This is a genomic window from Saccharopolyspora galaxeae (assembly GCF_016526145.1).
Lineage (GTDB): Bacteria > Actinomycetota > Actinomycetes > Mycobacteriales > Pseudonocardiaceae > Saccharopolyspora_C > Saccharopolyspora_C galaxeae.
This window is the reverse complement of the sequence record NZ_JADDUE010000004.1, coordinates 57,672-114,966: the sequence shown is the minus strand read 5'-3', so window position 1 is coordinate 114,966 and position 57,295 is coordinate 57,672. Positions and strand designations below refer to the sequence as shown.

At 71.2% G+C, this 57,295-nt stretch carries 50 protein-coding genes, 1 pseudogene and 1 riboswitch (2 of these 52 only partly in view); of the genes and pseudogenes, 37 read left to right on the top strand and 14 right to left on the bottom strand.

Annotated elements, in window-relative coordinates:
• The 10 genes and pseudogenes from mraY to INP57_RS10870 all read left to right on the top strand — a co-directional run.
• Positions 1-549: the 3' portion of a phospho-N-acetylmuramoyl-pentapeptide-transferase gene (gene mraY, locus INP57_RS10915; RefSeq protein ID WP_200070032.1), read on the top strand. 534 nt of this gene lie to the left of the window's left edge; 549 of the gene's 1,083 nt are visible here — the last part of the coding sequence; the start codon falls outside the window, past its left edge; it ends in the stop codon at positions 547-549.
• Positions 550-635: 86 nt separating this feature from the next.
• Positions 636-2,042 (top strand): UDP-N-acetylmuramoyl-L-alanine--D-glutamate ligase, encoded by a 1,407-nt coding sequence (murD, locus tag INP57_RS10910; protein ID WP_307850010.1) that lies wholly within the window; start codon positions 636-638, stop codon positions 2,040-2,042.
• Between the two features lie 6 nt (positions 2,043-2,048).
• A complete protein-coding gene (gene ftsW / locus INP57_RS10905; RefSeq protein WP_200070031.1) occupies positions 2,049-3,485 on the top strand; it encodes a putative lipid II flippase FtsW in 1,437 nt (478 codons plus the stop codon).
• A gap of 368 nt (positions 3,486-3,853) precedes the next feature.
• A pseudogene (murG, locus tag INP57_RS10900) lies at positions 3,854-4,939 on the top strand (undecaprenyldiphospho-muramoylpentapeptide beta-N-acetylglucosaminyltransferase); the annotation flags it as partial.
• Positions 4,940-5,001: 62 nt separating this feature from the next.
• Positions 5,002-6,384 (top strand): UDP-N-acetylmuramate--L-alanine ligase, encoded by a 1,383-nt coding sequence (gene murC, locus INP57_RS10895; RefSeq protein ID WP_233627393.1) that lies wholly within the window; start codon positions 5,002-5,004, stop codon positions 6,382-6,384.
• Positions 6,381-7,112, top strand: a complete 732-nt coding sequence (locus INP57_RS10890; protein ID WP_200070029.1) for a cell division protein FtsQ/DivIB — start codon at positions 6,381-6,383, stop codon at positions 7,110-7,112. The genes murC and INP57_RS10890 overlap by 4 nt, the downstream gene beginning before the upstream one ends.
• A 143-nt stretch (positions 7,113-7,255) precedes the next feature.
• A complete protein-coding gene (locus INP57_RS10885) occupies positions 7,256-8,623 on the top strand; it encodes an ABC transporter substrate-binding protein (RefSeq protein WP_233627338.1) in 1,368 nt (455 codons plus the stop codon).
• Positions 8,620-9,516 (top strand): carbohydrate ABC transporter permease, encoded by an 897-nt coding sequence (locus INP57_RS10880; RefSeq protein ID WP_200070028.1) that lies wholly within the window; start codon positions 8,620-8,622, stop codon positions 9,514-9,516. Before INP57_RS10885 ends, INP57_RS10880 begins: the two co-directional genes overlap by 4 nt.
• Positions 9,506-10,327 (top strand): carbohydrate ABC transporter permease, encoded by an 822-nt coding sequence (locus tag INP57_RS10875; RefSeq protein WP_200070027.1) that lies wholly within the window; start codon positions 9,506-9,508, stop codon positions 10,325-10,327. Before INP57_RS10880 ends, INP57_RS10875 begins: the two co-directional genes overlap by 11 nt.
• A 52-nt stretch (positions 10,328-10,379) precedes the next feature.
• A complete protein-coding gene (locus INP57_RS10870) occupies positions 10,380-11,372 on the top strand; it encodes a helix-turn-helix transcriptional regulator (RefSeq protein ID WP_200070026.1) in 993 nt (330 codons plus the stop codon).
• Here the strand turns inward: INP57_RS10870 and INP57_RS10865 are convergent.
• A complete protein-coding gene (locus INP57_RS10865) occupies positions 11,356-12,264 on the bottom strand; it encodes an SDR family oxidoreductase (protein ID WP_200070025.1) in 909 nt (302 codons plus the stop codon). The genes INP57_RS10870 and INP57_RS10865 overlap by 17 nt on opposite strands.
• A gap of 576 nt (positions 12,265-12,840) precedes the next feature.
• Between INP57_RS10865 and ftsZ the strand changes: the two genes are divergently transcribed.
• The 11 genes from ftsZ to INP57_RS10810 all read left to right on the top strand — a co-directional run bounded on the left by ftsZ (position 12,841) and on the right by INP57_RS10810 (position 22,057).
• Positions 12,841-14,286, top strand: coding sequence for a cell division protein FtsZ (gene ftsZ, locus INP57_RS10860; RefSeq protein WP_200070024.1), 1,446 nt, complete (start codon positions 12,841-12,843; stop codon positions 14,284-14,286).
• Positions 14,287-14,400: 114 nt separating this feature from the next.
• Complete coding sequence (gene pgeF, locus INP57_RS10855; protein ID WP_200070023.1) at positions 14,401-15,120, top strand: peptidoglycan editing factor PgeF; 720 nt, start codon at positions 14,401-14,403, stop codon at positions 15,118-15,120.
• The gene (locus INP57_RS10850; protein WP_200070022.1) at positions 15,117-15,854 is read left to right on the top strand and encodes a YggS family pyridoxal phosphate-dependent enzyme; all 738 of its coding nucleotides are present in this window, start codon (positions 15,117-15,119) and stop codon (positions 15,852-15,854) included. The genes pgeF and INP57_RS10850 overlap by 4 nt, the downstream gene beginning before the upstream one ends.
• A gap of 70 nt (positions 15,855-15,924) precedes the next feature.
• Positions 15,925-16,560 (top strand): cell division protein SepF, encoded by a 636-nt coding sequence (locus INP57_RS10845; RefSeq protein ID WP_200070021.1) that lies wholly within the window; start codon positions 15,925-15,927, stop codon positions 16,558-16,560.
• 19 nt (positions 16,561-16,579) lie between these two features.
• Complete coding sequence (locus tag INP57_RS10840; protein ID WP_200070020.1) at positions 16,580-16,876, top strand: YggT family protein; 297 nt, start codon at positions 16,580-16,582, stop codon at positions 16,874-16,876.
• Between the two features lie 62 nt (positions 16,877-16,938).
• Positions 16,939-17,775 (top strand): DivIVA-like cell division protein Wag31, encoded by an 837-nt coding sequence (gene wag31, locus INP57_RS10835; RefSeq protein WP_200070019.1) that lies wholly within the window; start codon positions 16,939-16,941, stop codon positions 17,773-17,775.
• A gap of 81 nt (positions 17,776-17,856) precedes the next feature.
• Entirely contained in the window at positions 17,857-18,348 is a 492-nt protein-coding gene (locus tag INP57_RS10830) for a hypothetical protein (protein ID WP_200070018.1), read from the top strand.
• Between the two features lie 86 nt (positions 18,349-18,434).
• Positions 18,435-18,550: riboswitch (SAM riboswitch) on the top strand.
• Positions 18,551-18,593: 43 nt separating this feature from the next.
• On the top strand, positions 18,594-19,958 hold the full coding sequence (locus INP57_RS10825) for an aminotransferase class V-fold PLP-dependent enzyme (RefSeq protein ID WP_200070017.1): 1,365 nt from the start codon (positions 18,594-18,596) through the stop codon (positions 19,956-19,958).
• A gap of 53 nt (positions 19,959-20,011) precedes the next feature.
• Positions 20,012-20,638: a signal peptidase II gene (lspA, locus tag INP57_RS10820; protein ID WP_374220936.1), complete on the top strand. Its 627-nt coding sequence runs from the start codon at positions 20,012-20,014 to the stop codon at positions 20,636-20,638.
• A gap of 11 nt (positions 20,639-20,649) precedes the next feature.
• Positions 20,650-21,567: an RluA family pseudouridine synthase gene (locus tag INP57_RS10815; protein WP_200070368.1), complete on the top strand. Its 918-nt coding sequence runs from the start codon at positions 20,650-20,652 to the stop codon at positions 21,565-21,567.
• 76 nt (positions 21,568-21,643) lie between these two features.
• On the top strand, positions 21,644-22,057 hold the full coding sequence (locus INP57_RS10810) for a hypothetical protein (RefSeq protein WP_200070015.1): 414 nt from the start codon (positions 21,644-21,646) through the stop codon (positions 22,055-22,057).
• On the opposite strand, the gene INP57_RS10805 is transcribed toward INP57_RS10810, so the two are convergent.
• The 3 genes from INP57_RS10805 to INP57_RS10795 all read right to left on the bottom strand — a co-directional run bounded on the left by INP57_RS10805 (position 22,032) and on the right by INP57_RS10795 (position 25,382).
• The gene (locus INP57_RS10805; protein WP_200070014.1) at positions 22,032-22,175 is read right to left on the bottom strand and encodes a hypothetical protein; all 144 of its coding nucleotides are present in this window, start codon (positions 22,173-22,175) and stop codon (positions 22,032-22,034) included. The two genes, INP57_RS10810 and INP57_RS10805, sit on opposite strands and share 26 nt — an antisense overlap.
• 127 nt (positions 22,176-22,302) lie before the next feature.
• Complete coding sequence (locus INP57_RS10800; protein WP_200070013.1) at positions 22,303-23,226, bottom strand: Lrp/AsnC family transcriptional regulator; 924 nt, start codon at positions 23,224-23,226, stop codon at positions 22,303-22,305.
• Positions 23,227-23,369: 143 nt separating this feature from the next.
• Complete coding sequence (locus INP57_RS10795; protein WP_307850009.1) at positions 23,370-25,382, bottom strand: arabinofuranosyltransferase; 2,013 nt, start codon at positions 25,380-25,382, stop codon at positions 23,370-23,372.
• 225 nt (positions 25,383-25,607) lie between these two features.
• Here INP57_RS10795 and INP57_RS10790 point away from each other — a divergent pair, with 225 nt between their 5' ends.
• Positions 25,608-26,189, top strand: coding sequence for a DUF2567 domain-containing protein (locus INP57_RS10790; protein WP_233627337.1), 582 nt, complete (start codon positions 25,608-25,610; stop codon positions 26,187-26,189).
• Between the two features lie 6 nt (positions 26,190-26,195).
• Here the strand turns inward: INP57_RS10790 and INP57_RS10785 are convergent, their stop codons facing one another.
• Together INP57_RS10785 and INP57_RS10780 are read right to left on the bottom strand one after the other, a co-directional pair.
• Positions 26,196-26,873, bottom strand: coding sequence for an LON peptidase substrate-binding domain-containing protein (locus INP57_RS10785; protein ID WP_200070012.1), 678 nt, complete (start codon positions 26,871-26,873; stop codon positions 26,196-26,198).
• A 70-nt stretch (positions 26,874-26,943) separates the two neighbouring features.
• Positions 26,944-27,603, bottom strand: coding sequence for an NUDIX hydrolase (locus tag INP57_RS10780; protein ID WP_200070365.1), 660 nt, complete (start codon positions 27,601-27,603; stop codon positions 26,944-26,946).
• Between the two features lie 135 nt (positions 27,604-27,738).
• Here INP57_RS10780 and nadA point away from each other — a divergent pair, with 135 nt between their 5' ends.
• From nadA to nadC, 3 genes are read left to right on the top strand one after another with little or no spacing between them, the layout of a single operon-like run.
• Positions 27,739-28,743, top strand: a complete 1,005-nt coding sequence (gene nadA, locus INP57_RS10775; RefSeq protein ID WP_200070011.1) for a quinolinate synthase NadA — start codon at positions 27,739-27,741, stop codon at positions 28,741-28,743.
• Positions 28,740-30,344: an L-aspartate oxidase gene (locus INP57_RS10770; RefSeq protein WP_200070010.1), complete on the top strand. Its 1,605-nt coding sequence runs from the start codon at positions 28,740-28,742 to the stop codon at positions 30,342-30,344. The genes nadA and INP57_RS10770 overlap by 4 nt, the downstream gene beginning before the upstream one ends.
• Entirely contained in the window at positions 30,341-31,228 is an 888-nt protein-coding gene (gene nadC, locus INP57_RS10765; protein ID WP_200070009.1) for a carboxylating nicotinate-nucleotide diphosphorylase, read from the top strand. The genes INP57_RS10770 and nadC overlap by 4 nt, the downstream gene beginning before the upstream one ends.
• A 13-nt stretch (positions 31,229-31,241) precedes the next feature.
• Here nadC and INP57_RS10760 read toward each other — a convergent pair whose 3' ends face one another.
• Complete coding sequence (locus tag INP57_RS10760; protein WP_200070008.1) at positions 31,242-32,033, bottom strand: carbon-nitrogen hydrolase family protein; 792 nt, start codon at positions 32,031-32,033, stop codon at positions 31,242-31,244.
• A gap of 79 nt (positions 32,034-32,112) precedes the next feature.
• Here INP57_RS10760 and INP57_RS10755 point away from each other — a divergent pair, with 79 nt between their 5' ends.
• Positions 32,113-32,739 (top strand): GntR family transcriptional regulator, encoded by a 627-nt coding sequence (locus tag INP57_RS10755; protein WP_233627335.1) that lies wholly within the window; start codon positions 32,113-32,115, stop codon positions 32,737-32,739.
• Here INP57_RS10755 and INP57_RS10750 read toward each other — a convergent pair.
• Positions 32,711-34,003 carry an MFS transporter gene (locus tag INP57_RS10750; protein ID WP_200070006.1) on the bottom strand — a complete coding sequence of 431 codons (1,293 nt, stop codon included), beginning with the start codon at positions 34,001-34,003 and terminating at the stop codon, positions 32,711-32,713. The genes INP57_RS10755 and INP57_RS10750 overlap by 29 nt on opposite strands.
• Positions 34,004-34,102: 99 nt before the next feature.
• Here INP57_RS10750 and INP57_RS10745 point away from each other — a divergent pair, with 99 nt between their 5' ends.
• The 3 genes from INP57_RS10745 to INP57_RS10735 all read left to right on the top strand — a co-directional run bounded on the left by INP57_RS10745 (position 34,103) and on the right by INP57_RS10735 (position 36,998).
• Positions 34,103-34,780: a DUF2848 domain-containing protein gene (locus INP57_RS10745; protein ID WP_200070005.1), complete on the top strand. Its 678-nt coding sequence runs from the start codon at positions 34,103-34,105 to the stop codon at positions 34,778-34,780.
• Positions 34,781-35,142: 362 nt separating this feature from the next.
• On the top strand, positions 35,143-35,304 hold the full coding sequence (locus INP57_RS10740) for a hypothetical protein (protein WP_200070004.1): 162 nt from the start codon (positions 35,143-35,145) through the stop codon (positions 35,302-35,304).
• Positions 35,305-35,543: 239 nt separating this feature from the next.
• Positions 35,544-36,998: an HNH endonuclease signature motif containing protein gene (locus INP57_RS10735; RefSeq protein WP_200070003.1), complete on the top strand. Its 1,455-nt coding sequence runs from the start codon at positions 35,544-35,546 to the stop codon at positions 36,996-36,998.
• 35 nt (positions 36,999-37,033) lie between these two features.
• On the opposite strand, the gene INP57_RS10730 is transcribed toward INP57_RS10735, so the two are convergent.
• Both INP57_RS10730 and INP57_RS10725 read right to left on the bottom strand, forming a co-directional pair.
• Positions 37,034-37,813 carry an SAM-dependent methyltransferase gene (locus INP57_RS10730; protein ID WP_304611153.1) on the bottom strand — a complete coding sequence of 260 codons (780 nt, stop codon included), beginning with the start codon at positions 37,811-37,813 and terminating at the stop codon, positions 37,034-37,036.
• Between the two features lie 173 nt (positions 37,814-37,986).
• Positions 37,987-39,240, bottom strand: coding sequence for a M14 family metallopeptidase (locus INP57_RS10725; RefSeq protein WP_200070001.1), 1,254 nt, complete (start codon positions 39,238-39,240; stop codon positions 37,987-37,989).
• A 183-nt stretch (positions 39,241-39,423) separates the two neighbouring features.
• Between INP57_RS10725 and hisD the strand changes: the two genes are divergently transcribed.
• Genes hisD through INP57_RS10705 form a run of 4 tightly spaced genes read left to right on the top strand, consistent with a single transcriptional unit; the run spans position 39,424 to position 42,670 of the window.
• Complete coding sequence (hisD, locus tag INP57_RS10720; RefSeq protein ID WP_200070000.1) at positions 39,424-40,752, top strand: histidinol dehydrogenase; 1,329 nt, start codon at positions 39,424-39,426, stop codon at positions 40,750-40,752.
• 24 nt (positions 40,753-40,776) lie between these two features.
• On the top strand, positions 40,777-41,904 hold the full coding sequence (locus tag INP57_RS10715) for a histidinol-phosphate transaminase (protein WP_200069999.1): 1,128 nt from the start codon (positions 40,777-40,779) through the stop codon (positions 41,902-41,904).
• Entirely contained in the window at positions 41,901-42,524 is a 624-nt protein-coding gene (hisB, locus tag INP57_RS10710) for an imidazoleglycerol-phosphate dehydratase HisB (RefSeq protein ID WP_200069998.1), read from the top strand. Before INP57_RS10715 ends, hisB begins: the two co-directional genes overlap by 4 nt.
• Complete coding sequence (locus INP57_RS10705; protein WP_200069997.1) at positions 42,521-42,670, top strand: CG2302 family histidine operon protein; 150 nt, start codon at positions 42,521-42,523, stop codon at positions 42,668-42,670. Before hisB ends, INP57_RS10705 begins: the two co-directional genes overlap by 4 nt.
• Positions 42,671-42,701: 31 nt before the next feature.
• On the opposite strand, the gene INP57_RS10700 is transcribed toward INP57_RS10705, so the two are convergent.
• Entirely contained in the window at positions 42,702-43,628 is a 927-nt protein-coding gene (locus INP57_RS10700; RefSeq protein WP_200069996.1) for a CE1 family esterase, read from the bottom strand.
• A 43-nt stretch (positions 43,629-43,671) separates the two neighbouring features.
• On the bottom strand, positions 43,672-45,054 hold the full coding sequence (locus INP57_RS10695) for a cation:dicarboxylate symporter family transporter (protein WP_200069995.1): 1,383 nt from the start codon (positions 45,052-45,054) through the stop codon (positions 43,672-43,674).
• A 158-nt stretch (positions 45,055-45,212) separates the two neighbouring features.
• Between INP57_RS10695 and INP57_RS10690 the strand changes: the two genes are divergently transcribed.
• Together INP57_RS10690 and INP57_RS10685 are read left to right on the top strand one after the other, a co-directional pair.
• Positions 45,213-46,901, top strand: a complete 1,689-nt coding sequence (locus INP57_RS10690) for a sensor histidine kinase (protein WP_200069994.1) — start codon at positions 45,213-45,215, stop codon at positions 46,899-46,901.
• Positions 46,898-47,578 (top strand): response regulator, encoded by a 681-nt coding sequence (locus INP57_RS10685; protein WP_200069993.1) that lies wholly within the window; start codon positions 46,898-46,900, stop codon positions 47,576-47,578. Before INP57_RS10690 ends, INP57_RS10685 begins: the two co-directional genes overlap by 4 nt.
• 3 nt (positions 47,579-47,581) lie before the next feature.
• On the opposite strand, the gene soxR is transcribed toward INP57_RS10685, so the two are convergent.
• On the bottom strand, positions 47,582-48,043 hold the full coding sequence (gene soxR / locus INP57_RS10680) for a redox-sensitive transcriptional activator SoxR (protein WP_200069992.1): 462 nt from the start codon (positions 48,041-48,043) through the stop codon (positions 47,582-47,584).
• 120 nt (positions 48,044-48,163) lie between these two features.
• Complete coding sequence (locus INP57_RS10675; RefSeq protein ID WP_200069991.1) at positions 48,164-49,411, bottom strand: lipase family protein; 1,248 nt, start codon at positions 49,409-49,411, stop codon at positions 48,164-48,166.
• Between the two features lie 455 nt (positions 49,412-49,866).
• On the opposite strand from INP57_RS10675, the gene INP57_RS10670 reads away from it, so the two are divergent.
• The gene (locus tag INP57_RS10670; RefSeq protein ID WP_200069990.1) at positions 49,867-51,615 is read left to right on the top strand and encodes a fatty acyl-AMP ligase; all 1,749 of its coding nucleotides are present in this window, start codon (positions 49,867-49,869) and stop codon (positions 51,613-51,615) included.
• A protein-coding gene (locus INP57_RS10665; RefSeq protein ID WP_200069989.1) for a type I polyketide synthase crosses the window boundary here: on the top strand, positions 51,608-57,295 show its 5' portion. It continues 765 nt past the right edge of the window; the window shows 5,688 of its 6,453 coding nt (coding positions 1-5,688); it begins with the start codon at positions 51,608-51,610; its stop codon lies beyond the right edge, outside the window. The genes INP57_RS10670 and INP57_RS10665 overlap by 8 nt, the downstream gene beginning before the upstream one ends.

Genomic DNA, 57,295 nt, shown 5'->3' with positions numbered 1-57,295 from the left:
AACTTCACCGACGGCATGGACGGCCTTGCCGGTGGCACCGCGGCGATGGTGCTGGCGTGCTACGTGCTGATCTCGTTCTGGCAGCTGCGCTACGACTGCACCGCGCCCACCGGCGGCGGGCCCACGCCGGCCTGCTACACGGTGCGCGACCCGCTGGACATCGCGGTGGTGGCGGCCGCGGCGATGGCCGCGTGCATCGGGTTCCTGTGGTGGAACGCGGCACCGGCGAAGATCTTCATGGGCGACACCGGTTCGCTGGCCATCGGCGGCCTGGTCGCCGGGTTGTCCATGGTGACCCGCACCGAGCTGCTGATGGTCGTCGTGGGCGGGCTGTTCGTGGTCGAGGCGCTGTCGGTGGTGCTGCAGATCGTGGTGTTCCGCAGCACGCGGCGAAGGCTGTTCCGGATGGCGCCGTTCCACCACCACTTCGAGCTGGCGGGGTGGGCGGAAACCACGGTGATCATCCGGTTCTGGATCCTGGCGGGGATCAGCGCGCTGTTCGGCCTCGGGCTGTTCTACGCGGACTGGCTGGCGCTGTCCGGGTCGTGAGCGGGATGGGGCCGCCTGCCCGGGCGGCCGCAGGCCAGGAGGATCGTCGGGGAATCAGGATCGTCGGGGAATCAGGGGAGCACGGCGTGGCGCAAGCATTGCGGGACCGGGACGTGCTGGTCGCCGGGGCCGGGGTGTCCGGGCGGTCGGCCGCGGAAGCGTTGCTGGCCGCGGGTGCCCGGGTGACGCTCACCGACGCCTCGGAGGAACGGCTCGCCGAGCTGGCCTCGCTGCGCGCCGAAGGCGCCGAGCTGGTGCCGGGCCTGGCGGAGCCGCCTGCAGGTACCGACCTGGTGGTGACCAGCCCCGGCTGGCGACCCGGCGTGCCGCTGCTGGCGGCCGCCGAAGCCGCCGGCGTCGAAGTCATCGGCGAGGTCGAACTCGCCTGGTGGCTGGACCGGCAACGCCCCGAACCGGCGGAGTGGCTCGCGGTGACCGGCACGAACGGCAAGACCACCACCGTCGGGATGCTGGAGTCGGTGCTGCGCGCGGCCGGTGCGGACGCGGTGGCCTGCGGCAACGTCGGACTCCCCGTGGTGGACGCGGTGCGCGCCGGGCATCGGGTGCTCGCGGTGGAGCTGTCCAGCTTCCAGCTGCACTGGTCGCGGTCGCTGGCCGCGCACGCCGGTGTCGTGCTCAACCTCGCCGACGACCACCTCGACTGGCACGGGTCGATGGACGCCTACGGGGCGGCGAAGGCGAAGGTGTACGCGGGCAACGCCGTCGCGGTGCACAACGCCGACGACGAGTGGTCCGCGAAGCTGGCCGGCGGGACGCGGCGGGCGGTGTCGTTCACGCTGTCCGAGCCGGGGGCCGGGCAGCTCGGCATCTCCGGCGGCGCGCTGGTCGATCGGGCCTTCGGCGGTGTCGGCGACGCCTTCGGCGAGGACGTGCGGCTCGCCTCGATCGCCGACGTGCATCCCGCGGGCCCGCACAACCAGGCCAACGCGCTCGCCGCGGCCGCGCTCGCCCGCGCGCACGGCGTCGAACCCGATGCGGTTTCCCGCGGGCTGCGCGAATTCGAGCCCGGGGCGCACCGCTCGGTGGTGATCGCCGAAGCCGCCGGTGTGACCTATGTGGACGATTCCAAGGCGACCAACCCGCACGCCGCGGACGCCGCGCTGCGGGCGCACCCGCGGGTGGTGTGGATCGCGGGTGGGCTGCTCAAAGACGCCGACGTGACCGACGTCGTCGCGCGCAACGCCGAACGGCTGGACGCGGTGGTGCTCATCGGACGCGACCGGGGCAAATTCGCCGACGCACTGGCCCGACACGCCCCCCGGGTGCCGATCGAGCAGGTCGCGGCGGGAGACGATGCGGGCATGGCACAAGCAGTCCAGCTGGCGGCCGGGCACGCCCGGCCTGGCGCGGCGGTCCTGCTCGCGCCCGCGGCCGCCTCGATGGACATGTTCACCGACTACGCGCACCGCGGCCGGGCGTTCGCCGACGCGGTGCGCGCCCTGCCCGCCGTCGCGACCACGACCGGCGGGTGAGCGACGATGGCGACCGCCACCGCCCAGAGCCCGCGCAAGAACCAGGGCTCGCGCGAGAACCAACGCCCCACCGGGCTCGCCGCGCTGACCACGCCGCTGACCGCCTGGCTGACCCGGCCGCTGGCCTCGTTCCACCTGCTGCTGGCGGTGTTCGGGCTGCTGACCGTGTTCGGACTGGTCATGGTGCTGTCCGCGTCCAGTGTGGACTCGTTCAGCAGCGGCGGGTCGTCCTACGGGATCTTCGTCAAGCAGCTCGCGTACTGCGCGGCGGGGCTGGTGCTGTTCTACGGCGCGCTGCGGATGCCGGTGAAGCTGCTGCGCAGGCACAGCCTGTCGGTGTTCGGCGGTTGCCTGCTGCTGCTGGTGCTGGTGCTGACCCCGCTCGGGGAGGAACGCGGCGGCGCGCGCAGCTGGTTCGACTTCGGGCCGGTCTCGTTCCAGCCGGTCGAGTTCGCCAAGATCGCGTTCGCCGTGTGGGGCGCGCACGTGCTGGTCACCAAGCGCGGAATGCTGGCGCAGTACCGGCACCTGCTGGTGCCGGTGGTGCCCGCCGGGCTGGTGATGTTCGCGCTGGTGATGCTGCAGCCCGACCTCGGCTCCACGGTCACGCTGTTCATCGTGCTGCTGGCGCTGATGTGGTTCGCCGGGGCACCGCTGCGGCTGTTCGGCGTGGGGGTGCTCGGCGCGGTGACCGCGGCGATAGTGCTGGCGTCGCTGGCGACCTACCGGATGGACCGGATCACCTCGTTCCTCAACCCCTCGGCCAACTCCAGCGGCGCGGGCTACCAGGCGCAGCAGGCGCTGTACGCGCTCGCCGACGGCGGCCTGTTCGGGCGCGGGCTCGGGCAGGGCTGGTCGAAGTGGCAGTACCTGCCGAACACGCACAACGACTTCATCTTCGCCGTGATCGGGGAAGAACTCGGCTTCGTGGGCTGCGCGGTGGTGCTCGGCCTGTTCGGCACCACCGCCTACGTGGGCCTGCGGATCGCGGCGCGCAACACCGACCCGTGGATCCGGCTGGTCTCGGCGACGCTGACCACCTGGCTGGCCGGGCAGGCCGCGATCAACGTCGGCTACGTGGTGGGGCTGCTGCCGGTCACCGGGTTGCCGCTGCCGTTGATCTCTTCCGGCGGGTCGTCGGTGGTCACCAGCATGCTGGTGTTCGGGCTGCTGGCGAACTTCGCGCGCAACGAGCCGGAGGCGATCGCCGCGCTGCGCTCGCTCGGGCCGGGTCGCGTCGGCAAGCTGCTGCGGCTGCCGACGCCCGCGCCGTACCGCCCGCCCGCCAAACGACGGGCCGCGCGCCCAGCGCCGTCCAACCGCCCCGGTTCGCGCAGCACCGGGGCGTCGCAGACCCGCCGGGGAACCTCGGACGCGCGAGGGCGCACGGCGCCGCGCGCCAAATCCGGTTCCCGGGCACCGACACGAGGAGGAAACCGTTGAACGGGCAGCAACCCGGCTACCGCGGCCAGCCCGGCTTTCCGGGCGGGCCCGGATCTCCCGGGCAGGCCGGCCCTCCCGGACCGCAGGGCGGTTTCCCGGGGCAGCCGGGACCGGTTGGCGGTTTTCCGGGGCATCCGGGTCAGCAGGGTCATCCGGGGCAGCAGGGCTACCCCGGGCAGCAGGGCCAGCAGGGCCATCCCGGGCAGCAGGGCTACCCGGGCTATCCGGGCCAGCCTCAGCAGGGCCAACCGCCGCAGGGCCAGCCTCAGCAGGGCCAACCGCCGCAGCCGGGACAACCCGGCCCGCCGCCCGGCTTCCCCGGTCAGCAGGCGAACCAGCCGTACCCGGGCTGGCAACCCGGTCCGCCGCAGCGCCCGCTCTCGGTCGTCGTCGCGGGCGGCGGCACGGCCGGGCACATCGAGCCCGCGCTGGCGCTGGCCGACGCCGTCCGCCGCGCGCGTCCGGACGCGCGAATCACCGCGCTGGGCACCGAACGCGGCATGGAGAACCGCCTGGTTCCCGCCCGCGGCTACCCGCTGGAGCTGGTGCCGCCGGTGCCGATGCCGCGCAAACCCAGCACCGAGCTGCTGAAGCTGCCGATGAAGGTCCGCGAGTCGGTGCGCCAGACCAAGGAGATCCTGGAGCGCGTGCAGGCCGACGTCGTCGTCGGCTTCGGCGGCTACGTCTCGCTGCCCGCCTACCTCGCCGCGCGCGGGCGGACGCCGATCGTGGTGCACGAAGCCAACGCGCGCGCCGGGATCGCCAACAAGATCGGCGCGCGCTACGCCGAGCGGGTGCTCTCGGCGACCCCGGACAGCGGCCTGGCCGGCGCCCGCCCGATCGGGATCCCGCTGCGCGAATCGATCACCGGCCTGGACCGGATGGCGCTGCGCGCGCAGGCGCGGCAGTTCTTCGGGCTGCACCCGCACGCCCCGACGATCCTGGTCTTCGGCGGTTCGCAGGGCGCGCAGACGCTGAACACCGCGTTCTCCGGCGCAGCGCAAGCGCTCGGCCGCGCCGGGATCGGCGTGCTGCACGCGCACGGGCCGAAGAACACCCTTGCGGTGCAACAGGTTCCGGGCGCCCCGAACTACGTGGCCGTGCCGTACCTGGAGCGCATGGACCTCGCCTACGCCGCTGCCGATCTGGTGGTGTGCCGGTCCGGCGCGATGACCGTCGCCGAGGTTTCCGCGGTCGGCCTGCCCGCGGTGTTCGTGCCGCTGCCGCACGGCAACGGCGAGCAGGCGCTCAACGCGCAGCCGGTGGTTTCCGCGGGCGGCGCGGTGCTGGTCTCGGACGAGGACATGACCCCGGACAAGGTCGCCGGTGAGCTGCTGCCGATGGCCCGCGACCCGCAGCGGCTGCAGATGATGAGCCGTGCGACGCTGGGCAGCGGTCACCGCGAGGCCGACCAGGTCCTCGCCCGGATCGTGCTGGAGGTGGCCGGGCAGTGAGCGAGCGACCCGACGAGGACCTGCTGTCCCGAGTGCACTTGGTCGGCATCGGCGGCGCCGGGATGAGCGGCATCGCCCGCATCCTGCTGGCCCGCGGCCGCCAGGTGTCCGGTTCCGACGCGCGCGACTCGCGCACCGTGCTGGCACTGCGCGCGCAGGGCGCGCACGTGGCGCTGGGGCACCGGGCGGAGAACCTGGACCAGTTCGACCGCGACCCGACGGCGATCGTGGTCTCCACCGCGATCCGCCCGGACAACCCGGAGCTGCTCGAAGCGCAGCGGCGCGGAGTCGCCGTGCTGCGCCGCGCCGAAGCGCTCGCGGCGCTGATGGCCGATCACCGGGTGGCCTGCGTGGCGGGCACGCACGGCAAGACGTCCACGACGTCGATGCTCACCGTGGCGTTGCAGCACTGCAGGCTGGACCCGTCGTTCGCGATCGGCGGCGACCTCAACGACTCCGGCGCGAACGCGCACCACGGGGAAGGCGGCGTGTTCGTCGCCGAAGCCGACGAGAGCGACGGCTCGTTCCTGGTGTTCGCGCCGTCGGTCGCGGTGGTCACCAACGTGGAACCGGACCACCTCGACCACCACGGCACCGCGGAGGCCTACACTGAGGTCTTCGAGGAGTTCGTGCGCCGCATCGAACCCGGCGGAGTGCTCATCGCCGACGCCGACGACCCGGGCGCGGCGGCGCTGGCCGAACGCGCCGAGCTCGCCGGGCTGCGGGTCCGCCGCTACGGGCATTCGGTCACCGGGCACGGCGACGCCCGCCTGGTCGGCTACCGCCCCGAGCACGGCGCCGGGGTCGCCACCGTCGAGCTGCACGCCGGGCCGGACCACCCGGCGCACCGCGTGGACGTGCAGGTTTCGGTGCCGGGCGAGCACATGGCGGGCAACGCGGTCGCCGCCATGCTCGCGGGGCTGGAACTCGGTGCCGAGCTGGAAGGGCTGCTGGACGGTCTCGCCGCGTTCGGCGGAGTGCGGCGGCGTTTCGAGTTCAAGGGCCAGGCCGCCGGGGTGCAGGTCTACGACGACTACGCGCACCACCCGACCGAAGTGGACGCGCAGTTGCGCGCGGCCCGCCCGGTCGCCGCGGACGGGCGGCTGGTCGTGGTGTTCCAGCCGCACCTGTTCTCCCGCACCGCCGCGTTCGCGGGCGAGTTCGCGACCGCGCTGGCGCTGGCCGACGAGATCGTGGTGCTCGACGTGTACGGCGCGCGGGAGGACCCGGAGCCCGGCGTGACCGGCGCGCTGATCGCCGACGCGATCCCGGCGGCTCCGGAGCGGGTGCACTACGAGCCGTCGCTGACCGCGGCCGCGCCGCTGGTGGCGGGCTTGGCGAAACCGGGCGATCTGGTGCTGACGATGGGCGCTGGCGACGTGACCATGCTCGGAGCGGAGATCCTGACCGAACTGGACCGCGCCGCCACCGGGGAAGCGGTGTGAGCCCCGCCGGGCGCGCGGCGAACCGGCCGGGTGCGCGCAGCACCCGCGGCCGCCCGGTGCGGGCGGCTCGTCCGCGCCCGCCGCGCCGGTGGATCCTGCCGCTGGGGCTGGCGGTGATCACCGTCGTGGTGCTGGCGCTGTACTTCACCCCGCTGCTCGGGGTGCGTTCGGTGCGCGTCGACGGGCTCACCGCGACCCCGGAGCAGGCGGTGCTGGACACCGCCGCGGTCGAACTCGGGCAGCCGATGATGCGCGTCGACGCCGACGAGGTCCGCGCCCGGCTGGGCGGACTGCAGCAGATCGCTTCCGTGCAGGTCCGGCTGGAATGGCCGTCGACGGTGGCGCTGCAGGTGACCGAGCGGCACGCGGTGGCCTACCTGGCCGAGCCGGGCGGGATGCGGCTGGTGGACGCGGCCGGGGTGGCGTTCCGCAGCGCGCCGAAGCCGCCGCCCGGTCTGCCGGAACTGCGCCTCGGCGCCGACCGCCCGGCAGGTATGCGAGCGGCGCTGGACGCGCTCACCGCGCTGCCGCCCGACCTGCGCGGTCAGGTCCAGGCTGTGTCCGCGCAGCGGCCGCAGGACCTGAGCCTGGTGCTGACCGGGAACCGCCAGGTCCATTGGGGCGACGACGAGCAGGCTGCGCGCAAGGCCGGGATCCTGCCGCCGCTGCTGGGACGGCCCGGCCGGATCTACGACGTCACGAGCCCGGCGCTGCCCACGGTGGCTTGAGCTCCCGCTAGTTGATCTCGCAGGTGGCCGCGGCCGCCGCGGGAACCGGGCGCCCGCGCTGCCCGCGCCGTGGCCCGAACAGCGCATTGACCGTGATCCACGCCTCGGACTACCGTTCAGCAATCGTTTTCTGGGGGTGCTGGATGGGCGATGCCTACGGGATCAGCAGAACCACCGAAATCAGCAGGACCACCGGGATCAGCCGCCGCGCCGTGCTGCGCGGAGCCGGCGCGACCGTGCTCGCGGGCGCCGCGGCGGGCTGCGCACCGGCGCGCACTCCGAACGAGATCAACTTCTGGAACTTCTACGGTCCGGGCGGGCAGACCAAGAGCCAGAGCGACTGGGTCGTGCAGCTGGCCGCGGAGTGGAACGCCACCCACGACGTGCAGGTCCGCCTGCGGTACGTGCCGAACAAGGACTACAAGTCCGGGCCGACGCTGCAGACCTCGTTCAGCGCGGGCGCCGGACCGGACGTGTTCCTGCTCAGCCCCGGCGACTTCCTGCGCTACTACAACGGCGGCGCGCTCGCCGACCTCACCCCGCACCTGGAACCGGGGATGCGGGAGGACTTCCTGCCGCAGGGGCTGTCCACCAGGGTCGTCGACGACCGGGTGTACGGGCTGCCGATGGAGATCGAACCGCTCGCCCTGTTCTACGGCGAGCAAGCCTTCGAGCAGGCGCACCTGTCCGAAGGGGACCTGCCGCGCACCTGGGACGACCTGCTCGCGCTGGCGGAACGGCTGACCACGCCGGAGCGGTTCGGGATGCTGTTCGAGACCAATCCCGGCTACTACCAGAACTACACCTGGTACCAGTGCATGTGGATGGCGGGCGGCGAGGTGTTCACCCCGGACCAGCGCCGCTGCTCGCTGGACTCACCCGCCACGCACCGCGCGTTGCAGTGGTGGCAGGACGCCGTGCGCGCCGGTTCCGCTCCGCGCCGAGTGCGGGGTGAGGGCGGCAACGACTCGATCTCCAACCTCGCGGACGGCTACTGCGCGATGCAGCAGCTCGGGATCTGGGGCATCGCCGAAATCGCCGAGCAGGCGCCCGGCTTCCGCTACGGCGTGACGCCGATGCCGGTGCCGCAGGGCGGTTCCTACACCACCGCGCTGGGCAGCTGGGCGATGGTCGCCAACGCCCAGGGCAACAACCCGGAAGCGGCGGCGGAGTTCGTGGTGTGGGCGCTGGGCTCGTCCGACCCGGCCTGCGTGGACCGGGTGCGGCGGTGGAACACCGAGGCCAAGACGAACCTGCCCGCGCGGTACTCGGTGCGCCGGGCCGCCGACCGGCACGGGGCGTTCGAGAGCGGACCGCTGCGGGTGTTCGCCGACGAGGTGATGACCGAAGCGCGACCGGAACCGCGCTATCCGCCGGAGGTCTACCGCGCGATCTCCGACGCGCTGCAGGCCTGCCAGCTCGACGGCGCCGACCCGGCGCAGGCGGTGGCGGGCGCCGCCGAGCAGATCGACACGTTCCTCGGCACCTACGACGGGGCAGCGATCCAATGACGGCCCCGCGGACTCGGCGCCGCGAAGGCCGCACGGCGCTGGCGTTCCTGGCGCCGGACGGCATCGGCCTGCTGGTGTTCGTGGCGATCCCCGCGGTGCTGGCGCTGGTGGTCGGACTGTTCGATGTGGACGGTTTCGGCAACGTGGAGTGGGCCGGGCTGGACAACTTCCGGCTGATGGCCGGGGACGGGCTGCTGTGGCGCAGCTTCGGCGTGACGGCGCTGTACGCGGTGCTGTTCGTGCCGCTGGCGTTCGCGCTCGGGCTCGGCCTTGCGCTGCTGGTGCGGGACCACTTCCCCGGGGTGGGGGCGGTGCGGGCCGCGCTGTTCCTGCCGAACGCGGTGAGCCTGGTGGTGGTCGGGCTGCTGTGGCAGTTCCTGCTCACCGACAAGACCGGGCTGCTGAGCAAGCTCTCGGCGGTGTTCGGCCTCGGCGGGGTGTCCTGGCTCGGCGACCCGGACCTGGCGCTGCTGACGCTGGTGCTGATCAGCGCGTGGTTCCTGATGGGCTACCAGATGCTGATCTTCCTCGGCGGGCTGCACGACATCCCGCGCGACCTCTACGACGCGGCCACCGTGGACGGTGCGGGGACGTGGCACCGGTTCCGGCACGTGACCTGGCCGATGCTGCGGCCGACGAGCTTTTTCGTGCTGGTCACCTCGACGGTCAACGCGGTCACCGGGCTGCAGGCCTTCGACCTGGTCTTCGTCACCACCTCCGGCGGGCCTGCCAACGCCACCTCCACCGTCGTCTACTACGCCTACCAGCAGGCGTTCCAGTTCGGCCGGTTCGGCTACGCGGCGGCGATCTGCGGGTTGCTGGTGCTGGTGCTGGCCGCGATCACCGGCGGGCTGTTCGCGGCGACCAGGGGAGGGCGGTTCGATGCCCAATAAGGCGCTTCGCGCGACGAAGCCGCGGGTGAAGGCGGTGCTGGCGTACCTGGCGGCGCTGCTGACGGTGGCCCCGCTGCTGTGGCTGGCCCTGGCGGCGTTCCGCCCGGAGTCGGAGCTGTTCTCGACGAGCTGGCCGAGCACGCTGACGCTGTCCAATGTGGTCTACGTGCTCACCGAGGTGCCCTTCCTGCGGTACCTGGCCAACAGCGCGTTCGTCGCCACCGCGGTCACGGTGCTCGCGCTGGCCGCGCACTCGATGGCGGCCTACGCGCTGGCCAGGATGAGCTTCCGCGGGCGCGGCATGGCGTTCGCCTCCGTGGTGGCGACGCTGCTCGTCTCGCTGCCGGTGATCCTGGTGCCGCTGTTCCTGATCGTGCGCTCGCTCGGGCTGGTCGACTCCTACGCGGGCCTGATCGTGCCCGGGGTGTTCAACGCGTTCGGGATCTTCCTGCTGCGGCAGTTCTACCTCGGCGTACCGCGCGAGCTGGAGGAGGCCGCGCACCTCGACGGCTGCGGGCACTGGCGGATCTACTGGCACGTGGTGCTGCCGCTGAGCAGGCCGATGCTGGCCGCGCTGGCCGTGCTGTTCTTCCTGGCCAACTGGAACTCCTTCCTGTGGCCGCTGGCGGTGGCGCAGGACGAGTCGCTGACCGTCGTGCAGGTCGGCATCGCCTCGCTGCAAGGGCAGTACGCCTCCAAGCAGCACTACGTAATCGCCGCCGCGATGCTCGCCGCGATCCCGACCGTGCTGGTGTTCCTGCTCGGGCAGCGCTGGCTGATCTCGTCACTGAAGACCAGCGGGCTGCGCTGATCGGTCGGTCTGTCGGGGCTCGCCCGTAGCGTGCCGGTCGGAAGGGGGAGCCATGCGCGCGGCAAGACTGATCTCGCTGGTGCTGCTGCTGCAGTCGCGCGGCAGCATGACCGGCCCCGACCTCGCGGGCGAACTCGAGGTCTCCGAACGCACCGTGGCCCGCGACGTGCTCGCACTGGCCGAAGCGGGCGTGCCGGTCTACGCCGAACGCGGCAGGCACGGCGGCTACCGGCTGCTCGGCGGCTACCGGACCCGGCTGACCGGGCTGCACCGGGGCGAAGCCGAGGCGCTGCTGCTGGCCGCGATCCCCGGCCCGGCGGCCGAAATGGGCCTGACCGGCGAGGTCGCCAGCGCGCGCCGCAAGATCTCCGCGGCGCTCGCCCCGGGCGCCCAGGACGCGCCGGAGCGGGTCAGCAGGCGGTTCCACCTCGACGCGCCCGGCTGGTTCCGCCGCTGCGGAACTCCGCCGCTGCTGGGCGAACTCGCCGAAGCCGTCTGGCAGGACCGGTCGGTGCGAGCGGTGTACCGGCGCGGTGACCGGGAGGTCCGGCGCGACGTCGAGCCGCACGGGCTGGTGCTCAAAGCGGGCGCCTGGTACGTCGCCTGCCGGGTCGGGCAGCGGTTCCTGGTCTACCGCGCCGACCGGTTCCAGCACGTCGAGCTCGCCGGGCCGTTCGACCGCGACGAGTCCTTCGACCTGCCCGGATTCTGGCAGCGGCGCAGCGAGGACTTCGCCCGCAGCCTGCTGCGCGACAGCGTCACCGTCCGGCTCACGCCCGCAGGCGTGCGCGCCTTGCCGGTGCACCTCGACCGCTTCGCCGCGGAGCACGCCGAGCACGGCGAGACCGACGAGCAGGGGCTGGTCACGGCCACGCTGCCCGTCGAATCCCTGGACGTCGCCTACGATCAGCTGCTCGCGCTCGGCCCCGAGGTGGAGGTGCTGGCACCGCCGGAACTGCGGGGGCGGATGGCGCGCGCCGCGGCCAGGTTTGCCGGGCTCTACGCGGAGGCGGGCGAACTCGCGCAGCTCAGCGGTAGCCGGTGACGTCCTCCGGCTTTCCCGCCTCGACGACCTCCTCGATGTAGCGCCAGCAGTCCGGCCGGGAACCGTCCACATCGGTGAGTCCGTAGACCTGCGCCAACTGCGCGCTGGACAGCGTCCGCCCGGACCACCGGGCAACCTCGGGATCGGCGGCCAGCGCCGCGACCGCCCGCCCGACGAACCGCGGTGACTCCGAGATGCCGAAGTGCGGCTCGGTCGCCTCCCGCCAGTTCTGCTCGGTCACGCCGAACAGGTCCAGCATCATCTCCGAACGCAGCCAGCCCGGCGTCACCGCGACCGCGGTGCCGCCGTGCGGGCGCAGCTCCTCGGCCAGCCCGAACGCCATCCGGCTCGCGGCGGTCTTCGCCACGTCGAAGAACGCGCCCAGGTCGCCGCGGTAGCGCCGGTTGTACTCCGCCGTGCCGTCGGTCAGCTCCACGACCAGGCCGCCGGGTGTGCGCGACAGCAGCCCGAGCGCGAAATGGCTCGTGATCAGGTGCGCTTCGATGCCGACGCGGAGCCGGTCGATCCCGATCCGCAGCGAGTGCTCCCAGACCGGCTTGTGCCAGTCCGTCAGGTGCTCGCCGCCCAGATCGTTGACCAGCAGGTCCAGCCTGCCGCGTTCGCTTTCGATCCGTGCGACCACCTCGCGCACCTCGTCCGGCTGCGTGTGGTCGGCGCGGACCGCGATGCCCTCGCCGCCCGCCGCGTCGACCAGCCGTGCAGTGTCCTCAATGGTCTCCGCCCGTCCGTAGTCCGACTGCTGTTCGCGGGTGGTGCGCCCGGTCCCGTAAACCGTCGCGCCCGCCGCGCCCAGTTCGACGGCGATGCCGCGGCCCGCGCCGCGCGTCGCTCCGGCCACCAGCGCCACCTTGCCCTGCAGCGGTCCAGCCATGCGTTTCCTCCCTGTCGAACGGCCGCTCAGAACGGCCGACGCGGTGAGCCTGACCCCCAACCGGACATCTGCTGTCGCGATTCACCGCGAGCGCTTTGCCGAATGCCCCGCCTTGCGCCGCCGGACGCGCGGTACGGTGGACGCGGTGATCGCGTAACGCGCGGATCACCGCGTCGGCTGCGAACGAAGGTGCAGCTGCAAAACGAAGACATAGCTGCAAAAAGAAGACCCGGCTGCAAAGAACGAAGGCCCGGCTGCGGACGAAGGCACGGCTGCGGACGAGCGCGGCACTGCCTGCGGAGGCGAGCAGGTGATTACGGGCAGGCGAGAACGACGGTCGAGGCGGAGCTGTGACGTGGGGACACTCCTGGGAGATCTTCCGGCGTGGCTGCTGGACGCGGCCGCGCCGACATGCCTAACGTCCGCACCCGGTACAGGGTTGACCGCGTTTCGATCTTGTGCTTGCACGGGAACACCCCGGCAACGGCCGGACAGTCGGCCGGTACCCCCGGTGACCGCGCACGCGGCGGTCCGAGCAACGCAGAGCGCTCAGCCACGATCAGGAAGGCGGACCCGATGACGCCCCCGCACAACTACCTCGCGGTGATCAAGGTCGTCGGCATCGGTGGCGGCGGCGTCAACGCCGTCAACCGCATGATCGAGGTCGGGCTCAAAGGCGTCGAGTTCATCGCGGTGAACACCGACGCGCAGGCCCTGCTGATGTCCGATGCCGACGTCAAGCTGGACATCGGCCGCGAGATGACCCGCGGCCTCGGCGCGGGCGCCGCCCCCGAGGTCGGGCACAAGGCGGCCGAGGACCACAAGGACGAGATCGAAGAGGTCCTCAAGGGCGCCGACATGGTGTTCGTGACCGCCGGCGAAGGCGGCGGCACCGGTACCGGCGGCGCGCCGGTGATCGCCGACGTCGCCCGCAAGCTCGGCGCACTGACCATCGGCGTGGTCACCCGCCCGTTCTCCTTCGAGGGCAAGCGGCGCGCGAACCAGGCCGAAGAGGGCATCAAGGAACTCCGCGACTGCTGCGACACGCTGATCGTGATCCCGAACGACCGGCTGCTGCAGCTCGGCGACATCGGGGTCAGCCTGATGGACGCGTTCCGCTCCGCGGACGAGGTGCTGCTGTCCGGTGTGCAGGGCATCACCGACCTGATCACCACGCCCGGGCTGATCAACCTGGACTTCGCCGACGTCAAGAGCGTGATGTCCGGCGCGGGCAGCGCGCTGATGGGGATCGGATCGGCCCGTGGCGAGGGCAGAGCCGTGCAGGCCGCGCAGAAGGCGATCAACTCGCCGCTGCTGGAAGCCTCGATGGAGGGCGCGCACGGCGTGCTGCTGGCCATCTCGGGTGGTTCCGACCTCGGCCTGTTCGAGATCAACGAGTCGGCCTCGCTGGTGCAGGAGTCCGCGCACCCCGAAGCCAACATCATCTTCGGCACGGTGATCGACGACTCGCTCGGGGACGAGGTGCGGGTGACCGTGATCGCCGCCGGGTTCGACGCGGGCGCGCCGACGCACAAGAAGCTCGACCCGCAGCAGATCGGCGGCACCGACGAAGCCGGCGAAACCCAGGTGACCGAGGGCCAGGTCGTGGACGGCGAGTCGACGCCGAGCGCGCAGGCCCCACCCGCCCGGCCGCAGCCGGTCGAGCAGCAGGCGCCTGCGCAACCGGCCCCCGCGCAACCGGCTCCCACCGCGCAGTCGGCACCGGCCCCGCAACCGCCGTCGGCCCCGCAGCCGCAGCCCGAGCGCCGCGAACCGGTCGGCCGCGACCAGGGCGAGCAGCCGTCCGCGCCGGACTACGAGCAGCGGCCCGGCCAGGAGCAGCAGCGGCCGGCCTACGGGGAAGGCGCGGCGCCCAGCGTCTCGGTGCCGACCCGGTCCAGCGGCGGCTACCCGACGCACACCGGCAACCAGGGCATGAGCGGTTCGCTGCCGCAACGCCCGATGCCGGTCGCCGACGACAACGACGACGACGTGGACATTCCCCCCTTCATGCGGCGGTGATCGCCGCAGCGGCATGGGCGAGAATCGGCACCGGGGCGAGGTTTCGCCCCGGTGCCCGTTCGTGCGGGCACCCTTCGTCGGGCGGGGCGCAGCCCCGGAGCAGGGAGGCACAGGGTGCGGATCCGGCGCGTGATCACCACGCGGGAAGGCGGCAGTTCCGGGCCGCCGTTCGACTCGTTCAACCTCGGCGGCCGCGTCGGTGACGACCCCGCCGCGCTGGTTGCCAACGAGCGCAAACTCGCCGAGGGCATCGGGCTCGGCCGGGAACGGCTGGTGTGGATGGAGCAGCTCCACGGCAGGCACGCGGCGCTGGTCGACGGTGCGCAGTCGGAACCGGTGGAGGCCGCGGACGGGTTGGTGACCGCGCAGCCTAACCTGGCGCTGGCGGCGCTGGTCGCGGACTGCGTGCCGGTGCTGCTCGGTGATCCGGTCAGCGGCGTTGTCTCCGCGGTGCACGCCGGACGAGTCGGTGCCCGGGTGGGCGTGCTGGTCGCCGCGCTCAAGACGATGCAGCAGGCCGGAGCGCACGTTGACCGCGTCGAGGCACTGCTCGGCCCCGCTGCCTGCGGCGAGTGCTACGAGGTGCCCGCCGCGATGCGCGACGACGTCGAGCAGCACCTGCCGGGCAGCGCCTGCCGCACCCGCAAGGGAACTCCCGGCCTGGACCTGCGCGCGGGGCTGTGGGAGCAGCTCGCGGGCGCGGGCATCGGCAAGATCGGGGTTGATCCGCGCTGCACGATGGAAACCCGGGAACTGTTCAGCCATCGCCGCGACGGACCCCGCACCGGTCGCTTCGCGGCCGTCGTGTGGGCCGAACCCGAGGAGGGGCCGTGACCGACGACGACTGTCGCCGCGCGGAGCTGGCGGAGTCGCTCAAAGAGGTCCACGAGCGCCTCGCCGCGGCGTGCCACGCCGCCGGTCGTGCGCCGGCTGAGGTCGAGCTGCTGGCGGTCACCAAGACGTTCCCGGCGCGCGACGTTGCGCTGCTGTCCGACCTGGGATTGCGGGAGTTCGCGGAGAACCGCGAGCAGGAGGCGCGCGGCAAGGTCGCCGAGTTCGACGAGTTGCGCCCGCGCTCCGGCGCCCGCTGGCACATGGTCGGCCAGCTGCAGCGGAACAAGGCGCGTTCGGTGGTGCGCTGGGCGGACGTCGTGGAGTCGGTGGACAGTCCGCGCCTGGTCGAGGCGTTGGGCCGGGCGACGGCGAACGCGCTCGCAGCGGGGGAGCGGACACGCCCGCTCGAAGTTCTCGTTCAGGTGAACTTGGACGAGGCGCGGGGCCGCGGCGGGTGCCCACCGGCGGAGGTCAGGTCACTCGCAGAGGTGATCACGACGACGAGTGAGCTGCGGTTGCGTGGAGTGATGGCGGTGGCTCCGCAGCACGCCCGGCCGGAAGTGGCGTTCGACACACTTTCCGAGATCGCCGCACGGCTGCGCCAGGATCACCCCGAGGCTGAAGAAATCTCGGCGGGCATGAGCGGAGATCTGGAGAGTGCCGTAGCGCACGGGTCCACGCGAGTGCGTGTCGGAACAGCGTTGCTAGGAGGTCGCGGGCTAATCTCGCCGTAGCCAGCGGCGGGGGGTCGACGGCCGGTCGTACCGCGCTCGGCTCGTAGGAGTCGCGGAGGAAGGTCATGCCATGAGCGCTCTGCACAAGCTGAAGGCATATTTCGGCATGGTCCCGGCCGACGAGATCGAGGAATTCGAGGACGAGGCCTACGCCGACCGCCAGTACGACCGCCACCCGGTCGACGACGGCTACGACGCCCCGGCCGACCGGATCGGCGGGCGCCGCCGCGTCGGCGTGCGCGGCGGTTACCAGCCGGAACCCGCGAGCGAACCCTACGAGGACGTGCCGCGCGCGGACGATCACCGGGAGGTGAATCCCCCGGTCCGCAGGCAGTGGCCCGCGGAGGCGCCGTCCCGCCCGGCGGGCGGCGAACGCGAGTCGGTCTCCCGGCTGCGCGCGGTCACCGACACCGGCAGCATGTTCAACTTGAGCAAGATCACAACGCTGCATCCGCGCAGTTACAGCGAGGCGCGCACGATCGGCGAGCAGTACAGGGACGGCAGTCCGGTGATCATGAACCTGACCGAGATGGACGAAGCGGACGCCAAGCGGCTGGTCGACTTCGCCGCAGGTCTGGCCTTCGCGCTGCGCGGTTCGATCGAGAAGGTCACCAACCGGGTGTTCTTGCTCTCACCGCCGAACGTGGACGTCGCGGCCGAGGACAAGCGCAAGCTCGCCGAGGGCGCCTTTTTCAACTACGGGTGACCGGTGGCAGAGTTGAACCGTGGAACTGCTCCTGATCATCCTTTACTACGCGGTCTTCTTCTTCTGGCTGCTGCTCACGGCCCGTATCGTGATCGAACTCGTCCGGGTGTTCGCCCGCGACTGGCGCCCCGCTGGAGGGGTTGCAATCGCGTTGGAGAGCATCTACACAGTGACCGACCCGCCCGTCCGGCTGCTACGTCGGGTGATCCCGACGGTCCGGATCGGCGGAGTGGGGCTGGACCTATCCATTATGGTGCTGCTGCTGGTTGTGTACATACTGATGCAGCTGCTGTTGAGGTTGCTGCTGGGACATTGAGCGAAGTCCGGGTAACGGGGAACCCGGGTGACCCGCAGCCGAAGAGTGCGTGAGGTGATCTTGTGGGCCTGACCCCCGCCGACGTGCATAACGTCGCGTTCAGTAAACCGCCGATCGGGAAGCGCGGCTACAACGAGGACGAGGTGGACGCGTTCCTCGACCTCGTCGAAGCCGAGCTCGCCCGGTTGGTGGAGGAGAACAACGACCTGCGCAGCCAGGTTGAGCAGCTGGAGAACCAGCTGCAGACCGCGCAGGTCGACCTCGACGACGCCCGCAGCCAGGCGTCCGCGGTCCCCGCCGCTCCCGCCGCCCCCGCTCCGGCGGAAGAACCGCGTCGGCTCGCGCCGGTCCCGGCCCCGACCGCTGCCGAGCAGACCTCCCCGGGTGGAGATCACCACGTGCAGGCCGCGAAGGTGCTGGGCCTGGCGCAGGAGATGGCCGACCGGCTGACCGGTGAGGCGAAGGCCGAGGCCGACGGGATGCTCTCGGAGGCCCGCACCAAGTCCGAGCAACTGCTCTCGGACGCCCGGGCGAAGTCCGAAAGCATGGTCAACGAGGCCCGCACCCGGGCCGAGACGATGCTCAACGACGCGCGCACGCGCGCGGAGACCCTGGAGCGGCAGGCCCGCGAGAAGGCCGCCGGTCTGGAACGCGATGCCCAGCGCAAGCACGCCGAGGTGATGGGCAACATCACCCAGGAGAAGAACGCGCTGGAGAAGAAGATCGACACGCTGCGCACCTTCGAGCGCGAATACCGCACGAGGTTGCAGACCTACCTGGAATCGCAGCTGCGTGAACTGCAGGACCGCGGGTCGGCGGCTCCTGCCGAGAGCAACGGTCGCAGCTCGGCCCAGCAGAACACCTACAGCTTCGGCGCCCGCGCGGCAGAGGCGGGCTAGTCGGCGTTCCCGGACGCCGCCCGTGCACGGTGAGCGTGGCGAGGGCGTCACAGGCGGTCGTTCGGTGAGTGGGAGTCCGACGTGTTGTTGGTGGTTCTGGCGCTGGTCCTGGCCGCAGCCGGTGTCCTGGTGACCTCGGTGGTGATCGGCAGCCCCGCGTGGTCGTGGCTGTCGGTCGTGTTGTGCGCGGTGTGCGCGGTCCTGCTCGTGGTGGACCGGCTCCGACGGCGACGGGAGGCGAGCTCGTCGCCGTCGGGGCCCGGCCCCGCAGTGCCCTCGGATGATTCCAGCGAGGGAACGTCCGCGCAGTCCGCGACGGCCGAGGACGGTTCGGGGGACGAACCGGCCGAGGAGGACACCGACGCGGCGGACGCGCTGCTGGTGTCCGAATCGGACGAAGAAGTGGTCGTGGTCGACGAACGCCCGCGATACCACTTGGCCGCGTGCGGCTGGCTCGGCGACCGCGAGGTGCTGAGCCTGCCGGTGCGCGAAGCCCGCGAACTGGGCTTCACCTCCTGCGCCCGCTGCACGCCCGACGCCGTGCTGGCGGGGCAGGCGCGGACCGCGGGCTGACGTACCGCGGGCTGCCAGCTGGCTGCCGCGCACACCGATACCCGGTGGCGGCGGACCTAACAGCGTGTTCTAACCTCTTGATCGAAGGTCATGAGTGCCAGCGGTAAACCCCGGTTTGCTGGCCGGCAACCCTCCGACCGCGGTGGGGTGCCCCGGGTGAGGACCTGGCCGGTCGCGTGCGGCGATCCGGCAAGCGCGGGCTTGGCACGGACGCTGGCGGGTCCGGAGTGACCCGAGGAGATGTCGTGTCGTCAGCCGTCGAGCATCCGCAGCAGTCCGATGTGGACGTCGAAGTGCCCGGTGTGGTCGGTAGCGGGCTGCGGGTGCCGCTGATCACCGGTGGCACCGCCGAGTACGCCAACCTCGATCACGGGGCCAGCGCGCCGTGCCTGACCGCGGTCCGCGACGCCGTCGACGCGTTGCTGCCCTGGTACGCCAGCGTGCACCGCGGCGCAGGATTCGCCTCCCAGGTCTGCACGCGGGTTTACGAAAGCGCCCGGGACGTTCTGCGCCGGTTCGTCGGCGCGCGCCGCGATGACTCCGTGATCTTCACGCGGAACACGACCGACGCGGTGAACCTGCTGGCGGCGGCCGTGCCGGACGGAACGTCCGTGGTGGTGTTCGACACCGAGCACCACGCGGCGCTGCTGCCCTGGGGAAGCGAGGTCCGGCGGCTCGGCATCCCGGCGAGCGCGGACGAAGCCGTGCGGGCGCTCGACGAAGCGCTCGCGGATTGCCCGGAAGGGCCGAAGCTCGCGGTGCTCACCGGTGCTTCCAACGTCACCGGTGAACTCTGGCCGGTCGCCGAACTCGCGCGGGTCGCGCGGCGGCGCGGTGCCCGCACGTTGCTGGACGCGGCGCAGCTCGCCCCGCACCGGCCGGTGCGGATCGCCGAGCTGGGCGTGGACCACGTGGTGCTGTCCGGGCACAAGCTCTACGCGCCGTTCGGGGCGGGTGCGCTGATCGGCCGTGCGGACTGGCTCGACGCGGCTCCGCCCTACCTCGCCGGCGGCGGCGCGACTCGCGCCGTGCCGGACGACGGCGTGATCGACTGGAACACCGGGCCGGAACGGCACGAAGCGGGTTCGCCGAACACGGTGGGCGTGCACGCGCTGGCCACCGCCTGCCGGGTGTGGTCGGAGCACGCCGAGTCGATCATCGCGCACGAGGACGCGCTGCTGATCCGGTTGCGCGCGGGCTTGCGCGACATCCCCGGGTTGCGCGAGCTGAGCCTGTTCGGGCCCGAGCACGCGCGGGTCGGAGTGGTCAGCCTGACCGTGCAGGAGCGCGATGCCGGGCAGAATGGCGATGCCGGGCAGGCTCGCGACCCGGGACTGCTCGCGAGCGCGCTGTCCGCCGAGCACGGCATCGGCGTGCGGGACGGGCTGTTCTGCGCGCACCGCGCGGTGCGGCACCTGCTGGCGGGTTCCGGGGCGCAGCGCGCGCTGCGGGTCAGCATCGGGCTCGGCACGACGACCGAGCACGTGGACAGGTTCGTCGACGCGCTGCGCGGGCTTCTCCTGGACGGGCCGAGCTCGAGGTACGCGTTGGTCGAAGGCGGTTGGGTGCCCGAGCACGATCCGCGGGGTTTCCCGGCGGCGCTGAACTGACCCGGGTTCGAGCCGATGCGAGGGCGGTCTCCGGCTCGGGGAGAATGGGACGAGTGAACATCGAGCGATCCGAACCCGAGCAGCCCGAACCTGCCGCGCCGGGCGGCTCCGCCGCGGGGGATTCCAGCGGCGCTGGTGACTCCGGCAGCACGGGGAAGTCCCCGCGCCCGCGCAGGCTGCTGGTGCTGCTGTTCGGCGTCGCCGCGCTGCTGTTGGCGGCCGACGTGCTCACCAAGGTCGCCGCGGTCGCCGCATTGGAGGACCAGCCGCCCGCACGGCTGTTCGGCGGTGCGGTCTACCTGGTATTGGTGCGCAATCCCGGCGCTGCGTTCTCGCTGGCCACCGGCATGACGTGGCTGCTGGCGCTGCTGGCGATCGTGGTCGTCGGCGTGATCTTGTGGCTCGCGCCGAAGCTGCGCTCCACCGGCTGGGCCATCGGGCTCGGGCTCGTGCTCGGCGGGGCCTGCGGGAACCTCGTGGACCGGTTGTTCCGCGAACCCGGGTTCCTGCGCGGGCACGTCGTCGACTTCGTCTCGCTGTTCGCACCGGACGGCAGCGTGTGGCCGGTGTTCAACGTCGCGGACTCGGCGATCGTGTGCGGCGGCGTGCTCGTGGTGCTGATGTCCCTGCTCGGCCGGGACTACGACGGCACGGTGCACCGGAAGAAGGAGCGGTCGTGAGCGATCTGCGGATGCTGCCGGTCCCGGACGGGCTGGAAGGGATGCGGGTCGACGCGGGCCTGTCCAAACTGCTCGGCCTGTCCCGCAACACCGTCGCCGGGCTCGCCGAAGCAGGCGACGTGCTGCTGGACGGCGCCCAGGTCGGCAAGTCCGACCGGCTGCCCGCCGGGTCGCTGCTGGAGGTCACCCTGCCGGCCGCCCGGCCCGAACCGGAGGTCGTGGCGGTGCCGGTGGAGGGCTTGCAGATCCTGCACCAGGACGCGGACATCGTCGTGGTGGACAAGCCGATCGGAGTGGCCGTGCACCCCAGCCCCGGCTGGGAAGGCCCGACCGTGGTGGGCGGGCTCGCCGCGGCCGGCGTCCCGATCGCGACATCGGGGGCCGCCGAACGGCAGGGCGTGGTGCACCGGCTCGACGCGGGAACCACCGGCGTGATGGTCGTGGCCAAGAGCGAACACGCCTACACGGCGCTGAAGCGGGCGTTCAAGGAACGCACGGTGGAAAAGCGCTACCACGCGCTGGTGCAGGGCCATCCCGATCCGAGCCGCGGCACCATCGACGCGCCGATCGACCGGCATCCGCGGCACGACTACAAGTTCGCGGTGGTCACCGGCGGCAAACCGAGCGTCACCCACTACGAGACGGTGGAGGCGTTCCGCGCGGCGTCGCTGGTGGACGTGAAGCTGGAAACCGGGCGCACGCACCAGATCCGGGTGCACTTCGCGGCCTTGCGGCATCCTTGCGCTGGCGACCTGACCTACGGTGCCGATCCGGTGCTGGGACGGCGGTTGGAGCTCACCAGGCAGTGGCTGCACGCCCGTTCGCTCGGGTTCGAGCATCCTGCTGACGGAACTCGGGTCGAGTTCACCAGCGAATACCCGGCCGACCTGCAGCACGCGCTGGATGTGCTGCGCGCGCAGGACGCTTAGCTGAATCGGCGATCTCCGGGGCTCGCATCGCGTAATCTGGTGAAATCCGCCGAGATCGGGCGGGCTGGGAGGGGCGATGTCGAACGCGGGTGAACGGCACGAGCACGTCGAGGACACCCCGACCCCGCCGATGGGTTTGTCGTGGGGCGGCACGTTGCAGCCGGAACAACCGCTTGCTCCTGCGGAGGAAACCGCGACCGGGCCGATCGCAGCCGCGGGGCCGGTCGCTGCCGGAATCGGACCGCAGCGGAGCCCGCAGGCGGATGCGGACGAGCGGGTGAACACCGGACTCGCCGAGCTGGTGCAGGCCGAGGACTTCGGCCGGGGTGGTCCGGCCGTTCTCGGTGGCGCACCGCCGGAACCGGGCGACTCCTACGGCGACGCCGGGGATTGGCCGACGCTGCAACGCCGGGAGCGGCAGGAACCTCGTGACGAGGAGCGCTCCGGCGGGCCGCTCGGGTGGATCAAGCGTCGCCGGGACGGGCAGTAGTCACCGCGGGCTCCCGGCCGCGCTCGGCGGCCGACCGGCCGGCCAGTTCGGCGATCCCGATCATCATCAGCGCCGATCCGACGCCGAGCAGCAATGCGGGCAGCGGAAGTGCGGGCAACACCATTCCTCCTTGCGACACCGGGAAGCGGCTCGCTTCCGCTTCGACCTCATGCCGTTGACGCTAGGCCGCCGAGGTGCGTGGCAGTTGCGGGTCGTCCCCCGGTCGAACCCGGAGATCCGCGCCGTCAGAGGTCGGTGATGTCCCAGATGAGGCTGCGCTGCTCGTCACCGGGCCGCGGCGACCAGCGGACCGCGGAGAGCTCGGTGTCCTGCGGCAGCACGTAGACGGTGTGCCCGCCCGCGGTCTCGCCCGGCGGCACTCCGATGCGGTGCGGCGGGCGCGAGGACAGCGACACCGGGGCTTTGCCGATCGTGGACCCGTCGGCGGCGACCAGCACCAGGTACAGGTCGGGCAGCGAGGTGAACGGCATGGCACTGCGGTTGGTCAGCTCGGTGTGCACCACGATCGCGCGATCGCCTGCTTGGAGCTGGTAGCCGGCGGCGGTGTAGAGGAAGTCCGCGGGGTCCACGACCTCGACGAGTTGGATGGTGATCCGCTCGCCCTCGGGCCCGTCCACGTCGAGCTTGCTGCCGACCTCGCCGGTGCGGGGCGTGGGCGGGGCCTGCGGTGTCTGCGCGGTCCGCGCGTTCGCGTCCACGACCTGCTGATCGCGCGGGCCGGACTGCTCGCCGCGCGTCCACGCGGCAGAGCCGGGCGGGCCCCACGTGTTCATCGGCTCGGCGGGCCGCGGACCGTGCTGTTGCGGAGGGCCGTACGGCGGAGCCGGCGGGACGAACTGCTGCGGACCGCTCGGACCGGTGCCGGGATGACCGCCGCTGTGACCACCACTGGGGCCGCCGTGCACCTGTTGGCCGCCGCTGTGCTGCTGGACCCACGCGTTCGCCGCGGCCAGCGCGTTGCGGATGCCTGCCGGGTCGCATTCGACGCCGACCACCATCGGCAGTCCCGTGGTCGACAGCGCGGCGAGCCGGGCGGCGACCTCGCGCACGTCCATGCCGAGCCTGCCCGCGATCTCGTGCACCGCGGCGCGGCCGGACTCGGCGACGGCGGTGAGCAGACGTACGTCCACGGGATCAGGGCCAGTCACGTCCGGCCACGCTACCCCCTCGAACCGATCACCGGACGCAAGGGCGCCGAGTTCGCCGCGCCTCGGCGGCACGTGGATCGCCGGTGCTCGCGGGGTTCGGGATCGATCCCGGGCGGGCAGCGCTCGGGCTGCCCGCCGACCGGTCAGCGCACCGCGATGATCGTGTACGGGCCGACGTCGCGGCGGGAGAATCCGGGCCCGTCGAACACCGCCGGATCGAAGTGGACGTCGTAGTCGCGCACGTTCGGCAGCTGCGGGAACGAGTCGCCCTTCAACGTCAGCGCCAGCTTCCGGCCGTTCGGGTCGGACGGGTCGGCGGCGCGTTCCTTCTCGCTCTCCGACGCGACCGGGCTCATCGGGTTGCGCAGCACGAAGACGTTCGGGGCCGCGAACTTTCCGCGGTTCATCTCGGCCAGCAGCTGCGGTCCGCTGCGCGCCTTCGACCACCGCTCGATCTCGGCGGCCCGCTCGTCGTACTCGGCCAGCGGGTTCGCGTAGTGCGGCGTCTCCTGCTGGAAACCCCAGTACGGCCGGAACGACATGAGCTTGTAGTCGGTGGTCAGCAGGATGTTCTGCTGCGGCTGCTTGCCGGTGAGACCGGAGATCGCGCGGTAGACGTCGTCGGCCCACGACCCGGTCTCCTGCGGGTCCCGCGCGCCCATCGCGTTGTTCCCGGTCGGGTAGTAGTCCTCGTAGGCCAGCTCGGTGGAGTCCTTCAGCTTGGTGCCGATGGCCCCCTGGGTGAGGGTGATCGCGCCGATCAGGCCCAGCGCGCAGGACAGCGTGGTGATCCGCGCGGCGTACGCCAGGTCGACGCGCTCCCGCAGCCACCCGATGAACTCCAGCAGCGCGAACACGCCCGCCACGGCCAGCACCGCGCCGAGGATCACGTTCAGCCGGAACGACAGCAAGGTCGTCTTCGCCACCAACGCCAAAGTGGAGAGTCCGAACCACACGTAGATGGACAGCACCAGCATCAGCATCGCCGCGGCGATCTCGCTGCGGCGGGCGCGCAGCAACAGCCAGCAGAACCCGGCCAGGCACAGCGCGCCGAACGGAGTCGGCTCGGTCATCGGCACCGGCAGGAACGAACCGTCCTCCGGCAGGTAGTGCAGCGCAGCGCTGCGCGGGTTGTCGGTGAACACGTGCGTGGACAGCACGTACGGCAACCACACCAGCAGCGCGATCAGCCCGCTGAGCACGCCGATCGGCAGCAGCCGCAGGAAAAGCCCCCGCACCGTCGGCCACAGCGACGCGCCGCGGCGCACCCGGAAGACGCCGATCACCACCGCCATGGCCACGATCAGCAGGACCGCGAATCCGAAGTGCAGCGTGTAAGTGATCGCGGCGAAACCGACGTAGCCGCCGATGCCGATCAGCGTCCAGCGCGGCGCGCGATCCCCGCGGCGCAGCGCGTGCCAGGTCAGCACCGCGATGGGCGCCAGCCAAGCCGCCGACGGCCAGGCGTAGGGCTCCTCGATGCCGTGCAGCATCCCGGCCAGCGTCGTGGCCACCGCCGCCAGCAGCGCCAGCTTGCGCCGCACCACCACGCTCCAGAGCGTGAACGTGACCACGGCGGTCACCGCGACCCAGATCAGCGCGTACGGCTTGTAGGCGGCCCAGCCTTCCCAGCCGAGCAGGTTCGCGAACCGGCCGCCGAGCCAGAACCAGCCTGCCGGGTAGTACGGCGCGGTGTCCGCGTAGTTCATGTCCGCCAGGCCCAGCGTCGAGGCCATCCGCGTCATGTACTGCATCCGGAACCCGTTGTCGACGGACGCACCGCCGAAGTAGTACCGGGTGGCCTGCAACGGGATCGCCAGTGCCAGCGTGCTGAACGCCGACAGCGCGACCCACGTTCCCGTCGCGCGCAGCCACCGCGGCGCGCCGATTCGGGCGAACGCCAGCACCGCGAACGTGATCAACAGCACCAGGCCGGCGCCGAGCGAGGCCAGCGCCTCCGGCGCGTAACTGGGCTCGCTGATGCCCAGCCGGGTCACCGCGAACTGCAGGACGAGGCTGACCACCGCGGCCACCGCGGAACCCGCCAGCAGCTCGATCACCGCGGTGCGCAGCGGAAGCCGCACGGCCGAATCCTGGCGCGGTGCGTCGATCGGTCGGGGGCCGGTCAGAGCCGGACTCAGCAGGGTTCCCGCCACGTGAGTTCGATCCTTCGGCGGTGGGGGACAGGGCGCCCGCGCAGAATAGAGGATGCTCGCGCCGCGGCCGCACGGCTGTCGGTGATCACCCGCTAGGGTGCTGAAAGGTGTTCAGAGGCGCCCCGCGTCTCGGGTAGACCGGCGGGTCGGCCGGCGCCTCCGCACCGTACGCGGCGCCGCCGCGGATCCGGACAACCCTGAGCGCACATCGAGGAGGGACGGCGATTGCCTTCGGACGCGGTCGAAACCGGACCGGAGCCCGCAGGGGCGGCGGGTCCGGAACCATCCGCGCGCATCCCGCGCGTGGTGGTTCGCGCCGACCTGCTGCCCGCGCTGAGCGCGCTGTCCCTCGTGGCGTTGCTGGGGCTGCCGCTCGGCTGGCTGTGGTCGCGGCTGGCGCCACCGGAGCTGGCCTTGCTCAGCAGCAGCGGCAACCCGGTTCCGGCGCAGGTCACGGAGAGCTACCACCGGTTCGACGCGGTCGGGCTGTTCCTGCTGCTGACGTTCGCCGCCGGGCTGGTGACCGCGGGCGTGCTGTGGGCGGTGCGCGGGCGGCGCGGGCCGGTGCTGCTGATCGGCGCGGTGCTCGGTTCGCTGGTGGCGGCGTGGCTGGCGATGCGGATGGGGGCGACGTTCGCGGGCGATCTCTACCCGCTGCCTGCCGCGCCGCGGGCCGGCGGGCAGATCACCGTGGCGCCGGAGATTTCGACGCCGTGGGCAGTGCTGGTGCAGCCGCTGGGGGTCGCGCTCGGTTACGGCTTCGCGGCGTCCTGGAACGGTTTCGACGACCTCGGCAGGCGGCCTTGAGCCGGTTCAGTTCACGCTGGTGCCTTCGGTGAACTCGGCCAGCGGAGCCGGGATGGCCCGCAGCTCGCGCAGGAACTCGGCCTCCCGCACCAGCAGTCGTCGCACCAGCCGCAGCCGCGCCAGCGGGTCGGTCTCGGCCAGCAGCTCTTGGCGGTCCTCGGTGCTGAGCACGCAGTCCTCGGCGAGCGCGTAGGCGAGGTCGGCGAGCTCGGTGTCCGCGGCGGGCGGGTCGTAGTGGTCCCCGCGCAGGCCCGTCCCGTGGTACCGCTCGTGCGCTGCGCGGGCGGCGGCGTCCAGCCGCGGGCCGATCCGCGGATCCTCGGCGGGTTCGGTGTCCGGCAGCCATTCCACCCGGGCCATCAGGTACGGCGCGGCCTCCCGGTCGATCTGCAGCAGCCGGAACCGCTGCGCACCGTCCGCGGAGACGTCGTAGCGGCCCTGCGGGAGCTGCTGGACCTGCTGCAACCGCGCGGAGCAGCCGACGTCGTACATCGAGTCGACGTTGTCGTCGCCGACCTCCCAGCCCTGCCGGATGCCGACCACGCCGAACCGGCGGTCCGGGACGACGTCGTTGACCAGGTCGAGCACGAGCTGCCGGTAGCGCGACTCGAAGATGTGCAGCGGCAGCGCCGCACCGGGCAGCAGCACGGTGCTCAGCGGGAACAGGGGCAACGTGTCGGTCACGGTTGCCAACCTACGTGCACTCCCGGCCCGGCGGCCAACATCGATTCGCCGGACGGCGGCCACGCGGCGCTCATGAAGCACCCGGTGGCGGGCGGAACACCGCGAACGGGTCGGTGATCTCCAGGCCGGGGCTGGTGAACCGGAACAGCGCGGGTGGGCGCCCGCCGGAAGGGCCTGCGGGAACCGTGCGCCCGGTCGGTTGCAGCGCTCCGCGCCGGGTCAGCACTCGTTGCAGATTCGTCGCGGCCACCTGGTAGCCCAACGCGGCCGAGTAGATCCGGCGCAGTTCGGAGATGGTGAATTCGGCGGGCGCCAGTGCGAAACCGAGGTTCGTGTAGGAGAGCTTCGCGCGCAGCCGGTCCCGCGCCGCGTGCGTGATCCGCTCGTGGTCGAACGCGGTGGGCGGCGGGTCGTCCAGCGCGTGCCAAGCGGTGTCCGCGGGCACCTCCGGGTCCACATCGGACGGGACCAGCCCGAGGAACGCGGTCGCCACGACGCGGCGGCCGGGCACGCGGCCGGGATCGCTGAACGCGGCGAGCTGCTCGACGTGGCTGAGCTTGTGCACGTCGACCTTTTCCGCGAGCTGGCGGCGGATCGAGCGCTCCACGTCCTCGTCGTCGCCGAGCCTGCCGCCGGGCAGCGCCCACCGGTTTTCGTGCGGCGGTTTGGCGCGTTGCCACAGCAGGACTTGCAGGCGGCCTTCGTGCGCCCGGAGCACTCCGGCGAGCACTTCGTGACCTGCATCTCCCTTGTCCGGGTCGGCTCCGGTGCTACGATGGGGCACGTTTTCGATTATAAGGCGAAAACTGCTCGATGAGCAACGCCGGGCGCGCACCGCAGCGTTTCCGGTGGTGAGGAGGACGAGATGGTGGCTGCCGACGCACCGGCTGCCTACGCGGGAGTGGCACCGGACGCGGAATGGGCGCGGGAGATCCGCAGGCTGGCCGAGCAGCGCGACGCGGTGCTGCTCGCGCACAACTACCAGCTGCCGGAGATCCAGGACGTCGCCGACCACACCGGCGACTCGCTGGCGCTGAGCCGGATCGCCGCGGACAGCCCGGCATCGACGATCGTGTTCTGCGGCGTGCACTTCATGGCCGAGACGGCGAAGATCCTCGCGCCCGGCAAGACCGTGCTGATCCCGGACGAGCGCGCCGGCTGCTCGCTGGCCGACTCCATCACCGCCGAGCAGCTGCGCGCCTGGAAGGCCGAACACCCCGGCGCGGTCGTGGTCTCGTACGTGAACACCACCGCGGAGGTGAAGGCCGAGACCGACATCTGCTGCACCTCGTCCAACGCCGTCGACGTCGTCCGCTCGATCCCCGCCGAGCGCGAAGTGCTGTTCTGCCCCGATCAATTCCTCGGCGCGCACGTCCGCCGCGAAACCGGGCGGGACAACGTTCTCGTGTGGGCGGGGGAATGCCACGTGCACGCCGGGATCAACGGGCCGGAGCTGGCGGGCCGCGCGGCTTCCAACCCGGACGCCGATCTGTTCATCCACCCGGAGTGCGGTTGCGCGACCTCCGCGCTGTACCTGGCGGGCGAGGGCACGGTGCCGCCGGAGCGGGTCAAGATCCTCTCCACCGGCGCGATGCTCGATGCGGCGCGGGAGACCGGGGCCGATTCGGTGCTGGTGGCCACCGAGGTCGGAATGCTGCACCAGCTGCGGCGGGCCGCACCGGAGATCGACTTCCGGGCGGTCAACGAACGCGCTTCCTGCCGGTACATGAAGATGATCACGCCTGCGGCGTTGCTGCGCTGCCTGCGCGAACGGGCCGACGAGGTGGAGGTGCCCGCCGACGTCGCCGAACGCGCCCGCGAGTCGGTGCGGCGGATGATCTCCGTCGGCAAGCCGGGGGGCGGCGAATGAGCTGGGAGGCCGGTGCGGACCTGGTCGTCGTCGGCTCCGGCGTCGCCGGACTCACCGCGGCGCTGAGCGCCAGGCGGCTCGGGTTGCGCGTGCTGGTGATCACCAAGGACTCGGTTTCGGCGGGCAACACCGGATGGGCGCAGGGCGGCGTCGCCGTGGTCCGGCCCGACGAGCACGACGTGGGCGACAGCTTGCAGCGGCACGTCGACGACACCCTGACCGCCGGAGCGGGATTGTGCGACGAGGACGCCGTCCGCGCGATCCTCACCGACGGTGCGGCGGCGGTGGCCGAACTGCGCGCGGCCGGTGCTCGGTTCGACACCGATTCCGGTAGCGCGGGACCGCTCGCGCGAACCCGCGAGGGCGGGCACACCGCTTTCCGCGTCATCCGCGCCGGTGGGGACGCGACCGGCGCGGAGGTGCAGCGGGCGTTGTCGAGCGCAGTGGCCGCCGGTGGAATCCCCGTGCTGGAAGGGCATTGCGTCGCCGAGCTGATCCGCGACGAGTGCGGCGCGATCGCGGGTGCGCTCGCGCTCGACGGGTCCGCGAATCCGGGCACGCTGCGGAGTCCGGCGGTACTGCTGGCCACCGGTGGGCTGGGACAGCTCTTCGCGGCCACCACGAATCCGGAAGTCGCCACGGCCGACGGGATCGCGCTCGCGCTGCGCGCGGGTGCTTCGGTGGCGGATCTGGAGTTCGTGCAGTTCCATCCGACGGTGCTGCACACCGCGGACGGCGCACGGGGCAGGCGCCCGCTGGTCACCGAGGCGGTGCGCGGCGAGGGCGCCGTGCTGGTGGACGCGCAGGGGCGGCGCGTGATGGCCGGGGAGCACCCGCTCGCAGACTTGGCGCCGCGCGACGTGGTTTCCGCGGCGATCAACCGGCGGATCACCGAGACCGGCGCGGAGTGCGCGTACCTGGACGCGACCGGGCTGAGCGGTTTCGCCGCCCGGTTCCCGACGGTGTTCGCGGCCTGCCGGGAAGCCGGGATCGACCCGGCGCGCGAACCGATTCCGGTGACCAGCGCCGCGCACTACTCCTGCGGCGGCGTGCTGTCCGATGTGGACGGACGGACCGGGGTGGCCGGCCTGTACGCGGCGGGCGAGGTCGCCCGCACCGGCCTGCACGGGGCGAACCGGCTGGCCTCCAACAGCCTGCTGGAAGGGCTGGTCGTCGGCGGACGAGCAGCCCGCGCCGTGGCGCGCGACCTGCGGGCAGGTGGACGTGCGCGCAAGCCGGTCCACTCGCCGATACCCGCGGCGGCCGTGGTGGACCGGGACCTGTTGCAGCGCACCATGAGCAGGCACGCGGGCATCGGGCGCAGCGCGGAAGGGCTCGCCGAGGCGGCGGCCGCGCTCGACCGCGCGGGCATCGTCCGTCCACTTCGGAGCAGGCAGGCCGTCGAGGGCGCCGCGCTCACACTCACCGCGCACGCGATGCTGGCAGCCGCCGCCACCCGCGCCGAATCCCGCGGCAGCCATTTGCGCAACGACCACCCGAACCCGGACGACGTACGCTGGCGGCGCAGCATTCCGCTGCGCCTGGACGTGTCGGGCCGGCTGCTGGGCACCGATCGCGAACCCGTGAGGAGCGTGGCATGACGCTGTCCGAAGCGACCACGGCACAACTGCGCTCCGCAGGGCTGGACCCGCAGGAAGTGCGCGCGCTGGTGCGGGCCGCGCTCGCCGAGGACCTGCGCTACGGGCTGGACGCCACCACGGAGGCGACGGTGCAGGTGGACGCCATCGCCGAAGCCGAGTTCCGATCGCGCCCGGCCGGCGTCGTGGCCGGAATCCCGGTCGCCCGCGCGGTGCTCGACGAAGTCCTCGGCCCGGACGGGTACAAGGTGCTGCACAGCCGAACCGACGGCGACATGATCATGCCGGGGGAGAGCGCGTTGAGCGTGCACGCGCCGGTTCGCGGCCTGCTCACCGCCGAACGCACCGCGCTGAACCTGCTCTGCCACCTCTCCGGCATCGCCACCGCGACCGCGGAATGGGTGCGTGCCGTCGAAGGCACCGGCTGCCGCATCCGGGACAGCCGCAAAACCCTGCCCGGCCTGCGGGTGCTGCAGAAGTACGCGGTGCGCAGCGGCGGCGGGGTCAATCACCGCATGGGGCTCGGCGACGCCATGCTCATCAAGGACAACCACGTCGTCGCGGCCGGTTCGGTCGTCGCGGCGCTGCGCGCCTGCCGGGAACACGCGCCGGATCTGCCCGCCGAAATCGAAGTGTCCACTCCGGAAGAGCTCGACGAGGTGCTGGAAGAGGGCGCCGAGCTGGTCCTGCTGGACAACTTCGGCCCTGCGGACTGCGCCGATGCGGTGCGCCGCACCCGCGAGGTCTCACCCGGCACCGAGCTGGAAGCATCCGGCGGACTCACCCTCGACGTCGCCCGCAGCTACGCCGACACCGGGGTGCACTACCTGGCTGTAGGTGCGTTGACCCACTCGTCGCCCGCGCTGGACATCGGGTTGGACATGTGAGCGCGCGCCGCGCTCAGAACTTGCGGTTCGCCAGCACCGGGACGCTGCCGCGCGCCTGCTGCACGGGCTCCTCATCGAGATCGACGACCAGCACGTCCGGGGCATCGGCGAGCTGCGCGTGGATCGCGCCGAGCGGGCCTGCGACGGTGCTGTAGCCGATGCCGGTGGGCGCCTTGCCGCTCGGCTCGATCCCCCGGGTTCGCGGGTCCGCCTGCCCGCACGCCGCGATCCACGAGGTGCTGTCCAGCGCGCGTGCGCGCACGAGCAGTTCCCACTGGTCCCGCTTGCCCTCGCCCGCGCCCCAGGACGCCGCGGTGACGATCACCGAAGCGCCCTGGTCGGCCAGCGCGGTGAACAGTCCGGGGAAGCGCACGTCGTAGCAGGTCGTTACGCCGAAACGAGTGCCGGCGAGGTCCACCACCAGCGGTTCGGCGCCGGGTGCGACGGTGCGGGATTCCGCGAATCCGAAAGCGTCGTAGAGGTGGATCTTGTCGTAGTGCGCGTCCAGTCCGCGCCCGGTGACCAGCAGGGTGTTGGTCACCCGGCCTTCATCGGCGGGGGTGAACATGCCCGCGACGACGGCGATCCCGGCGTCGTCGGCGATGCGCCGGACCTCGCTCGCCCACGGGCCGTCCAGCGGTTCGGCCAGCGGGCCCAGCTTCGTGCCGAAGCAGGCCATCGTGGCCTCCGGGAACACCGCGAGGTCCGCGCCGGACTCGGCGGCCCGGCGCACGCCGTCTGCGACGAGTTCCAGGTTCGCCGCCGGCTCGGGAGTGGACACGATCTGGCACAGCGCCACGCGCATGGGTTCCGCCTTCCTTCGCCTCTACACTGTTGTATACCAGCAATATGCAACGTCGGTGAACATGCGCGAGGAGCCACCGTTGACCTCGGGACGCCAGCTCGCTTACGAGCATCTCAAAGACGCCGTGCTCAGCGATCCCGCCATGCAGGGCCGGTTCGTGAACGAGCAGGCGCTCGCCGACGACATCGGAGTGTCCCGCACGCCGATCCGCGAAGCGCTGCTGCTGCTGGCCGCCGAGGAACTCGTGCAGCTGGTGCCCAAACGCGGCGCTTACATCGCACCGGTGGGCGGGCGCGAGATCCGGGAGCTGTTCGAGCTGCGCGGCATGATCGAGCAGTACTCCGCGCGCAGGGCCCTGGAGCTCGGCACCGTTCCGCTCGCGGCGATGCGCACCGAACTCGACGAGCAGCGGGCGATACCGGCCGATGCCGACACGCGGAGGTTCATCGACCTCGACCACCGGTTCCACACCGCGCTGGTCCACGCGGTCGGCAACGACATGCTGAACAAGAGCTACGACGGGCTGCGGGCGCGCCAAGTGCGCGCGGGCATCGTCGCCCTGTTCTCGGCCGCCAACCGCCGCAATGCAGTGCTCGACGAGCACGACGCGATCCTCAAGGCGCTCACCGCCGGCGACGCCGCCGCGGCCGATGCGGCGATCAGCGCGCACCTGGAAGCTACTCGGCACGTGCTGCTCGCGGGCTGATCGCCAGTCCGGCCAGCGTCACCACGCAGGTCCCGAACAGGTAGCAGGCCGGTGCGATCCAGCTGTCGAAGTACGCGAACAGCGAGGTGAACAGCAGCGGAGCCAACGCGCCGCCGATCACTCCGGCCAGCGTGTAGGCCAGCGAACAACCGGTGTAGCGCAGCCGCGGACTGAACTGCTCGGAGACGAAAGCGCCCTGCGGCCCGTACATCAGCGAATGCCACAGCAGCCCGACGACGACGCCGACCACCAGCATCGGCGCTGAACCACCGCCGATCAGCGGGAAGAACAGGAACGGCCACACCGCGCCGCCGACCGCCCCGAGCGCGTAGACCCGGCGGCGACCCCAGCGGTCGGACAGCCAGCCGGCGGCCGGGATGAGCGCGAGCTGGCAAGTGGAACCGAGCATGACGCCGGCGACCGCCCAGCTCTGCGGCAGGCCGAGCTCCTTGGTGGCGTAGGTGAGCACGAAGACCGTGAACAGCGCGTACAGCACATCCGGCCCGACCCGGGAAAGGATCGCCGCGAGCAGCGCGCGGGGTTCGCGGGTGAACACCTCGCGCAGTGGTGCGGAAGACTGCTCGCCTTCGCGCTTGAGCTGCTGGAAGACCGGTGTCTCCTCGAGCCGCACCCGGATCCAGAGTCCGAAGATCACCAGCACCGCCGAGAGCAGGAACGCGATCCGCCAGCCCCACGCCATGAACTGCTGCGTGCTCAACAACGCCGCCAGCGCTGCCAGCACCCCGTTGGCCAGCAGGTTCCCCGCAGGCGGGCCGATCTGCGCGGCGGAGGCCCAGAAGCCGCGCTGCTTGTCGCTGCCGAACTCGCTGGAGAGCAGCACCGCGCCGCCCCATTCGCCGCCGATGCCGACGCCTTGCGCGAACCGCAGCGTCACCAGCAGCACCGCGCCGAGCGAACCGACCTGTCCGTGCGTGGGCAGCAGGCCGATCAGCACCGTCGCGATCCCGGTGAGCAGCAGCGTCGTCACCAGAACCTGCTTGCGCCCGAGCACGTCGCCGAGGCGGCCGAACACGAAACCGCCCAACGGCCGGGACAGGTACCCGACGGCGTAGGTGGAGAACGCCAGCAACGTGCCGGAGAGCGGGTCTTGGCTGGGGAAGAACAGGTCGCCGAAGACCAGGGCGGAGGCGACCGAATAGGCGGCGAAGTCGTACCACTCCAGCGAGGTGCCGGACAGCGCGGCGGTGAACGCCTTGATCAGGTCTTTCCGCGGCGGCCGGGTCGGGGTGTCGGCGAGCTGCATCCGGGTTCCTTGTCGACGGGGTTCGTCACATCGGCGGCGCGGGCGGCCGCAAGCGTGATACGAACTGTATACAAGAAGTATGCCGATTGGGAGGGCTCGATGTCTCCGCTTTGTTTCGATGTGGCCGGCGAGTCCGTCGAGGTGCCGGTCCGCACCCTGCTCAACGCCGGCTACGCAGGGCGCCGCCAGGACGACGTTGCCGCGCACGTCGCCGAACTCGCCGAACTGGGGGTGCCCGCGCCCACCCGCACGCCCAGCCTCTACCCGATCGCGCCGTACCTGGCGATGCAGGTCGCCGAGGTGCCGGTGCAGCACGCCCGCACCTCCGGTGAAGCGGAATGGGCACTGGTCATCGCAGGCGCGGACGAACGCGACGTGCTGCTGACCGCGGCCTGCGACCACACCGACCGGGAACTGGAAGTGCACGGCGTGGCGTGGAGCAAGCAGGCCGGACCGGACGTGCTGGGACGTCGTGCGTGGCGGCTGGTCGACGTGGCCGACCGGATCGACGAACTAACGCTCACCGCCTGGGCGGGCGGGCGGCGCATCCAGCACGGCACCCTCGCGGAGCTGCTCACTCCGGCGTATTGGCTCGGTGAGCTTCGTGCGTGGGGTTTGGCCGAGCCGGGAACGGTGCTGCTGTCGGGCACGATTCCGATGGACCCGGCCGTCGACCAGTTCGCCGGCTCGTGGCGTGCCGAACTCGGTGACCCCGCCAATGGCGATGCGCTGAGCTGCGAGTACGCCGTGCAGGTGCTGCCGCGGCCGGTTGCTTAGGCCGGGCGGCGGAGAGCACGTCGCAGCCGCCCCCGCGATCACCTGCCTCCGCGAGCACCGCAGGAGGGCGCCACGCCCGAGTCGCGCGCCACGATCGGGTTCGTCTTCCGGCGGGTTGATCTGCTGCGACGTGACCGCCATCCTCGACGCCTCCACCACGTGCCGGATCGGCAGCACCGGCTGCGCCTCGGCCGGGCAGAGCCGCGGCGCTGCGATCGGGCACCAGCCGGAGCTGCCTGGATCCGCCCGCCGGGCACGTGGTCCTAATGTGATCTCGCCGATGTGGCATCGTGATTGCCCACAAGTTCGCGGAACGGCCGCGGGCGGTGCCATAAGCAGCACACGACGAGTGGGAGACAGACGTGAGCGACAGCGGCGAGGGCACCACGTTCATGCAGTGGCGCGAGCGAGCGCAGACGGAGGCCAAGGAGCAGCAGCCGCAGCTTCGGGCCGTCATGATCACGGCGGCGGTCGTGGTCCTGATCGGCATCGTGGTGGGCGTGATCGTTCTGCTGCTGTCCTGAGCCGCTCCCTCCGGACGCACGAGCCGGCGCGGGCGAGGCTCCGGGCTCGCCCTCGCCGTTACTGACGTAGTGCTGAGTAGGCCCTTGCAGCGCTGAGTGGCCTGCAGCGCTGAGCGAGAAGTGCGTCGCAGTGCTCCGCGGCCGCTGATGTCGGTTTTGCGGTGTGCTTGGTTTTTTGCGGTGGATACACCCTGATCAAGTGATGACGAACCCGTGTTCGAGCTGGAACGCTCGATGGCGTGGATTCGTTCGTCGATGTGCCGCCCCCTCGCGACTCGGAGCAGTCCGTGCCCGAGCCGCGGCGTGTGCTGTCGTCCGGCGATGCCGGTGCACGCGCGGGTCGAAGGCAGCAGGCGGAGGACGTCCTCGATGTCGCAGCCGCTGTGGAGGAACTTCTCGGTTGCCGCGATCGGGCGGCGGCCGCGCGCTCGGACGAGGAACTCGTCGCCGGGATCGCCGACTGCGAATCGGTGATCCGCGCCGCCCTGGTGTGGCAGGCGGAGCAGATCGCCGAGTCGGAGCAGCGCGGCCTGCACACCGCGGCCGGGACGCGCTCGATGCCGGTGTGGCTGCGGGAGATGCTCAACATCCATGCCGGGGACGCGACGTCCCGAGTGGTCGTGGCACGAGCCGTAACCGACCGCACCGAGCCCGGAGGGCTCCAGCAGGCCCCGTCGCTGCCTGCCACGGCGGGCGTGCTCCGGGCGCGGGAGATGAGCTTGGCCCACGCGAAAGTGATCGTGGACGGCATCGCGGCACTGCCGCCGTGGACCAGCGCCGAGCGGCGCGCCGAGGCCGAAGAACTACTCGCCGACGAGGCGAAGAAGCTCTCACCACGTGAGCTGGAAGTACTGGCCCGTCGCATCCGGTACCTGCTCGACCAGGACGGTGCCCTGCGCGAGGAGCAGAACCAGATCGAACGCCGCGAGCTGCAGCTGACCACCGGACGCGACGGCATGACCGTGCTGAAAGGACGACTGGACCGGGAAACCGGCGCGAAGCTGCGAGCCGCGCTCGAACCGCTCACCGGCCCACGAGCACAGAACACCGGCGAGCGAGCACAGAACACCGGCGAACGCGACATGCGTTCGGCAAGCAAACGCCGTGCCGACGCGTTCGCCGAACTGCTCGAGACCTCCCTGGGCTCGGATGCCCTGCCGCGCTCCGGCGGGCAGCGTCCGCACATGGCCGTGACCATCAACGTCGACCAGCTGCGCGGCACCGCCGAGGACGCCGCCGCCGCGCGATTCGGCGGCACCATCGACACCACCGGCCAGCCGATCACCGCGGACAACGCCAGGCGCATCGCCTGCGACGCCGAGATCCTGCCGGTCCTGCTGGACGGCGAAAGCCGCCCTCTCGACGTCGGCCGGGCACAGCGCTCCGCCCCACCACACCTGCGTGCGGCCCTGCTCGCCCGCGACGGCAGCTGCGCTTTCCCCGGCTGCGACCACCCACCCGGAACCGCGCAAGCACACCACATCCGCCACTGGGCCGACGGAGGCCACACAGCACTGACCAACCTCGTCATGCTCTGCGCCCATCACCACACGGTCATCCACGCGCAGCACTGGAACATCCAGCTCCACCAAGGACGCCCGGTCTTCACCCCACCCGCATGGGTCGACCCCGCGCGAACACCGAGGCCCGGCAACCGGGCACACCACGAACCACCTCACCTGACCACCGACTGACAGTGGCCAGGGCACCGAGGCGCGCCCGCGCCCGGTCACGCCTCCGTCGCCACCGCCACCGCGGCCCAGCCGTTGCCGACGGCCTCGCGAACGTCCGGGTCGACCTGGTGCTCCGGTCGCCAGTCCACGACCGGGACCACGCCAGGCGAAACGACCGACCAGCCGGCCAGCAACTCGTCCACGCGGTCGGCGGGGCGCAGCGTCAGCGGAGTCGGCGTTTCGTCGTAGATGCGCAGTCCCTCGGTGACCTGGGTGGTCGTCAGGCCCGCGCCGGAAGCGTGGCTGATCGCCAGCACGCTGCCCGGGGCGCAGGAACGCCGGTAAGTCGCGAGAATCCCGGCAGGATCCGACTCGTCCGGCACGAAATGCAGCACCGAGAGCGCGAGTACGGCGATCGGCCGGTCGAAGTCCAGCAATCCGCGCACGCCGGCGGCGGACAGCACGTCCCGCGGCTCGGCCAGATCGGCCTGGGTGACGGTGACGTTCGGTTCGCCATGCAGCAGCCGAAGCCCGTGCGCCACGGCCACGGGTTCGTGGTCCACGTAGGCGATCACGGAATCCGGTGCGTCGCGAAGCGCCACCTCGTGCACGTTCCCCGCAGTGGGGATGCCGGAACCCAAGTCGAGGAACTGGCGGATTCCGCGTCCGATGCAATGCCGCACCACCCGTCGCAGGAAAGCGCGGTTCTCGCGGACCCCGACGCGAGTGGCGGGCAGCAGACCCAGCTGTCGCTGCGCGGCGACCCGGTCAGCGGGGAAGTTCTGCGTTCCGCCGAGGAAGTAGTCGTACATGCGCGCCGCGTTCGGCCGCTGCAGATCAGGTTCGCCCTGGATGTCGGCCAGCCTCTCGAGAATCTCGTCATCGCTGCCGATCGCCGGCCTCCTCGCCTACCGCGGGCGCGAACCCGGCGATCGTAGCGACCCGGCGACGGCCGAGGGCGGGCCGTGCGCAACTGGCGAACGGCCCGCCGGTCGGGGGTGGGAACAGCTCAGGCGCCGGCTTCCCGGATCACGATGTCCACGGCCGCGTCGTTGCGGGCCGTTTCCCGATCGATCACGTCACCCGGGGGGTAGAACCCGTCGATGCCACCGCTGGAGGGGTACATCTCCAACGTGAACGCGAGGATCTTGTGCTTGCCCCACATCCAATCCAGGCTGTCGCCGTCGGTGGTGTACAGATCGCTGGACTGCTGCGGGGTGTAACCGTTCGTCCCGGCGATCTCCTTGCCGACCCGCTCGAAGCGGTCGTGCTCCTGCTGGGTCATGCCCTCGGTGACGTCGTCCGGGGTGTGCCCGAACGGCCAGAGCACCAGCTCCGAGAAGGTGTGGAAATCGATCGCGGACTTGATCTGCTGCTCGCCCCCGACCACGCGGGAATCGATGAACTCGGCGATCGCGGCCGTTTCCGGCGCGGAGAACGGGGCGCTGCCCCGGTAGGTCTCGTCCTGCGGATCGTCGCTGGCGCCGCCGCAGCAACCCCACTTGTAACCCCAGTTGCGGTTGAGGTCGGTACCGGTGTCCTGGCGGTTCTTCCGCCAGCCCTGGTACTGCCCGGACTCCACGTCGTAGGTCGAGCCGTCGACGTTCACCGACGGGATCACCCAGATCTCCCGGTTGTCCACCATGTCCTTGACGGCCGGGTCGTCGTAGTTGTCGGTGAGCCGGTTGACCACGCGCAGGCACATCTCGGTGGTCAGGTGTTCGCGCGCGTGCTGGTTGCAGTCGAACAGGACCTCGGGCTCGTCCTCGTCCTGCGCCACGTTGTCGCTGATCTTGAGCACGGGGATGTCCCGGCCCTCGAAGCTCTTGCCGATGCTCGACTGAGCGGCCAGGTCGGGATGATCGGCGGCGGCCTTGCCCAGCTCGGCGACCATCTCGTCGTAGTTGTGGTACGCCTCGTCGCCGGGTGGGAAGTCCCGCGCCCCCGCCTTGGCGTTGCGCTGCGCGAGCACTTCGGCGTTGGCGGCCTGCAGGTGCAGTGCCAGGCCGCGTTCGCGCAGCTGCGCAGCCTCTTCGCCGGTGGCCTCGATGGTGGCCACACCGTCCTGCACCCCGAGCACTTGGGCTCCGGAGGCGTTCAGGTCGGTGCGGATGCGGCTGTCGGTGTCGGGCACCGTGTAAACGGCCGCTCCGCCGGGCTGGGCGGTGCCGCCTGGCGCGGCCACCCCCGCCTGGGCCGGTAGTAGCAGTACCAGGGATGCGGTGGCCGCCACCGCTGCTGCTCTGCGCCGTGCGCTGGACATCGGGCCTCCGATCGAGCACTGATTGTGATCAATGAGGTTCCCCGAGTAGCGGACCGGTTGGCAACCGACTTACGTCGCAAGGAGTTGCTCACCGTTTTCCCATTCGCCGCACCATGCGCATCGGACGCCCCGGTCCGGGCCGATTACCCTGGTGGCAGCGTCACCCGAGTCGAAAGGACGCTCATGCTCACCCGTACCGACCTGCGCGGTCGAGTTCCGTCCACCGCCGAATTGCGCACCAAGCTGCCGCGCGCGGAGACGGACGTGGAGCACGTGCTGCACCGGGTGCGGCCGGTGATCGAATCGGTGCGGGACCGCGGTGTGGAGGCGGTGCTGGAGCACACGGAGCGCTTCGACTCGGTCCGGCCCAAGCAGGTCCGGGTACCCGCAGCCGAACTCACCAGGGCGCTCGACGAGCTGGACCCCGAGGTGCGGGTGGCGCTCGAGGAGTCCATCGACCGCGCTCGCCGAGTGCACCACGATCAGCGTCGCACCGACGTGACGACGCAGGTCGTGCCGGGCGGCACGGTCACCGAGCGGTGGGTTCCGGTGTCCCGGGTCGGGCTGTACGCGCCGGGTGGGCTGGCGGTGTACCCGTCGAGCGTTGTGATGAACGTGGTGCCCGCGCAGACCGCCGGCGTGGAGTCGCTGGTGGTCTGCTCACCGCCGCAGGAGGCTTTCGACGGCCTGCCGCACCCGACGATCCTGGCGGCCGCGGAACTGCTCGGGGTCGACGAGGTGTGGGCGGTCGGTGGCGCGCAGGCCGTGGCGCTGCTGGCGTACGGCGCAGCGGACACCGACGGTGCCGAACTCGCCCCAGCGGATCTGGTCACCGGCCCCGGCAACGTCTACGTCACCGCCGCCAAGAGGCACCTGCGCAGCATCATCGGCATCGACGCCGAAGCCGGCCCGACCGAGATCGCGGTGCTGGCCGACGACACCGCCGACCCGGCGCACGTGGCCGCCGACCTGATCAGCCAGGCCGAGCACGACACGCTCGCGGCCAGCGTGCTGGTCACGACCTCGGCGGAACTCGCGGACGCCGTCGACGCCGAGCTGGACGGCCAGGTGCCGATGACCCGGCATCAAGAGCGCATCCGCACCGCGCTCACCGGTGACCAGTCGGGATGCGTGCTGGTGAGCACGCTGGGAGACGGCGTGCGGGTGGTGGACGCTTACGCCGCCGAGCACTTGGAGGTCCAGACCGCCGACGCGGATGCGGTGGCCGCGCGGGTGCGCAACGCCGGGGCGATCTTCGTCGGACCGCACGCGCCGGTGTCGCTGGGCGACTACTGCGCGGGTTCCAACCACGTGCTGCCGACCGGTGGGTGCGCACGGCATTCCTCGGGGCTAAGCGTGCAGAGCTTTCTGCGCGGCATCCACGTGGTCTCCTACAGCGAGCAGGCGTTGCGGGACGTCGCGGGCAAGGTCGTCGCGCTCGCCGACGCCGAGGACCTGCCCGCGCACGGGCAGGCCGTCGCGGCCCGCTTCCCGTCCGGACTCGACCGCTGATCAACACCCCGCGAAGAGAGAAACATGAGTGACGTGCTCGGCGCCGACGTGGCGCTGACCGACCTTCCGCTGCGCGACGACTTGCGCGGCCGCAGCCCGTACGGAGCTCCGCAGCTCGAAGTGCCGGTGCGGTTGAACACCAACGAGAATCCGTTCCCGCCGCCCCCGGAGCTGGTCGAGGACGTGGCCGCGTCGGTGCGCGAGGCGGCGCGCGAGCTGCACCGTTATCCGGATCGGGACGCGGTGGAGGTGCGGGAGGACTTGGCCGCGTACTTGAGCGGTGCCACGGGTGTCGCGGTTTCGCAGCAGAACGTCTGGGCCGCGAACGGTTCGAACGAGGTGCTGCAGCAGGTGCTGCAGGCGTTCGGCGGACCGGGCAGGACCGCGCTGGGTTTCGAGCCCTCCTACTCGATGCACCCGATCCTTTCCGCGGGTACCCGCACGGACTGGTCCCCGGCGCCGCGTCGCGCGGACTTCAGCTTGGACGGCGCGCAGGCGGCGGCGATCGTGGCCGAGCGGCGGCCGGACGTGGTGTTCGTGACCAGCCCGAACAACCCGACCGGCCAGGTCGTGGCGCAATCCGATCTGCGGGCGGTGCTGGCCGCCGCGCCGGGTGTCGTGGTGGTCGACGAGGCGTACATCGAGTTCTGCTCGGAGCCCAGCGCGATCGGGCTGCTCGCGGAGTTCCCGCAGAAGCTCATCATCAGCCGCACCATGAGCAAGGCGTTCGCGTTCGCCGGCGGCCGGTTGGGGTATTTGGCCGCCGCTCCCGCTGTGATCGACGCGCTGCTGCTGGTGCGATTGCCGTACCACCTCTCGGCGGTGACGCAGGCGGCCGCGCGTGCGGCGCTGCGGCACGCCGAGGCCACGCTCGGCTCGGTGCAGGCGCTGTCCGACGAGCGTGATCGGGTCGTGCAGGCGCTCCGCGACATGGGCTTCTCGCCGGTGCACAGCGACGCGAACTTCGTGTTGTTCGGGCCGTTCGCGGACGCGCACCGGTCGTGGCAGCGCTACCTGGAGACGGGTGTGCTGATCCGGGACGTCGGCATCCCGGGGCATTTGCGGGTCACCATCGGCACACCGGAGGAGAACGACGCCTTCCTGGACGCCAGCAAGCCGTTGGTGGAGGCGAGTGAGGAGAACGCCCGATGACCGACAACGCCGCGGGTACCGCCCGCACCGGCCGGGTGGAGCGCACCACCAAGGAGTCGTCGGTGCTCGTCGAACTGGACCTCGACGGCACCGGGCAGGTCGACGTCGACACGACGGTGCCGTTCTACGACCACATGCTCACCGCGCTCGGCACGCACGCGGCCTTCGACCTGAAGGTCAAGGCTTCGGGTGATGTGCACATCGACGCGCACCACACCGTCGAGGACACCGCGATCGTGCTCGGCCAGGCGTTGCGGCAGGCGTTGGGTGCGAAGAAGGGCATTCGCCGTTTCGGCGACGCCTGGATTCCGATGGACGAGACGCTGGCGCACGCCGCCGTGGACGTGTCCGGCCGGTCGTACTGCGTGCTGACCGGGGAACCCGAGCAGTACAACAGCTTCACCATCGGCGGGAACTACCCGTTCGTGCTGAACCGGCACGTGTTCGAATCGCTGGCGTTCCACTCGCAGATCAACCTGCACGTGCGGGTGATCCACGGCCGGGACCCGCACCACATCGCGGAGGCCCAGTACAAGGCGATCGCTCGTGCGCTGCGCGCGGCGACCGAACCGGACCCGCGGTTCGCGGGTGTGGTGCCGTCGACCAAGGGCGCGCTGTGAACTTCGCACCGCTGGTCCTGTTCGCCGTGGCGGGTTTCCTCGCCGGCGGTGTCGCCGCGATGTGGAAGACGGCCAAGGTGATGGCGGCGGTGCTGGCTGTGCTGGCCGTGCTCGCCGCCGCAGGTGGGGTCGCCTGGCTGCTGTGACTGCCAGCTGCTGTTACTGCCAGGCGAAGTTTCAGGTGTGCAGCGGGTGCCGCTGGAAGAACTTCCAGATGATCGGGGTCGCCTCGAGCACCGTGGGACGTTCGGAGTCCGGGTTCGCGGATCGGCTCGGCCAGTCGTGCCCGAGGCCGTCGATGCGGTAGTGCTCGAGTGCGCCTCGCCCGGCGCATCCGATCCAGCGCTGCCTGGACACTTCCTGCCGCGGTCGATCCGTGATCGGCTCCGAGAAGCATTCGTCCCGCTCTGCCCACTCGGCGAGCCAGTCGGGGATCGATGGCAGTCCCCGCGATGGATCTCCTTCGTAGGGGATGGTGTCGTCGGCCGTGCCGTGGAACGAGATCATCGGTACCGGTTCGGTCGGCGCGCACTTGCCGCTCTGCGGGTAGTAGGCGCCGGCGACGGGCGCGAACGCGGCGATGCGGTGCCCGAGGCGGCAAGCGAGCATTTCGGTGAATCCGCCGCCGTTGGACTTCCCGGCGGCGTAGATCCGCCTCGAATCGACGCACAGTCCGCGTTCCACTTGGTCCAGCACGTCGCCGGTGAACCGCACGTCGTCGGCGTCGGCCGAGTAGGGAGCGCCCTGCCACGCCGTTTCCCCGTCGGTGCCGACCAGGCCCTGCGGGTAGACCGCGATGGTGTCCAGCTCGGAGAACCCGGTCAGCGCTTCTTGGTATTCGGCGCTGCGAGTGTGCCCGTGGAAGGACAGCACGACCGGCAGCGGACGGTCCGGGTGGTAGTCCTCCGGTACGTGCACCAGGTATTCGCGGGTCCGCCCGCCGGATAAGACCGTCCGGCTCGTGGTGACGCCCGGTTCGACCGGGGATGCGCTGCCGCATCCGGTGCGCGGCGGGCGATCCGGTTGCGCGTGCGCGTGCGCGGGCGCGGCGGTGGCGGTGACCGCGCCGAGAACGATCAGCAAGCTCAGCACTGCTCGGTGCATCTTCTTCCCATCTGTCCCGGCGCGGTACCGCACCGCGCGCGCATCAGCGTGCGGTGGTGGCGGGCTGCTTGTCCGCTGCCTGCTCGGTCGACTCCTCCTCGTCGACGAAGCTCTGCTCGTTGAACGGGTCTTCCTTGGCGAACACCCGCTGCATCTGCTCCCGGTCGATCTCCTTGGTCCAGGAGCCGATGATCACGGTGGCGATCGCGTTGCCCGCGAAGTTGGTCAGCGCGCGGGCTTCCGACATGAACCGGTCGATGCCGACGATGAGGCCGACGCCGTCGACCAGTTCGGGCCGGTGCGACTGCAGCCCGCCCGCGAGCGTGGCCAGGCCGGCGCCGCTGACGCCTGCCGCGCCCTTCGAGGCGATGACCATGAAGATCAGCAGCGAGACCTGCTCGCCGAGCGCCAGCGGTTCGCCCATCGCGGAGGCGATGAACAGCGAGGCCATCGTCAGGTAGATCGCGGTGCCGTCGAGGTTGAACGAGTACCCGGTGGGCACGGTGATGCCGACGACGGGCTTGCTCACGCCGAGGTGTTCCAGCTTCGCGATCAGCCGCGGCAGCGCCGCCTCCGAGGAGGAGGTGGACAGGATCAGCAGGAACTCCCGGCCCAGGTAGGCGAGCAGCCGGAACACGTTGACCCGCGCGAACGCCCACAGCAGCGGGCCGAGGACGACGAACACGAACAGCACGCAGGTCGTGTAGAAGCCGAGCATGATGATGCCGAGGCCTTTGAGCGCGTCCACGCCGGTGGCGCCGACCACGGCGGCGATGGCGCCGAACGCGCCGATCGGCGCGACCCACATCACCATCGCGAGGATCTTGAACACGAGCCGCTGGATGTGCTCGATGCCGTTCAGGATCGGGGTGCCCTTGTCCCCGAGGGCTTGCAGGGCGAACCCGGCGAGCAGCGCCACCAGCAGCGTCTGCAGCACTTCACCTTCGGTGAGGGAGGAGACCAGCGTGTTCGGGATGATGCCGAGCAGGAAGCCGCTGAGTCCTTCGGCTTCACCGCCGCCGGAGAGCTGGCCTTGGCCGCTGGTGCGCATCTCCTCGGTGAGCTGCAGACCTTCACCGGGGTGCAGCACGTTGCCGACCAGCAGCCCGATCACGAGGGCGACCAGGGACATCACGAGGAAGTAGCCCAGCGCGAGGCCGCCGACCTTGCCGACCTTCGCGGCCTGCCGGACTCCGCCGACGCCGAGCACGATGGTGCAGAAGATGACCGGCGAGATCATCATCTTGATCAGGTTGACGAAGCCGGTGCCCAGTGGTTTCAGCGAGGTCGCGAAGTCGGGGAAGGCGAACCCGACCGCGATGCCGGCCAGCACCGCCACGATGACGAAGATGTAGAGGTAGTGCGTGCGGTCCCGCTTCTTCGGCGGTGCACCGGCGGCCTCGGGCGCAGCGTCTTTGCTTGGCACGGGTGAAACTCCTACGGGATGTACCTGTCACTGTGGTAGGCGGTCACTCATTCGGTCGTGTCTTGGGTCACGAGCGCATCGGGGGAGACTATCGGACTCACGGGCCGTGACCGTCACCGTTGCGTTCATTGTGTTCATGCGGGAGCAACGATTCAGTCATGTCGCATTTCCCTCTGCTCGGGCGCCTGCGCGCGCTGCTGAGCAATCGGGCGGCTCGGCGCGGTGCGCGGGGAGCCAGCCTCGCCGCGCAGCTGTTCTTGCTGCAAGTGGTCGTGGTGGCCGCGATAGTGCTGGTCATCGCCGTGCTGGGTTACGTGAACGCGCAGCGCCGCAGCACTCAGTCGGCCGCCGAGGAGGTGACCGGGGTGGCCCGCACCCTCGCGGCGAGTCCTGACTTGCTGCGAGCGCTCGGCGCGCCGAACCCGTCGGCCACGTTGGAACCGCTGGCTGAGCGCGTGCGCGCGGACACGGGCGTCGCGTTCATCACGATCATGGATCCGGCCGGCATCCGCTACACGCACCCGAACACGGCGCTGATCGGGCAGCCGTTCATCGGCAACATCGCACCTGCGCAGCGTGGCGAACTGCTCACCGAGACCTACACCGGCACGTTGGGGCCATCGGTGCGCGCGGTGACTCCCGTGTTCGACGAGTCGGGGCGGGTGCGCGCGCTGGTGGCAGTGGGGATCACGGTGCGGGTCCTGACCGCCGAGCTCCGCGGGCAGATCTTTCTGCTGGCCGGTGTGGCGGCCGCGGCGCTGCTGTTCGGCGGGCTGGCCAGCTACTTGGTCGCGAGCCGGCTGCGCAGGCACACGCACGGATTGCGCCCGGCGGAGCTGAGCCGGATGTACGAGTACCACGACGCGATCTTGCACGCGGTCCGCGAGGGGCTGCTGCTGGTCTCCCCGTCGGGCGCGGTGACGCTGTGCAACGATGGTGCGGCTGTGCTGCTTTCCGTGGATCCCGCCGAGGCCGAGGGCTCCCGTCCCGCCGATCTCGGGCTGCCCGGCTCGTTGGTCGAGACGCTGATCGCGCACCGGGAGGTCCGCGACGAGGTGCATCTGACCGCTGACCGCGTGGTGCTGGTCAACGTCTCGCCGGTGCGCAGCGGTGAGCGTGATCTGGGCAGCGTGGTCACGCTTCGCGATCACACGGAGCTGCAGGCGTTGACCGGGGAGCTGGACTCGATGCGCGGATTCTCGGAGTCGCTGCGTTCGCAGGCGCACGAGTCGGCGAACCGGCTGCACGCGGTGGTGTCGTTGATCGAGCTCGGCCGCACCGAGGAAGCCGTCGCGTTCGCCACTGCTGAGCTGGAGTTGGCCCAGCAGCTCACCGATCGCGTGGTGACCGCGGTGGGGGAGCCGGTGCTGGCGGCGGTTCTGCTCGGCAAGAGCGCGGAGGCCCGGGAACGCGGTGTCGAGGTGGTGCTGTCGGAGGACAGCGACGTCGACGACGGCGTGCTGCGGAACGTGCGTTCCCGCGACTTGGTGACGATCCTCGGCAATCTGATCGACAACGCGGTGGACGCGACGCAGGAGGCGCCGTCGCCGCGGGTCGAGGTGAGCGTGCGTGCCGAGCCGGACGCGCTGGTCATCCGCGTGGCGGACAACGGCCCGGGGCTGGACCCGGACACTGCGCGGGATGTGTTCCGGCGCGGTTGGTCCACCAAAGACCCCGGCGGGGGCCCGGAGAGCTCCGGCGGGGGCGGCCCGGCGAACTCCGGCCGCGGCTTGGGGCTGGCGCTGGTGGGCCAGAGCGTGCGCCGCTACGGCGGAAACGTCGATGTGCAGCGGGACGCTGGAGCCGTGTTCACCGTGCGGATCCCGCTGCCGGAGGTGAGTTCGTGATCTCCGTGCTGGTCGTGGAGGACGACCCGGTCGCCGGTGAGGCGCACGAGATGTACGTGTCCCGGCTGGACGAGTTCCAGGTCGCCGGGCGCGTCCGCACCGGGCAGGAGGCGCTGCGGTTCTTGGAGCGCACGCAGGTCGACCTGGTGCTGCTGGATCTGCGGTTGCCGGACATGGACGGTCTCGCGGTCGCGCGGGCGTTGCGCAACGCGGGCAGCTCCGCCGACGTGATCGCGGTGACTTCGGCGCGGGACCTGAAGGTGGTGCGCGCTTCGGTCGCCAGCGGTGTCGTGCAGTACTTGTTGAAGCCGTTCACGTTCGCGGCGATGCGGGAGAAGCTGGAGCACTACGCGCTGTTCCGGCAGAGCCTCGGGCACGATCGGGAGGCCAGCGGGCAGAGCGAGATCGACCGCGCGTTCTCCACCTTGCGCGGTGTGGATCGCGCGTCGTTGCCGAAGGGCATGGGCGAGGAGACGCTGGCGGCCGTCGTGTCGGCGCTGCGCGCGCACCGCGAAGGCGCCTCCGCGGGCGCGGTGGGGGAGCAAGCCGGGGTGTCGCGGGTGACGGCTCGGCGCTATTTGGAGTACCTGGTCGACAACGGCATGGCCAGGCGCGACCCGCGGTACGGGGGCGTGGGACGTCCCGAGATGTTCTACCGCTGGCGCGAGCAGGGGTGAAGCTCAGTGCGACCGATCGGCAGCGGGTTCCAGCAGCGGTGATCCGGGGCCTTGCTCGGCCATCTCGTCGTCGGGGTTGTTCAGCGCGCAGGTGCGCAACGACAGGCAACCGCAGCCGATGCAGCCGGTGAGCCGGTCCCGCAGCCGTTGCAGGCCGTCGATGCGCGCGTCCAGTTCGTCGCGCCAGGAACGGGACAGCCGGGTCCAGTCGCTCTTGGTGGGGGCGTGGTCGGTCGGCAGCGTGGACAGCGCTTCGGTCACCTGTTCCAGGCTCAGTCCGACGCGTTGCGCCGCGCGGATGAACGCCAGCCTGCGCAGCACGGCGCGTTCGTAGCGGCGTTGGTTGCCGCTGGTGCGGCTGGAGGTGATCAGGCCGCGTTGTTCGTAGAAGCGCAGCGCGGTCTGCGCGACGCCGCTGCGGTGCGCGACTTCGCCGATGGTCAACGTGTGCGGCGGTTTCGACATGCGTCCACAGTAACTTGGACTTCACGTTAAATCTAAGTTTCCGGACGTCGGGGCGGGCCGGCCTTCCGGCCATGCCGGGCGCGCGAACCGGGATCGCCGCGGTCCGCGCGCCCGTGCTGTTCAGCAGTTGGGCGTGGTGGGCTTGCCTTCGAACCGGTCCTTGATGAACTGCTGCGCGTCCGGGTTGCCCGCGAAGATCCCGCTCAAGTGGTCGCTCGGGTAGGTCCGCCAGGTCACGTCCATGCCTTTGGCGCAGTAGGTCTCGTGCAGCGCCTCGGCCTGCGGCGTGTTCACGATCTCGTCGGTGGTGGCGTGGTACTGGAAGACTGGAGCGTTGATCCTGCCCTGCCCCAGCTTGTTCTCCGCCAGCCGTTCCTGCCATTGCGGTGTGCCCAGCGGGTCGGTGTGGGTGTAGTCGCTGATCCGCTTGAACGGGTACTTGGTCAGCAGCTCCACGACGCAGTCGTTCTGCCGCGCGTCGGCGAGGTCTTCGCGGCCGGTTTCGTTCAGGTAGGAGTCCAGTTTCAGATCCGGGTAGGCGAAGTCCAGTCCTGCGGCGGCGAAGGCGAGGAAGCCGAACCCGACGTAGCCGTCCAGTCCTTTCGCGACTTCGTTGAGGTCGGCGGGCACGCCGCCGCCTGCGACGCCCACCAGGTTCAGCTCCGGCGCGTACTCGGGCTGCATCTCACCCGCCCACATCACGGCCCCGCCGCCCTGCGAATAGCCCTGGAAGGCCACTTTGGACTCAGCGGAGAGCCCGGCCTGCGGGAGCCGTTGCGCCGCGCGGACGCTGTCGATCAGCGCGGGCCCCTCGGAGCGGCCGACGATGTAGGTCGGCTTGTTGTCCTCGCCCGGTGCGTAACCCTCGTAGTCGGTCAGCGCGACGGCGTAGCCGTTCGACAGCGCGTCGTTCACCGCGGGTTGGTCGTAGAGCGTGCCGCGCTCGACCGCTTTCGACGGCGCGCACTTGAACGCGGGCCCTTGCGTTCCCGGTCCGAAACCCACGATGGGCGTCTTGGCGGGATCGGCGCCCTTGGGCACGAGGATCGTGCCGACGACCGTGTTCCGTTCGCCGCGGGCGTCGGTGGACAGGTACATCACTTGCCAGGCGTCGGCATTGGCGCCGTTGAGCGCGGGGAAGACCGGGCGCCAGCGGATGACGTCACCCGGCTCGCCTGCCGGGGGCTCGGCGGGCGGCCGGTAGAAGGAGTCGTCGAACGGGCCGGGCGGTTGCTCCGCCGCGGCGCTCGGTGCCTGCGGCGCCGCGGGATCCGCCGCCTGCACGGGCGCAGCGGTCAGAACCGTCAGAACCGCTGCGGTGAGACCGATGGAAACGGCATTTGCCGCACGTGATGAGGCGATCTTCATTGCTGCTCCGGGAAAAAGTCGAGGATTTCCGGGGAAAGCGGGTTACGGGCAGGCATTCGGCCGTGTCCGGGATGCTGAAGATGGAACATCGCGGACCGTTTGGCAATGCTCCGTGCGAGTGAATCGAATGTCGTGCGCTTTCCGGGTGGAGTAGCTTTAGTGCCAGCTCAGCGTACTTGCCCGGTGGTCCTTCCAGAGGTGTCGGACTGATCAACCGATGTCATCGGCGATTGTCACGGTGCTGATAAAAAACTCCGGAAAAGCGATCAACTAGGTGCGCGAAGCGTCGTTGCCGATGCGGCTCGCTTGACATGCCCGAACGCGCCGTGACAATTTTTCTCCGCTCGCCGGCGTAGTCGAGTGGTGACAATTCTCCGACGCGCCGGCACTTCCCGCCCCGATCAGCCACGAGTCGTGCTCGTGCTGCGCTCGGGGCTCGCGTGGAGGGAGTTCCCATGGTGCCGAGCACGGACGAACCGCTCGCCGAGCGTCCGGCGCGACTGCTCACCGACCCGCTGGTGACCGCGGCCCGCGAAGCGGGCGAGGACCTCGCCGTCACCTTCGTCGACCACGACGCCAGCCCGGACGGTGTGGCCTGGTCGCTGTCCTGGGCCGAGTTGCACGAGCGCGTGCGGACCGTCGCCGCCTGGCTGCAGCAGCGCTGCGAACCGGGTGAGCGGGTGGCGATCATGGCTCCGCAGGGCCTGGAGTACGTGACCGGTTTCCTCGGCGCGGTGCACGCGGGCCTGATCGCCGTGCCGCTGTTCACCCCGGACCTGCCCGGCCACGGCGACCGTCTGGCGCGGGTGCTGGACAGTTGCGCGCCGAGCTGCGCGTTGACCGGCAAGAGCTCGTTCGATCAGGTGCGGGAGCAGATCCGGGACGGTTCTCCGCGGCATTGCGCGGCCGTCGACACGCTGCCCGCGACGCTGGCGGACGAGTACCGGCCACCGTCGACGGGCCCGCACGATCTGGCGTACCTGCAGTACACCTCGGGCTCGACCCGTGTCCCGGCCGGTGTGGAGCTGACCCACGCGAACGTGCTCGCCAACGCGGACCAGGCTCTGCGGGCCTACGGCGGCAACGAGCCGGGTGCGGTTTCGGTGAGCTGGTTGCCGTTGTTCCACGACATGGGTCTGGTGCTGTCCGTGGCCGCGCCGCTGGTCGGTGGCCTGCCGTCGGTGCTGATGGACCCGGTGGCGTTCCTGCAGCGTCCGGGCAGGTGGTTGCGGCTGCTCTCGGACCACCCGGGTTCGATCAGCGCCGCACCGAACTTCGCCTACGACTTCTGCGCGGCGCGCGTCAGCGACGAGGAGAAGGCGTGGTTGCAGCTCGACGAAGTTGTTTCACTGATCAACGGCAGCGAACCGGTGCGCCCGGAGACGCTGCACCGGTTCAACGAGGCGTTCGCGGATTGCGGTCTGCGCCCGGAGACGCACCGCTGTTCGTACGGCTTGGCGGAGGCGACGGTTTTCGTCTCGGTGACCGATTCGGGCAGCGAACCGCGGGTGGCCGGTTTCAGCCGAGAGCAGCTCGCCCTGGGCCGAGCACGACCACCGCAGGGGACTGAGGCGGTCAGCGACCTGGTCTCCTGCGGCCGCCCGGTGGGACAGCGGGTCGCGGTGGTCGACCCGGACTCGCACACCGTGCTGCCCGACGGCGGCGTGGGCGAGATCTGGGTGCACGGCCCGAACACCGGCCAGGGCTACTGGGGCCGGGACGAGCAGGACACCTTTGGCGTCGAGCTGGCAGACGCCGAACCGGTAGGCGCGGGTGAGCTGCCCGCGGACGGCTGGCTGCGCACCGGCGACCTCGGTGTGCTGGACGGCGGCGAGCTGTTCGTCACCGGCCGGATGAAGGACGTGATCATCATCGACGGCCGCAACCACTACCCGCAGGACGTGGAGCTGACCGTGGAGCAGGCGCACCCGGCGGTGCGCAAGCACCACACCGCCGCTTTCGCGATCAGCGCGGCCGAAGGTGAGCGGTTGGTCGTCGTGGCCGAGTACGGCAGGCGCGTCGCCGCGTCCGACCGCGACCCCGCGGAGATCACCAGTGCGGTGCGCTCGGCGGTCTCGGCCGAGCACGGTGTGCTGCTCAGCGATCTCGTGCTGGTGGAACCGGACACCGTTCCGCGCACGTCGAGCGGCAAGGTCGCCCGCCGGTTGTGCCGCGAGCGCTACTTGGAGGCCGATCATGCGTGATCGCGCGGAGTGGGCGGACTGGTTGGCGCAGCACGTCGCCGGACGGCTCGGGCTGCCCCCGGGTTCGGTGGACACCGGGCGCCCGTTCCAGGAGTTCGGGTTGTCCTCGCGGGACGCGGTGGAGCTGGCCGGGCGGGTGCAGGACATCGTCGGGCAGCGGTTGCCTCCGACGCTGCTGTGGGAGCACCCGACCATCGACCGGCTTTCCGCGGCGTTGGCGGCGCAACCGGACGGGTCCGACGGCGCCGACGAGTCGCCGGATCCGTTCCCCCGCCCGCGAAAATCGGAGCCGGACGAACCCGTTGCGGTGGTAGGCGTGGGCTGCCGCTTCCCAGGGGGAGCCCGGGGACCGCGCCGCTACTGGGAGCTGCTGGAGTCCGGTGCCAGCGGTGTCGGCGTGGTCCCCGAGGGGCGCTGGGAGAGGTTCTCCGGGGCGGACCCCGCGCTGTCCAAACTGCCCAAGGCAGGCGGGTTCCTGGACGGAGTGGACGAGTTCGACGCGGAGTTCTTCGAGATCTCGCCCACCGAAGCCGCGGTCATGGACCCGCAGCAGCGGCTGCTGCTGGAGGTTGCGTGGGAGGCCCTGGAACACGCGGGCGTGGTGCCTTCGGCGTTGCGCGGCAGCGCGACCGGCGTGTTCGTCGGGGTTTCGTCCACCGAGTACGGCGCGTTGACCACGCGCGATCTGCGAGCGGTGGACGCGTGGACCGGAACCGGCGCAGCACTGTCCATTGTGGCCAACAGGTTGTCGTACTTCCTGGACCTGCGGGGGCCGAGTTCCGCGATCGACACGGCGTGCTCGTCCTCGCTGGTGGCGGTGCACCAGGCGTGCGCGAGCCTGCGGTCGGGCGAGAGCCGGGTCGCGCTGGCCGGCGGTGTGAACCTGCTGCTGTCGCCGGCGATCACGGCGAACTTCGATCGTGCCGGAGCGTTGTCGGACGACGGTCGGTGCAAGGCTTTCGACGCTTCCGCCGATGGCATCGTGCGCGGTGAAGGCTGCGGTGTCGTCGTGCTCAAACGACTCTCCGATGCGAACCGCGACGGCGACCGGATCCTGGCGGTCGTGCGGGGCTCGGCGGTCAACTCGGACGGCAGGTCCAACGGCCTGATGGCGCCGAATCCGGTGGCGCAGGCGGACTTGCTGCGTAGTGCTTACGCAGGTGCGGACCTCGATCCGTCCGTTGTGGACTACGTCGAAGCGCACGGGACGGGCACGTTGCTCGGCGACCCGATCGAAGCGGAGGGCCTGCGCTCGGTGCTGGCCCGCGGGCGGCCCGCGCAGCGGCCGCTGCTGCTGGGATCGGTCAAGACGAACCTCGGGCACCTGGAGGCCGCTGCGGGAATCGCGGGATTGATCAAGGTCGTGCTGTCGATGCGGCACGGCTCGCTACCCGCGAGCTTGCACTACCGGGAGCCGAACCCGCACATCCCGTTCGAGCAGTCCGGGCTGGAAGTGGTCGGTGCGGCGCGGAACTGGCCGAAGTACTCGGGTGTGGCGCGTGCGGGGGTCTCCGGGTTCGGTTTCGGCGGCACCAACGCGCACGTCGTCCTGGAGGCGTGGCGGCGGATGCCTTCGCGGCGCCGGAGCCCGGACGGCGATGGCGTGCAATCCTTCGTCGTCTCCGGAATCACCGAGCAGCGGATGCTTCGCGCGGCCGCGGACCTGGCGGAGTGGATGGCAACGCCCGAGGGGCGTGCTGCCGGCCTGGCCGACATCGGGCACACCTTGGCGCACCGGCGGGAGCAGCATCCCGAGCGGGCTGCCGTGGTGGCTCGTGGCAGGGACGGCGTGCTCGACGGCCTCCGTGCGCTCGCCGCCGGATCCGGCGGCGTCCGGGGCAGGGTGACCACGCGTGACAAGGGGATCGTGTGGGTGTTCTCCGGATACGGCTCGCAGTGGGCCGGAATGGGCCGCGAGCTGCTGGCCGACGAGCCCGCGTTCGCCGCGGCGGTCGACCGGCTCGACCCGGAATACCTGCGGCAGTGCGGGTTCTCCCTGCGCGCGGTGTTGAGCGGGCAGGACGATCTCGGTGATGTGCACCGGACGCAGCTGGTCCTGTTCGGACTGCAGGTCGCCTATGCCGAGCTGTGGCGCGCCTACGGTGTCGAACCTGCTGCGGTGATCGGGCATTCGCTGGGTGAAGTGGCCGCGGCCGTCGCCACGGGAGCGCTCGACGAGAGCGACGGGCTGCGTGTGATGTCCGCGCGCTCCCGACTGCTGTCCGAAGTGGACACGGCGGGAAACGGCGCGATGGCGGCCGTGGAAGCGTCGGCCGCGGAAGTGGAGGCGTTGGCGGAGCTTTTCCCCGGGGTGGACGTGGCGGTGCACGCGTCCCCGGTCCGGTGCACGGTCACCGGGCCCTCCGACGAGGTGCAGCTGCTGGTGACGCACTTCGAGCGCGCGGGCCGCAGTGCTCGCCTGCTCGGCGTGTCCGGCGCCGGGCACAGCGCTGCCGTGGACGGGGTGCTGGCGCGGTTGCGCGAGGAGCTCTCCGGGATCGCCCCCCGGGAAACGTCCACAATGGTGTTCAGCACGGCGGATCCTGGCTCGGTCCCCGCGTTCGACGCCGACTACTGGGTCCGCAACCTGCGCAACCCCGTGCGGTTCGAGCAGGCCGTGCGCGCCGCAGCGGAGGCCGGTTTCGGCACTTTCGCCGAGCTGGCCCCGCACCCGGTCGCCACCACGGCGATCGAGGAGACCCTGGCGGAGGCGGGAGTTTCCCGTCCGGTGGCGGCGTTCACCGGCCGCCGCGGGACGGATGGAACCGAAACCTTCCACACGGCCCTCGCCGAGCTGCACACGAACGGCCGCATACCGGTCACCGGGTATCGGAAAGGTCGTCTCGTGGATGTGCCGCCGGCCGCGTGGCAGCACGAATCCCATTGGGTCGCAACACGTTCCGCACCTGATCCGGCCGGACATCCACTGCTGGGCCTGCGAGTCGATCTGCCGGGCGGCGCAAGCGCGTGGCGCGGCGACGTCGGAACAGAAGCTTTGCCCTGGCTAGCCGATCACAAGGTGCAGGACACTCCGGTGCTGCCCGGCAGTGCCTACCTGGAGATCGCGTTCGCGGCAGGTGCGCAGGCGTGGGACGCCGACCTCGGGGCATTGCGCCTAGAATCGCTCGAGTTGCACCAAGTGCTGCTGCTGGCGGACAACGTGCCCGTCACGACCACGTTCACGCCGGACGAGTCCGGTACCGGGCGTGTCGAGGTGCACTCGCGATCGGTCACCGGCAGATGGACCTGCCATGCCACGGCAACCCTCGTCCGCAGCGGGACTCGATCCGGACTCGAGAAGTCCGAGGTGGACGGTTCCGAGGTCGATCTGTATTCGGCGTTGCGTGCGGCCGGTCAGCATTACGGGCCGGCTTTCCGCGGGGTGCGTTCCGCACGTGCCCGTGGTGGCCTCGCGGTGGCCGAGGTCGCGTTGCCGGAGCAGGCCGCCGATGCCGAGATGTTCGCGGCACATCCCGCATTGGTGGACGCGTGCCTGCAAAGTCTGCTGGCCGCGGGACTCGGGGACGGCGCCCCGGAAGCCGGGATCGGTGTGCCGGTCGCTTTGGCGGGAGTGCGCCAGCTCGGCCAGCTTCCCGAGCAGGTCCGCTGCTACGCGCGGTTGCACACCGGTGGCCCGGAACCGATCGGTTCGCTGCTGGTCACCGATGGCGAAGGCGTGCCGGCGCTGGAGGTCGCCGAGATCCGCGCTCGCGGGCTCGCGCCCCCGCCGCGTCCACTGGACGAAGCTTTTCTGGAGCTGCGCTGGGATTCGGCGGACCTGGCCGAGCCGGGCACGGCGCAAGCAGGCAGCTGGCTGGTCCTGGGCGAAGACGACGACCTCGTGTCGGCATTGCGGGACGCCGGCCAGCGGGCGGTGCGCGGCGACCTCCACCGGCCCGAGTCCGGGCTCGACGTGGTCGTCGATGACGAAAGCCTCCCGCCGCGCGGTGTCGTGCTCGTTTTCCCGGCGGATTCCCCGGATTCGACCGAGCGAGCGGAGCACGTGCTGCACGCGTCGGCCGTCGTGCGAGAAATGTCCCGGCGTGATCTGAACATCCGGTTGTGGTTGTCCACATCGGATGATTCCGGTGCTGATTGGGGCTTGCGGGCGCTCGTGCGGGTGCTCGCGTTCGAGCACCCGGAACTGCGGGTGAGCATGCTGGTCACGGACGGAACGGCATCGGCGGCCGCGGAGCTCGTCGCCGATGCTCCGGACGACGAGGTCCGGCGTCGCGGCGAACATCGTGAAGTGGCGCGGCTGCACCGCGCCGAGTTGGGGCGGATCCGCACCGATCAGGTCGTTCGTCCGGCTGCCTACGTGGTGACAGGCGGACTTGGCGGCTTGGGCCGCACGGTCGCGAGATGGCTCGCCGAGCGCGGGGCGCAGCGCATCGTGCTCAACGGCCGGGGTGAACCGTCCGCGGCGGTCGCCCGCGAACTCGCCGAAATCGAGGCCGAGGGTGCCGAGATCCGGGTGGTGACCGGCGATGTGTCCACTGCGGACGTCGCAGCGCAGCTCGTCGCTGCGGCCACGGAGAACGGCATGGCGTTGCGCGGTGTCGTGAACGCCGCAGGTGCGTTGCGCGACGGTCTCGTGGCGGATCTCGACGAGCACGCGATCGAGCAGGTGTGGCGGTCGAAGGCGCGCACCGCTTGGCGGATGCACGAGGCCACGGTTGACCACGAGCTGGACTGGTGGGTGGTGTTCTCCTCCGCGGCTGCCCTGCTGGGATCTCCCGGACAGGCCGCCTACGCCACCGCGAACGCCTGGACCGACGATCTCGCCAGGTTGCGCCGTGCGCGCGGACTTCCTGCCACGACCATCCATTGGGGACTTTGGGCGGACGTCGGCGGTGCGGCGGAGTCCCCGCTCGCGCGGGTGATCGACCAGCTCACCCCTGCCGAAGGCGTCGAAGCGTTGGAGGCGGTGCTGGCCTCCGGGCGCACTGCGACCGGTGTGGCGCGGCTCGACGCGGCGCGCGCTGCGGAGTATTTCCCGCAACTTTGCTCCCGTCCGCTCTTCGATGCGGTCGTCACCGCGGAGCCGAAGACGGCGGGCCGGTTCGATGTCGACTCGCTGCCGCGCGACCGGCCCGCCGAAGCCGTCGAATCGATCACCGGGCATCTCAGGTCGGAGGTCGCGGGAATCCTCGGCGGCTCGGCGGAAAACCTCGACCCGGCCGCGCCGCTGACGATGCTGGGGCTCGACTCGCTGATGGCGACCCGGGCGCGGAACGCAGTCGAACGCGACTTCGGCGTGGCGGTCCCTCCCGCGCTGCTGCTGCGCGGGGCGAGCCTGCACGACATCGCCCGGCACCTGGCCGAACAGCTGGGCCTCGGGACCGTTGCGGAGGTCGTCGAGTCGGCACGCATCGGCCCGCGGGACGCGACCGAGCGGTGGATCGCACATCTGTGGGCCGAGGCACTGGGCCCGGTCGAGTTCGGCGTCGCCGAGGACTTCTACGACCTCGGTGGGACGCGGGAGCAAGCCGACGTCGTGGCCCGCGGGATTCGCGAACGACTGTCCTCATCGGACACTACGGAGGAGTTGTTCGGCACCCCGACGGTGTCGGGGATGGCGGATCTGCTGCGGCAGCGCTTCGAAGGAACCGACGGCCCGGTGCGCGCGCTGCGCACGACGGGAACTGGGCGCCCGTTGTTCCTCTTCCACCCGGCAGGC

Bases quoted from the DNA above. Each gene is read 5' to 3' on its own strand.
- ftsW (WP_200070031.1), top strand. From the start codon at position 2,049: ATGGCGACCGCCACCGCCCAGAGCCCGCGCAAGAACCAGGGCTCGCGC.
- murC (WP_233627393.1), top strand. From the start codon at position 5,002: ATGAGCGGCATCGCCCGCATCCTGCTGGCCCGCGGCCGCCAGGTGTCC.
- INP57_RS10885 (WP_233627338.1), top strand. From the start codon at position 7,256: ATGGGCGATGCCTACGGGATCAGCAGAACCACCGAAATCAGCAGGACC.
- INP57_RS10880 (WP_200070028.1), top strand. From the start codon at position 8,620: ATGACGGCCCCGCGGACTCGGCGCCGCGAAGGCCGCACGGCGCTGGCG.
- INP57_RS10875 (WP_200070027.1), top strand. From the start codon at position 9,506: ATGCCCAATAAGGCGCTTCGCGCGACGAAGCCGCGGGTGAAGGCGGTG.
- INP57_RS10870 (WP_200070026.1), top strand. From the start codon at position 10,380: ATGCGCGCGGCAAGACTGATCTCGCTGGTGCTGCTGCTGCAGTCGCGC.
- INP57_RS10865 (WP_200070025.1), bottom strand. From the start codon at position 12,264: ATGGCTGGACCGCTGCAGGGCAAGGTGGCGCTGGTGGCCGGAGCGACG.
- ftsZ (WP_200070024.1), top strand. From the start codon at position 12,841: ATGACGCCCCCGCACAACTACCTCGCGGTGATCAAGGTCGTCGGCATC.
- INP57_RS10845 (WP_200070021.1), top strand. From the start codon at position 15,925: ATGAGCGCTCTGCACAAGCTGAAGGCATATTTCGGCATGGTCCCGGCC.
- INP57_RS10815 (WP_200070368.1), top strand. From the start codon at position 20,650: ATGCTGCCGGTCCCGGACGGGCTGGAAGGGATGCGGGTCGACGCGGGC.
- INP57_RS10810 (WP_200070015.1), top strand. From the start codon at position 21,644: ATGTCGAACGCGGGTGAACGGCACGAGCACGTCGAGGACACCCCGACC.
- nadA (WP_200070011.1), top strand. From the start codon at position 27,739: ATGGTGGCTGCCGACGCACCGGCTGCCTACGCGGGAGTGGCACCGGAC.
- INP57_RS10770 (WP_200070010.1), top strand. From the start codon at position 28,740: ATGAGCTGGGAGGCCGGTGCGGACCTGGTCGTCGTCGGCTCCGGCGTC.
- nadC (WP_200070009.1), top strand. From the start codon at position 30,341: ATGACGCTGTCCGAAGCGACCACGGCACAACTGCGCTCCGCAGGGCTG.
- INP57_RS10760 (WP_200070008.1), bottom strand. From the start codon at position 32,033: ATGCGCGTGGCGCTGTGCCAGATCGTGTCCACTCCCGAGCCGGCGGCG.
- INP57_RS10750 (WP_200070006.1), bottom strand. From the start codon at position 34,003: ATGCAGCTCGCCGACACCCCGACCCGGCCGCCGCGGAAAGACCTGATC.
- INP57_RS10745 (WP_200070005.1), top strand. From the start codon at position 34,103: ATGTCTCCGCTTTGTTTCGATGTGGCCGGCGAGTCCGTCGAGGTGCCG.
- INP57_RS10725 (WP_200070001.1), bottom strand. From the start codon at position 39,240: ATGTCCAGCGCACGGCGCAGAGCAGCAGCGGTGGCGGCCACCGCATCC.
- hisD (WP_200070000.1), top strand. From the start codon at position 39,424: ATGCTCACCCGTACCGACCTGCGCGGTCGAGTTCCGTCCACCGCCGAA.
- INP57_RS10715 (WP_200069999.1), top strand. From the start codon at position 40,777: ATGAGTGACGTGCTCGGCGCCGACGTGGCGCTGACCGACCTTCCGCTG.
- hisB (WP_200069998.1), top strand. From the start codon at position 41,901: ATGACCGACAACGCCGCGGGTACCGCCCGCACCGGCCGGGTGGAGCGC.
- INP57_RS10700 (WP_200069996.1), bottom strand. From the start codon at position 43,628: ATGCACCGAGCAGTGCTGAGCTTGCTGATCGTTCTCGGCGCGGTCACC.
- INP57_RS10690 (WP_200069994.1), top strand. From the start codon at position 45,213: ATGTCGCATTTCCCTCTGCTCGGGCGCCTGCGCGCGCTGCTGAGCAAT.
- soxR (WP_200069992.1), bottom strand. From the start codon at position 48,043: ATGTCGAAACCGCCGCACACGTTGACCATCGGCGAAGTCGCGCACCGC.
- INP57_RS10675 (WP_200069991.1), bottom strand. From the start codon at position 49,411: ATGAAGATCGCCTCATCACGTGCGGCAAATGCCGTTTCCATCGGTCTC.
- INP57_RS10670 (WP_200069990.1), top strand. From the start codon at position 49,867: ATGGTGCCGAGCACGGACGAACCGCTCGCCGAGCGTCCGGCGCGACTG.